The organism is Pseudomonas sp. SM4, from assembly GCF_051913165.1.
In the GTDB taxonomy this organism is placed as follows: domain Bacteria; phylum Pseudomonadota; class Gammaproteobacteria; order Pseudomonadales; family Pseudomonadaceae; genus Aquipseudomonas.
The window spans coordinates 1-56,764 of the sequence record NZ_JBODOE010000022.1; the positions used below are offsets into that span (position 1 = coordinate 1).

A 56,764-nucleotide genomic window follows, 5' to 3' on the forward strand; every position below is an offset into this window, starting at 1 on the left:
CATCGTCAAGATTAAATTCCGAAACCCCAATTGCGAAAGCAGTTGGGGTTTTGTTTTGCCCGTAAGAAAAGTTTCAGGCCTGGCAGTACATAGCCAAAAAACTCCGAACAGGGTGGCCTGTCGGGGCATATCCATGCAGGTACGCTGCAGATTAATCCGCGGCGCCGCCTCCAGCTTTACCTATTGAAGTACTGGCCTGAGTAATGCGTCGCCACCCATGGACTTCATACTCGCGCTCTTGTTCAATCGAGCCCGGTTTACGCATTGTCAGTTGCGCGTACAGCCCGTCTTTCTTGTCGTAGTTGCCGAAATGGTCGTTCAATCTGGCGACTAAACATTCATTACCGATATTCACCGGAAAGTCGGCGATCGTTTCGACCACATAATAGCCCGCGCCATAACCGTAATACTCCTCGGGTTCCTCTGCTGACGCAGGAATAGGGCACAGCGGTTTTCTTTCCCCGCCAGTGTCGGAGGAGTCTTTGCCGACCGTGGCCAGACCTTTTGCAAGTGCGCGGTGGAGTTCCGGATTCAGCGTGTAAGGCGTCTTGTGGTCTTCTTTCGTCTGGGTACGGGGAATGCTGAGTTGATAGCGATAGTTAACCGTCAGCGTGGGCACTTCGACATTGACTTGCAGCGGGCTGAGTAAATAGACCTGATCAACGCCATAGTTGCTGTCGCGATAGGCGGCGTAGACCTTGCCACGAATGCTGATCCAGTTAACTGCCTGATTGGCGCCCCGACCACTGATGGAATACAACGAACTGCCGATCCCCGATTCCTCGCCAAGTGCAGCGGTTCTGCGAATGAAGCGGTCCCCATCACGGCGATAGGTTTCGTAGAAACTGAACAGCCCCGTGCCACCGGTGTAAGTCTGGACAACCAGATCGCGTTGGCCGTCTTCGTCCAGATCCAGCAGGTTGAACGTGGTCTGCCCCTGCTCGGTGTCCGCGTCCAGGTTGGACGCCTGCAGGGCCCTCCACTCACTTTGGGTAACACCCTTAGGGATGTTCTTCGGGAAGTGGGTTTTTTCGGCGTATTCACCCTCATCCGGTTCTGCGTCAAACACAGTCAGTGGACTTTTGATCGCTAAAGAAGCGAGCGTCCGTTCCAGGGCAAACTGCGGATCACTTTTGCTCGCCGCTTGAATACGCTTTTGCAGATCGTCCAGCGCTTGTTGGTCACTGTCGTTCGGCTTGTAGACAACCGCTTCCTTCCATTGCACTTTTAATACTTGCAGGCGCTCGCGATAACGTTGTTCAAGGCAAGAGACATCATCCGTGCACTCGTCGCGTGTGTTTAGCCACTGACGTTGCGACGCCTTTAGTTCAGGTTTAGCGCCTGCTGAAACCTTCATCAATCCGCGGTAAACCGTACCCATCTGCGCGTCCAGCTCATGCAACTGGTTATTCGCGCAAATGGTGTTTTCGACGGCATTCGCCGCTTTTGTGCAATCCATTCCAGCCGCCATTGCCTGCTGAATAAACAGAAATGCACAGGCGGACACGATGCCGCGTCCTTTGATGTACACGAAGTAAGTCCCGTATTGAGTAGTTGTACCGGCGCGCAGGGTAATCGTTGGACGAGGAATCTTGAAGTGCCGGCTTCAGGGAACCGCACTTCTGGCCGATAACCCATTCGGTGACTTAAAAGTCGCGCGAAATCGCTTGATAGCATTTGGCCGCCAGCTATCATCTGCGCGCCTGAAATTGCCCTCACTTCAATTGCCTGGAAATCTTCGATGCTGTCGTATCACCAAAAGAGTTTTCTGATCGTCGATGATTTCTCGGATTTCCGCAGTTCCGTTCGCTCAATGCTGCGCGAGCTCGGGGTCAAGGACGTCGACACCGCCGACACCGGCGAGCAGGCGCTGAAGATGTGTGCGCAGAAGTCCTACGATTTCATCCTGCAGGATTTCCACCTCGGCGACGGCAAGAAGAACGGCCAGCAGGTACTCGAAGACCTGATGCTGGAAAAGCTTATCAGCCATGAGGCGGTGTTCGTCATGGTCACCGCCGAGACCAGTCAGGCGATGGTGCTCAGTGCCCTGGAGCACGAGCCCGATGCTTACCTGACCAAACCGTTCAACCGCTCAGGCCTGGCCCAGCGCCTGGAGCGTCTGGAGCAGCGCAAGACGTTGCTCAAACCGATTCTGCAAGCCCTCGATCGCGGCAAACCGGTCGAGGTGCTTAACGCTTGCATCGCTCTGTGCAAGCAGGACATTCGTTATTCGCCGCTGTGCCTGCGCTACCGTGCCGATGCATTGCGCGACATGAACCAGAATGAAGCGCTGGAGCGTCTTTACGACAGCATCATCGCTGACCGACCGCTGCCATGGGCGTTCGCCGGGCTGGGCAAATTGTTGTTCAAGCGCGGTCAGGTGGCACAGGCCAAAGGTGTTTACGAAAAAGCCTTGAAGGTGTTTCCTATGATGCCTTCGCTGTATGACGGCATGGCCGACGTGCTGGTGTCCGAAGGTGACACCAAAGGCGCGCAGCAGGTGCTGGAAGAGGCGATCCGTCTGTCGCCGTTGGCGGTACGCCGTCAGGCCTTGCTCGGCAAACTGGCGATGGCCAACGAAGATTTCGACACCGCCTCGCGCGCCTATCGGCAAGCCGTGGCGCAAGGCGCACAGTCGCGATTCAAGGATCCGGAAAGCAACCTTGGCCTGGCCCATGCGCTGATCAGCAAGGGCAGTGAGCGCGGTCTCGACACGCGCACGCGGCTGGAGATCAACACTACGCTCAGTGCCGTGGCCAAAGAGAACCCGACCGATCCGGGCCTGCAGATTCGTGCGCGCCTGATGAAGGCCACCAGCCTGCTGCTCAATGATGCCGAGACCGCCGACAAGCTCACCGAGCAAGCGTTGATGCGCCTCGACGGCATGGAGCAGTTCATGAGTCCGGAGGCGGCGCTGCTGGTCGCCAAGCAACTGCAAATGCTCGGTCAGGCCGAGGCGGGCACCTCGATGCTCAAGAGCTGCGCGGAAATCTACGGCGACGATCCGGCCGTGATGAAAGACATCGCCAAGCTCACCGACGACCCGACTATCCTCAGCTCCAGTAACGCCGCTGCCGACCTCAACCGTCAGGGCGTGCGCGTGTACAAGACCGGCAATCTGGTGGAGGCCCGCGAGGTGTTCCGCAAGGCGCTGAAGATGCAACCGAAGAACATCAGTATCGCGCTGAACATGGCCCAGTCGCTGCTGCACGGCACCGACACGTCGGTGCCATCGGCGGAGCTGGAAGAATGTCGGGCCTGCCTGAAAATGGTTGGCCTGATGCCCGACACCGACGCGCGTCATGCGCGTTATCAGAAGCTGAAAAGCAAGGCGTTTGGCGAATGAACCACGACCCGCAGGCTTTGGATTTTTCCACGGTGATCGCCTCCACCGTCCATGACATGAAAAACTCGCTGGCCATGCTCATGCAGGCTCACAGCCAATGGCTGGCGCGTTTACCTGAGGCGCAGCGCCAAGGCACGGAGCCGGGCGTGATCGACTTCGAGTTCGCCCACCTCAATGGCATGCTGGTGCAGTTGCTCGGGCTGTATAAGCTCGGCGTCAACCAGTTGCCACTGCAACCGGCCTATCACGAGCTCGATGACTTTATCGAAGCGCAACTGGCGTCGCATCAAGAGGTGTTCGCCAGTCGCGGCATCGTCGCTACTTATGAGGTTGATCCGCTGAGCCCGCTGGGGTTCTTTGATCGCGAGCTGGTCGCCTCGGTGCTCGGCAACTGCATCAACAATGCGATTCGCTATGCCCGCGAATCTCTGCTGATTACCGTCAGCGACGAGGCCGGGCAACTGGTCCTGAGCATCAACGACGACGGCGACGGTTACCCGGCCGAGATGCTTGAGCGTCAGGCCGATTACGTGCAGGGCATCAACCACAGCAGTGGCAGCACCGGGCTCGGTTTGTATTTCGCCAACCGCATCGCAGCGCTGCATCAGCGCAACGGTGTTGAAGGTCGCACGGAAATCCGCAACGGCGGCCCGTTGGGCGGCGGCATATTCAGCCTCTACCTGCCCTGAAAGCATGCCCTGTGTAGGAGCTGCCGAAGGCTGCGATCTTTTGATGTTGTTCTTGAAAGCAAGATCAAAAGATCGTCCGATCGCGGCCCGAGCCTTCGGCAGCTCCTACAGAGGGCGCTTTCGGGTGTGGTTATTTTGTGTGACGCTGCTTGATATTGCGAACAGCCGAAGCCTATTTTGTACGAGTCGCCGTTCGCGGCTCGCACAATAACAAGGATAGCGTCATGACAACCGATGGCCAGCGTTCACTCGCACAGCGATTGACGGGCATTGATGAGATTGAATGTGTCACGCCGGATTTGAATGGCGTGCCGCGAGGCAAGGTAATGACCGCTGAGGGTTTCCTCGAAGGGCGGCGTTTGCAGCTGGCGCGTGGTGTGCTGCTGCAATGCATCATGGGTGGTTATCCCGCGGCGCGGTTTTACGGCAGCGATGACGGCGATCTTGCCCTGATTGCCGAACCTACCCAGATTCATCGCCTTCCGTGGAGCGATGATCCGCGTGCCCTGGCCATTTGCGACGCCGATGAACTGACCGGCGAAAGCTCCAATCTGTCGACCCGTGGCCAGTTGAAGAAGGTCATCGCACGCTACGCGGCGCGCGGTCTGGCGCCGGTGGTGGCGACCGAGCTGGAATTCTTTATCTTCGCCCCCAACACCGACCCGACCCAACCCTTTCGCCCTCCGGTCGGCCTCGACGGTCGTCGCGAAGATGGCCAGTCGGCGTTCAGCGTCAGTTCCAACAATGGACTGCGCCCGTTCTTCAGCGAAGTCTACAAATGCATGGCCGCCCTCGGTCTGCCGCGCGACACTTTCATGCACGAAATGGGCGTCAGCCAATTCGAGATCAATCTGCTGCACGGCGATCCGTTGCTGCTGGCCGATCAAACGTTCCTGTTCAAACACCTGCTCAAAGAAGTCGCGCTCAAGCACGGCCTGACCGTGGTGTGCATGGCCAAGCCGCTGGCGCATACGCCGGGCAGTTCGATGCATATTCACCAGAGCATCGTCGACATCAACAGTGGCAAGAATGTCTTCAGCGACGAAAACGGCCAGCCGACGGCAATTTTCCGCCACTTCATCGGTGGGCAGCAGGCGGGCATGGCCGAGTTCACCGCACTGTTTGCACCCAATGTGAACTCCTACCAGCGCTTGTGCCATCCGTACGCATCGCCGAACAACGCCTGCTGGTCCCATGACAATCGCGCCGCCGGCTTGCGTATTCCCGCCAGTTCGCCGGTCGCTCGTCGGGTCGAAAACCGTTTGCCAGGCGCCGACGCCAACCCGTATCTGGCGATTGCCGCCAGTCTGGCTGCGGGCTTGCACGGTATCGAGCATGAGCTGGAGCCGACTGAAGCCATTCAAGGGGAGTTCGAGGTGCCGGACAACCTTTCGCTGCCATGTACCTTGCATGCCGCGCTTGATCGTCTGAAACGTAGCCAATTGGCGAGGGAACTGTTCGGACAGGAGTTCATCGAAGGCTACATCGCTTCGAAGACCATGGAGTTGACCAGCTTCTTTGATGAAATCACTCCCTGGGAACGGCGTGTTCTAGCAGCCCAGGCCTGACGAACTGTCGCCATCGGGCTATCGTTTTGATAGCCCGGTATTCACTGCAAGGAGCCGCTCGGAACGCCGATGCGCCAAATCTGGAAATCCTTTCGAGCGCTGTATTTCGCCTCGCTGATGATGTTGATCGGCTCGGGCCTTCTCTCTACTTACCTGGCGTTGCGCCTGGCCGCTGACCATGTCGATGGGCTGTGGGTCGGCGCGCTGATGGCGGCCAACTATTTCGGTCTGGTGCTCGGCGGCAAGATTGGCCACCGGCTGATTGCGCGGGTCGGGCATATCCGGGCGTATTCGGCGTGTGCCGGCATTGTCGGGGCGGCGGTGCTCGGTCATGGTCTGGTCGATTGGCTGCCGGCATGGCTGGTACTGCGGACCATCGTCGGTCTGGGCATGATGTGCCAATACATGGTGATCGAAAGCTGGCTCAATGAGCAGGCGGACGCCAACCAGCGGGGGTTGGTGTTCAGTGGCTACATGATCGCTTCGTATCTTGGCCTGGTGCTGGGCCAACTGATTCTGGTCATGCACCCGGGCCTGGGCCTGGAGCTGCTGATGCTGGTCGCCCTGTGCTTTGCGCTGTGCCTGGTCCCGGTGACATTGACGCGACGGATTCACCCGGCGCCGCTGCATCCGGCGCCGATGGAGCCGCGCTTCTTTATCAAGCGCGTGCCGCAGTCGCTGAGTACCGTGCTCGGTGCCGGTCTGATCATCGGTTCGTTCTACGGTCTGGCACCTTTGTATGCCTCGCAGCAAGGGCTGTCGACCGAACAGGTCGGTTTGTTCATGGGTAGCTGCATCTTTGCCGGTTTGTTGGTGCAGTGGCCGTTGGGCTGGTTGTCCGACCGTTACGACCGGGCCTTGCTGATTCGCTGTTTTGCCGGGTTTCTGGCGGTCGCGGCGTTGCCGTTGGCGATCATGCCGCAGGTGCCGCTGGAGGTGCTGTTCATTGTCGGTTTCTTCTGTTCGCTGGTGCAGTTCTGTCTGTACCCGCTGGCGGTGGCCTTCTCCAATGACCACGTCGAGGGGGATCGCCGGGTTTCGCTGACGGCGATGCTGTTGGTGACCTACGGTGTAGGGGCGAGCATTGGGCCGTTACTCGCGGGTGTGCTGATGAAGCTGTTTGGCAGCCAGAGTCTGTATGCGTTCTTCAGCTTCTTTGCCTTGGTGCTGGTGTGGCGAATCCGCCCGAAAGCTGTAACCAACTTGCATCAGGTCGACGATGCACCACTGCATCACGTGGCGATGCCGGACAGCATGTCCAGTTCGCCACTGGTGGCTGCGCTGGACCCGCGCGTGGATGAGCAGGTAGTGCAGGATCAGATGCAGAACACCGTGGCACCGGAGCCTGAGTCGCAACCTGATCCGGAGCCTGAGGTGCAGCCTGAACCTGTGGTCGAGACTGGTGCGGATGACGACAGCGATAAACCGACACCGGACATCAGTGGTGGCAGACCTTGATATCCTGGAGTCGCAGCCATCAGTAGTGAGCCTATGACTCTGCAGTGAACAGAGTCTGTGCAGTCGGCCACAGTCTCTGTGGCGAGGGGATTTATCCCCGATCGGTTGCGCAGCAGCAGCCAGGCCATTCAATGCGATCAGTCAGGAGAAATGCGGGGTCAGTATTTGGGGCCGCTTCGCAGCCCATCGGGGATAAATCCCCTCACCACAGGGAGCTCATTGCTGTCGGATCATTGGAGCAGGTACAAAAAAGGGCAGTCCCGCCAAGGACTGCCCTTCTTGTTTGCGCGTCTGAATCACATGTCGTCTTTGTCGAAACGCCGTGCTTCACGCTGCAATTGATAAACAAAACGCTCAACGTTGCGGGCAGCCTGGCCACTGATGTTGTGGAAGCGCAAACCGGCAAAGGTGATGTTGAGTTTTTCTTCGAAGTGCAGATAACGCAGTTCGACGGAGGTCGGCTGGTTACCGAACAGTGGCGGGGCGATCAGGCGATCGTAGACCTGGCCCAGTTGCAGGCGGTCAGTGATGTCGCCTTCGAAGCGCAGTTTGCAACCGGTGGCGGAAATATCCAGCAGCTTGCCGTTGATCGGCGACTTGAGCTTTTCGCCGCCGAGTTCAACGCTGACCAGATCGGTCAGTTTCAGCGCTGCGCGAAAGGCGTTGCGACGCTGGTGGTAGACCACTTCGGTCGGCAGCTCGCCGGTGTAAAAGCGATCACCTTCGGACTCTTCGATATTCAGCGTACCGTCGCATTCCCAGGCGATGCGCACGCCATCGTGGAAGCCTTCGACCTTGAACGGCTCACCGGCCTGCAAGAAACGCTCGCCGTCGCGCGGGATCATTTCGTCCAGAGCGATCGTCCCGGTGTCACGGTCGACCTTGATCAGGTAACTCTGGAAACGCTGGCTGCGCTCGTGGAAGGTGATGATCAGCGGATCATGGCTTTCTTGCAGCTGGCGCAGGTTGCTGGAGATTTCCAGAGGTGTAGTGAGCACCTTTGGTGGCTGCGGAGCATCATCCGCGCTAAGGACGTTGGACACGTTGAATCAATCTCCAGACAAAATTTGACTACGACTAGCCAGCATTTTGCCAGCATGTTTCGCAGGTTGATAGAGCGCAGGCATCGAACGGCTCACGCCTGACTGAGCGCGCGCGGCTTCGCAAGCTTGGAGAAGGCACCGCTGGCGTCGTAGAGCGCTGGCGGCTCGCCGCCGGTGAGGATCTTCAGCTGATTGGCCGTGGCGGCCTGCTGGACCAGGATCGATTGGCCATTGTTGACGTTGGCCGCCTGGCATTGCGCGATGAGGTCGGTGAGGAAATCGCTCTGGCTGAGCAATTGTTCGCCAATGCTCGATTGGCTGGCCAATTGCTCAAGCCCCTGCCGATTGGGCGGCAGGTTAAGGCTGGCGAGGATCTCGCTGCGTTTGCGGCCATGCTGTTCGAGCAGAATGATCAGCGCCTGTTTGCGTGCCAGAACTTCTTCCAGCAGGGGCATGTCACGACCGTGCAAAGCGAGGGACTCGGTTTGCAATAACTCCAGCAATTGTTGAGCTGGAGCAAAGTCGTCGATGATCAGTTGCAATAAATTAGTGTCGTGCATGGCTGGCCTTGGGTTTTAAGCGTCCAAAAGCCTGGCGCTGGCGTTGGCCTAGCGCTGGGCTTCGAAGTTGAGCAGTTTGCTGGCTACACGGTTGCTGTCGACTTTATAGCTGCCATCGGCAATCGCGGCTTTCAACTCGGCCACACGGGCTTTGTCGACAGCAGGTTGATCGCGCAGCTTGTCAGTGACCTTCTGCAACTGTTGAGCCTCATTGCTGAGGTGTACCGATTCCCCGCTTTTTGCGGTACTGGCCGGTTCGGCCTGGGTATTCAGCGGCGCGGAGGTGCCGGTTTCGGCGGTGTCCTTGGCGTTGCTGGTACGTGTACTGCCCGTAAGTGACGAGGAGCTGTTCAAACGGCTGAAATCGATGACCATGATAAAAACCTCTGGGAATTTGGACGCTTGCCATGTTTTCGGCCATCCCCTGGAAAACTTTAGGCGCATTTACCAACGAACCTTGCATGCGCCGGCGCGAGTCCTGCTGCGGCACAGTTTAGGGAACAGCCGGGATCAGCGCCAGTTTTCTACATCGCTACTTCCACTTGGCCTGGCGCGGTGACTTGCGCCTTGATGACCCGTTGGGAGTTGAGGTTTTTCACCCGTATCTGTTCTTTCAATCCGCCGTTGGACAGGGCTTCGCCCGGCATCCGTACCGCCAGCGTACCGCTGCGGGCGGTAATCACCACTTGATCGCCTTTGCGAATGACTTCGGCCTGTTCCAGATGGACCAGGGTAATCACCTGATCGGCGACCGTTGGTCGGGTTAATTTTTGCCCGATCGCTTCGTCCACCGAGGTCAGAAAGCCCTGATTGATCAGGCTGACGTCGCGTTCGCGCAAGGTCACGTCTTGCGGTTCGATAATTCCGGCACGCTTGAGTGGCCGGGTGGTGGTGACAATCTCGCGAAACAGGCGGACTTGAGCGGGCACGAACACGGTCCAGGGTGAGGATCCCTCACAGCGAACCTTCACGGTTACGCGGCCCAAAGGACGTGCCGGGCTCTCCAAAGTGGCTGTCAATTCCTTGTCGCACATAGGCATGCGCATACGTGGATCGAGTTGCTTGACCTCGATTTCATAGCGGCCTTCGGTTTGACTGGTGGCCAGATAGTCTTCTACGGTGAACTCAAGAAAGCCCTGAGTGACGCCGATAAGCATGTCAGGCAAGGTAACCGCATCAGCAATGGCAGGACTGCCAGCAAAAAAGCAGCAAATGGCGCACGCGGCACAGAGCCCTCTGCGGAGGGGCGATGTCAGGCGTCGGAAAAATGTCGTTTGAGCGTTCATACGAGTTAAAAAGCAAGCGCCGTGCCGTTTAGCAATGAATGTGCGTCGCAACAACACTTGGCGTTGATGTAGGAGTCTGGGCATGGCTGGTGTAATGGATTCGGTGAACCAGCGCACGCAACTGGTGGGGCAGAATCGCCTGGAGCTGTTGTTGTTCCGTCTTGACGGCCAGCAGCTCTATGGAATCAACGTGTTCAAGGTGCGGGAAGTGCTGCAATGCCCGTCGCTGACGTTGATGCCCAAGTCCAGTCCTGTCGTGTGCGGGGTGGCGAATATTCGAGGGGCGACCATTCCGATCCTGGATCTGGCAATGGCGACCGGCTCGGGTGCGTTGAAAGACAAGAACAACCCGTTCGTGATCATCACGGAGTACAACACCAAGACCCAGGGTTTCCTGGTCCGCTCGGTGGAGCGCATCGTCAACATGAACTGGGAAGAGATTCATCCGCCGCCCAAGGGCACGGGTCGCGATCATTACCTGACCGCTGTGACTCGGGTGGACAATCAGTTAGTCGAAATCATCGACGTCGAGAAAGTGCTGGCGGAAGTTGCGCCGACACCGGAAGCGATTTCGGTGGGCGTGGTCGATGTCGAGACCCAGACCAAGGCGTTGTCGCTGCGGGTCTTGACGGTCGATGACTCGTCAGTGGCGCGCAAGCAGGTCACGCGTTGCCTGCAGACGGTCGGCGTCGAAGTGGTGGCGCTGAACGACGGCAAGCAGGCGCTGGATTACTTGCGCAAGCTGGTCGATGAGGGCAAGAAGCCGGAAGAAGAGTTCCTGATGATGATCTCCGACATCGAGATGCCGGAGATGGACGGGTACACCCTGACGGCCGAGATCCGCGCTGACCCGCGCATGCAAAAGCTTCACATCATCCTGCATACTTCGTTGTCCGGGGTATTCAATCAGGCGATGGTCAAGAAAGTCGGTGCTGATGACTTCCTGGCCAAATTCCGCCCTGATGACCTGGCATCCCGGGTAGTCGACCGGATCAAAGCAGCAGATATCAGCTAGGGGCGCTTTGCCCCTGGCGGTCAACACGATTTAAGAGGCGGCATCATTGTCTACGGGTAATTTGGATTTCGAACAGTTCCGGGTCTTCCTGGAAAAAGCCTGTGGCATTTTGCTCGGTGAAAACAAGCAGTACCTGGTCTCGAGCCGTCTCAACAAACTGATGGAGCAGCAAGGCATCAAATCCCTGGGTGAGCTGGTTCAGCGCATCCAGACCCAGCCGCGCAGCGGTTTGCGCGAGCAGGTGGTCGATGCCATGACGACCAACGAAACCCTGTGGTTTCGTGACACCTATCCGTTTGAAGTCTTGAAGAACAAGGTGCTGCCTGAAGCGATCAAGGCCAGCCCCAACCAGCGTCTGCGGATCTGGTCGGCAGCCTGCTCGTCGGGCCAGGAACCGTACTCGCTGTCGATGTCGATCGACGAGTTCGAGCGCAGCAACCTGGGCCAGTTGAAGATGGGTGTGCAGATCGTTGCTACTGATTTGTCCGGCCTGATGCTGACCAACTGCAAGACGGGCGAGTACGACAGCCTGGCGATCGGTCGCGGTTTGTCGCCGGAACGTCTGCAGCGTTACTTCGACCCGAAAGGGCCGGGGCGCTGGGTGATCAAGGCGCCGATCAAGAACCGCGTGGAGTTCCGCTCGTTCAACCTGCTCGACAGCTATGCCGCGCTGGGCAAGTTCGACATCGTGTTCTGCCGCAATGTGTTGATCTACTTCTCTGCCGAAGTGAAGAAAGACATCCTGTTGCGCATTCACAGCACGTTGAAGCCGGGCGGTTATCTGTTCCTTGGCGCTTCCGAAGCGTTGAACGGTTTGCCGGACCATTACCAGATGGTGCAGTGCAGCCCGGGGATTATTTACCAGGCGAAATGATTGCATCGGCAACAGCAAAAAACGGCAGGCCCGCAAAGGCCTGCCGTTTTTTTATGCCTCTCACATCCCCCTCTGTAGGAGCTGCCGAAGGCTCGGACCGCGATCGGACGATCTTTTGATCTTGCTTGTGATGCAGCAAAAACAGGATCAAAAGATCGCAGCCTTCGGCAGCTCCTACAGGGGACGTGTTAACAGGAAGAAGCGGCAGAAAAGCGGCATTCGGCGGAAACCGGTTGCCGCTTTTCTGGCATTGCCGCTTTGCCGATTGCCCGCGAAGCCCCGGTTTACGGGGTTTTTTCGCTTTGGCACGCCGCTTGCTAAAGCTCAGTTACGAAAAACCGGTCACCCGAAGGTTCCCGACATGAGCATCAGCTTCGATAAAGCGCTCGGCATTCACGAACAAGCCCTGGGCTTCCGCGCCCAGCGCGCTGAAGTCCTGGCCAACAACATCGCCAACGCCGATACCCCGAACTACAAGGCTCGGGATCTGGACTTCTCCAAAGTGCTGGAAGCACAGACCGAGAAAACCAAAAAAGGCGGCAACTTTGCCCTCAACATGACCAACAGCCGTCATATCGAGGCCGAAGGTCTGGGCAATGGCGACGAATCGCTGATGTATCGCACGCCGATGCAGCCTTCGATCGACCAGAACACCGTGGACGCCCAACTGGAACAGTCGAACTACGCGGAAAACGCCGTCGGCTTCCAGGCCAGCTTCACCCTGCTCAACAGCAAATTCAAAGGGCTGGTGTCAGCCCTGCGCGGAGAGTAATCCATGTCCCTGTCCAGCGTTTTCAACATTGCCGGCAGCGGCATGAGCGCACAAACCACGCGTTTGAACACCGTGGCTTCGAACATCGCCAACGCCGAAACCGTCTCGTCGAGCATCGATCAGACCTATCGCGCCCGTCACCCGGTATTCGCCACCATGTTCCAGGGCGGCCAAAACGCTGGCAGCAACTCGCTGTTCCAGAGTCAGGATGCTGCGGGTCAAGGCGTGCAGGTGCTCGGTGTGGTCGAAGACCAGAGCAACCTCGAAGCGCGTTACGAGCCGAACCATCCGGCCGCCGACGCCAAGGGCTACGTCTACTACCCGAACGTCAACGTGGTGGAAGAAATGGCTGACATGATTTCCGCGAGCCGTTCGTTCCAGACCAACGCCGAAATGATGAACACCGCCAAAACCATGATGCAGAAGGTACTGACCCTCGGTCAGTAATAAGGGGCGACTGCCATGAGTGTTTCCGATTCCACCAGCGGCGTAAGCATTAAAGACGTACTGGCCAACTCTTCGGTCAAGACCGGGACCACCACTGATGGTCTGGCTGCGGCCACCAACAGTGCCACCGGTAAACAGGCCCTGGGCAAGGATGCGTTTCTGCAACTGCTGGTCACCCAGCTGAAAAACCAGAACCCGCTCGACCCACAGGACAACAGTGAGTTCGTCGCTCAACTGGCGCAGTTCAGCAGCCTGGAAGGCATCACCACGCTGAACTCCACCGTCAGCGGGATTGCCGGCAACTACAACTCGTCGCAAGCATTGCAAGCTTCGTCGCTGGTGGGCCGTTCGGTCATCGCCCAGACCGACAAGGCGGTGGTCGATACCAGCAAGAGCCTCAACGGCACCGTGGTGGTTCCGGCTTCCGGCGCGGTCTCGCTGTCGATCAAAGATGCCGACGGCAAAGTCGTGCGCACCATCGACATGGGCAACCAGACCGCTGGCAATGCCGGTTTCATCTGGGACGGCAAAGACGCGTCCGGTGCGGTCGCGGCAGCGGGCACTTACACGTTCACCGCCAGCGCCACGTACGACGGCAAGGCGACTTCGCTGGTTACGTATCTGCCGGCCACCGTTAACAGCGTGACCATCAGCCAGACCGGCGGTGAGTTGATGCTGAACCTGGCGGGCCTGGGCAGCGTTGCGCTGTCCAAAGTACAAACCATTGGTATATAGAGCCGACTAACCGGCACAAAGGAGTGGAATATGTCTTTCAATATCGGCCTTAGCGGTCTCTATGCAGCCAACAAACAACTGGACGTGACCGGTAACAACATCGCCAACGTCGCGACCACCGGTTTCAAATCGTCCCGTGCAGAATTCGAAGACGTGTACTCGGCCACGCGCCTGGGCACTGGTAGCAAGACCGTCGGTAACGGCGTGCGTCTGGCCAACGTGTCCCAGCAGTTCGGTCAGGGTGACGTGAACAACACCGGTAACGTGTTGGACATGGGTATCCAGGGCAACGGTTTCTTCATCCTCAGCGACAACGGTTCGCTGAGCTACACCCGTGCCGGTGCGTTCAAGACCGACGCTGAAAACTATGTAGTCGACAACAACGGCAACCGTCTGCAAGGTTACGGCGTTGATGCCAACGGCAAGATCATGACCGGCGTGCTGACCGACCTGAAGATCGACACCTCGGCCCTCAAACCGAACGCAACGTCGAAGATCGACCAGACCATGAACCTGAACTCGGAAGACACCAAGCCAACGGTGGCGCCGTTCAGTCCGACCGATCTGAACAGCTACAACAAGCTGATTTCGACGCCGGTCTACGACACTCAGGGTAACGAGCACCGCATGGATCAGTACTACGTGAAAACGGGTACCAATGCCTGGAGCGTCTACACCTACATGGATGGTCGTACCCCATCGGATCCGACCAACAACGTCTTGACGCCGATGACTCACGACATCACCTTCAACTCTGATGGTTCCATCGCGACCTTGACGGCGGGCACTGGCTGGGTCAAATCCGGCAACACCCTGACCATGAACGGCTGGATTCCTGGTGTGGTGACCAACGCGACGACCTCGCCAGTGACCTGGGGGCCGAACGGTTCCAAGGCCAACAGTACCGGTATCGCCTTCAACACGGCGTTGACCACTTCGTATAACGCTCCGACGGCGCGCACTGCGCAGTATCAGGACGGTTACGCGACTGGGCAGATTTCCAGTCTGACCATCGATTCGACCGGTGTGATGACGGCTAACTTCAGCAACCAGCAGACCAAGGCGATTGGTCAGGTGGCGGTGGCCAGCTTTGCCAACGAGCAGGGTTTGCAGCCGATTGGCGGCACGCGCTGGAAGGAGACTTTCGCGTCGGGTGTGGCTGGGGTTGATGCGCCGAAGACCGGTACGTTGGGCTCGATCGTGTCGAACTCGCTGGAAGAGTCGAACGTTAACCTGACCAATGAGCTGGTTGATCTGATCAAGGCGCAGAGTAACTATCAGGCGAACGCCAAGACCATTTCGACTCAGAGCACGATTATGCAGACCATTATTCAGATGACCTGATTTGGGTTTTGGGTTTTGGTTTGTGGAAGGGGCCCCTCGGTTGAGGGGCTTTTTTTTGGGGCTTGGATTGGGGGGATATCCGTTGTTGCGGTAACGGCTGCTCAGGGTTCCGCCCTTACGGCGGGTCACCTTTTCCAAACGCCGAAAAGGTAACCGAAAAGGCTTGCTCCTACGTGCGGCCCGCTCGCTGGGGCTCGGGGTTCCTTCGCTGCGGGATCGATCCGGGCGCAGCGCCTACGGTTTGCTTCGCTGCACCTCCTCTCGCTGTGTTTGGCTGCGCCAAACGGTCGCTACGCTCCCACCCCCGGATCAATCCCTCCACTCAGCCTTCCGACGTCGCCCGTGGATCAAGATCAAAAGCGGTACTCGAGCTTGCGCTCATTGTGTTGAGTGGTGAGAAGCAGAAGCGGTGCGAATATTTACCGGTTGAACTCAATCCTTGTGGGAGCCGGCTTGCCAGCGATGGCGGCCTGTCAGCCGACCATGTTCTGGCAGTTGAAGTCAGCCCTGTAGGAGCTGCCGCAGGCTGCGATCTTTTGATCCTGTTTTTGCTGCATCACAAGCAGGATCAAAAGATCGCAGCCTGCGGCAGCTCCTGCACAGGAATGTGGGGCAAAAGAAAACCCCCGGCAAACCAGAGGTCTGTCGGGGGTTTTGGGTTCAGGGGTTTTGCAACCCCTGACTCGGCTCAGCTTATTGGCAAGCTTCGCAATCCGGCTCGTCGATCGCGCAAGCCTTTGGCACTGGCGCAGGGCCGGCAGGTGCTGCGAGGACCGAATCATCACCGTGGTTGCCGCCGCTGGAAACAGCGTTCAGCTTGCTGGTGCTGATGGTCGACTTCTCGGTGCTGGTCGCGGCCAGGGCACGGAGGTAGTAAGTGGTTTTCAGGCCACGGTACCAGGCCATGCGGTAGGTCACGTCGAGTTTCTTGCCCGATGCGCCAGCGATGTACAGGTTCAGCGATTGGGCCTGGTCGATCCACTTCTGACGACGGCTGGCGGCGTCAACGATCCACTTGGTGTCCACTTCGAAGGCAGTCGCGTAGAGCTCTTTGAGTTCTTGTGGGATGCGCTCGATCTGCTGCACCGAACCGTCGTAGTACTTCAGGTCGTTGATCATGACCGAGTCCCACAGACCGCGAGCTTTCAGGTCGCGAACCAGGTACGGGTTGATCACGGTGAATTCGCCCGACAGGTTCGATTTCACATACAGGTTCTGGTAGGTCGGTTCGATCGACTGCGATACGCCAGTGATGTTGGCGATGGTTGCGGTAGGTGCGATGGCCATGATGTTGGAGTTACGAATGCCTTTCTGTACACGGGCGCGAACCGGTGCCCAGTCCAGGGATTCGTTCAGGTCAACGTCGATGTACTTCTGGCCACGTTGCTCGATCAGGATCTGTTGCGAATCCAGTGGCAGGATGCCTTTGGACCACAGCGAGCCCTGGAACGTCTCGTAGGCGCCGCGCTCGTCAGCCAGGTCGCAAGAAGCCTGGATTGCGTAGTAGCTGACCGCTTCCATCGACTTGTCGGCGAATTCGACGGCAGCGTCGGAACCGTAAGGGATGTGCTGCAGGTACAAAGCGTCCTGGAAGCCCATGATGCCCAGACCGACCGGACGGTGCTTGAAGTTAGAGTTCTTCGCTTGTGGCACCGAGTAGTAGTTGATGTCGATAACGTTATCGAGCATGCGCACGGCGGTGTTCACGGTGCGTTCCAGCTTGGCGGTGTCCAGCTTGCCGTTGACGATGTGGTTCGGCAGGTTGATCGAGCCCAGGTTGCAAACGGCGATTTCGTCCTTGTTGGTGTTCAAGGTGATCTCGGTGCACAGGTTCGAGCTGTGAACCACGCCGACGTGCTGCTGCGGGCTGCGCAGGTTGCACGGGTCTTTGAAAGTCAGCCATGGGTGGCCGGTTTCAAACAGCATGGAGAGCATTTTGCGCCACAGGTCTTTGGCCTGGATGGTCTTGAACAGGCGGACTTTGCCTGGGTATTCGGTCAGCGCTTCGTAGTACTCGTAACGCTCTTCGAAGGCCTTACCGGTCAGGTCGTGCAGATCCGGTACTTCGGATGGCGAGAACAGGGTCCACTTGCCGTCGTCGAAGACACGCTTCATGAACAGGTCAGGGATCCAGTTGGCAGTGTTCATGTCGTGGGTACGACGACGATCATCACCGGTGTTCTTGCGCAGCTCGATGAACTCTTCGATGTCCATGTGCCAGGTTTCCAGGTAAGCGCAGACAGCGCCTTTGCGCTTGCCACCCTGGTTAACGGCGACGGCGGTGTCGTTCACCACTTTCAGGAACGGAACCACGCCTTGCGACTTGCCGTTGGTGCCTTTGATGTACGAACCCAGTGCACGCACCGGCGTCCAGTCGTTGCCCAGGCCACCGGCGAATTTCGACAACATGGCGTTGTCGTGGATCGCGTGGTAGATGCCCGACAGGTCATCCGGCACGGTGGTCAGGTAGCAGCTCGACAGCTGTGGACGCAGGGTGCCGGCGTTGAACAGGGTCGGGGTCGACGACATGTAGTCGAAGGACGACAGCAGGTTGTAGAACTCGATCGCACGGTCTTCTTTCTGCTTCTCTTCGATCGCCAGGCCCATGGCCACGCGCATGAAGAAGATCTGCGGCAGTTCGAAGCGGATACCGTCCTTGTGGATGAAGTAACGGTCGTACAGGGTTTGCAGGCCCAGGTAGGTGAATTGCTGATCGCGCTCGTGGTTGATCGCCTTGCCCAGTTTTTCCAGGTCGAAGGTGGCCAGCACAGGGTTCAGCAGTTCGAACTCGATACCTTTGGCGATGTAGGCCGGCAGGGCCTTGGCGTACAGGTCGGCCATTTCGTGGTGAGTGGCGCTTTCGGCCACACCGAGGAAGCCCAGGCCTTCGGCACGCAGGGTGTCCATCAGCAGGCGGGCGGTCACGAACGAGTAGTTCGGCTCACGCTCAACCAGGGTACGGGCGGTCATCACCAGGGCGGTGTTGACGTCGGTCAGGGCCACGCCGTCGTACAGGTTTTTCAGGGTTTCGCGCTGGATCAGGTCGCCGTCGACCTCTTCCAGGCCTTCGCACGCTTCGGTGACGATGGTGTTCAGGCGGCCCATGTCCAGCGGCGCCAGGCTGCCGTCAGCGCGGGTGATACGGATCGACGGGTGAGCGTTGACCGCTTCTTCGGTCGGGGCGTGGGCAGCGCGTTCTTTCGAACGACCGTCACGGTAGATCACGTAGTCGCGCGCCACTTTCTGCTCGCCGGCACGCATCAGGGCCAGTTCGACCTGGTCCTGGATTTCTTCGATGTGGATGGTGCCGCCCGATGGCATGCGACGCTTGAAGGTCGCGGTGACTTGTTCGGTCAGGCGCGCAACAGTGTCGTGGATTCGCGACGAAGCGGCAGCGGTGCCGCCCTCAACTGCGAGGAACGCTTTGGTGATAGCGACGGTGATCTTGTCATCGGTGTAAGGAACGACAGTGCCATTACGCTTGATCACGCGCAGTTGACCCGGCGCGGTGGCTGCCAGATCCGAATTCGAATCGGCGGCCTGCGGCAAGGTGCCCTGCGGGTTCTCGCGAGTTGTGTCGGTTTGCATGGGGGGTGGTCTCCACATTCTCTATGTTTGTTTGGCACCGTCATGGTGCTCACCGTTCTGTACCGAAGCACTGCAACCGACAAGCGTCGGCGTAACAACTTCGGAACAGTAGGAAAAAGGCTTGTAGCGCCGCATCCTTGCCGAAGTTTTCGGCGCCGAGCCAAGGCTCGAGCCAAACTCCTTCCAGGGTGACAGTAATGACTGCAACACCCGTACCGTTCCGGTCGTTTCCGACCTAAAAAACGGTGCCATCCGCAAGTGCGGTTTGGGCTTTGAAAAACTTGCTTGGTTCAACCGGAAACTGGCAATAAAGCACTTGAGTTTCAGGCCCTAAATGTGGTTGGGCGTTTGAGTGGAAAACCCCATATGTAGGGTCTCTCCCCGCGCCGTGCTACAAGATAATGCGTTTTGAGGGGTGTTGCAACGTACTACCTGTGGATAAACCTGTGCGTAAATTGTGTAAGAAACAAGGAATTCCCGTGTAGGCCGCGGACCTGCTGAGCTAGACCGTTTGTCACTGTTTTTTCGCCTGGAAAAACGCTTCAGCGGATTTTTAAGGGCGCGAACCCTATCACAAAAAACCGCCTTGTCCGAACGCATTTACCGACTTGTGTTCCGGCTGTACGCCGTTTATACAATCGGCCAGGTGAATGCGATTTTATCCTCCAAAAACATGACAAAAACACGAGAGGATCCCTGTAGGAGCTGCCGAAGGCTGCGATCCTTTGATCTTGAAAAAAACAAAATCAAAGGATCGCAGCCTCGTTTCACTCGTCAGCTCCTACAGGGGATCGTGTGTGTCTGGGCAATCCTTTATTAATAAAAACAGCAAGCAGAGGTCACCGGTGGAGCAACAAGCCTTTGAGGTATTGATCGTCGAGGATGACCAGCGACTGGCCGAACTCACGCGCGACTACCTGCAAGCCAATGGACTGCGCGTCGACATCGAAGGCAACGGTGCGCTGGCGGCGGCGCGGATTATCAAGGAGCAGCCGGATCTGGTGATCCTCGACCTGATGTTGCCCGGCGAAGATGGCCTGAGCATCTGTCGCAAGGTGCGTGACCATTACGACGGGCCGATCCTGATGCTCACCGCGCGCACCGATGACGCCGATCAGATCCAGGGCCTCGACCTTGGCGCTGACGATTACGTGTGCAAACCGGTGCGCCCGCGATTGCTGCTGGCGCGCATTCAGGCGTTGCTGCGGCGCAGTGACAGCGCTGAACCGGTCGCAGAAAAATCCCGCCGTCTGCAATTCGGCCCGCTGGTGGTCGACAATGCGCTGCGCGAAGCGTGGCTGAGTGACAACGGCATCGAACTGACCAGCGCCGAATTCGACCTGCTCTGGCTGCTGGTCTCCAACGCCGGACGCATTCTTTCCCGCGAGGAAATCTTTACCGCCCTGCGCGGCATCGGCTATGACGGCCAGGACCGCTCGATCGATGTGCGCATCTCGCGCATCCGCCCGAAAATCGGCGATGACCCCGACCATCCGCGTCTGATCAAGACCATCCGCAGCAAAGGTTATCTGTTCGTTCCGGAAGCCTGCGCAGACCTGGCCCTGTGAACTCGATCTTCCTGCGCATCTACGGCGGGATGTGCGCTGCGCTGATTCTGGTGGCGGTCCTCGGTGTGCTGGCGCTGCACCTGCTCAATCAGGTGCGCAGCGAGCAATACCGCGAGCGCCTGGCCCACGGCACGTTCTCTTTGATGGCCGACAACCTGCAACCGATGAACGCCACCGAGCGGCATCGCGCACTGTTGGTGTGGGAGCGGCTGCTGGGGATTCCGCTGGCGCTGAAGAATTTCAGCGACACCGGTCTCGATCTGACCCAGCGCACCCGTGTGCAGCGCGGTCAGGCGCTGGTCGAGCAGACCGGCCCGCATGCGGCCAAGGTCTATCGATTGGTCAGCGACAAGGAACAACTCGTCCTCACCGGCGAAGTGCAGCAGATCAGTGAACAACTGGCCCGCGCCACTATTTACCTGCTGGCCGATGAGCTGGTGCGGGTGCCTGTTGCCGAGCAACCCAAACGACTGGCGCAGATAAAGGAAGAGAAGGGTTTTGGTTTCGACCTGCGCCTGGTCACGGTGGACGACGCCGACATGGATGAAGACCAGAGCCGTCGTGTCTCCGAGGGCGACACGGTGATGGCGCTGGGCAAGGGCGGCGATTCGATCCGTGTGTTTGCCGGCATGGTCGGCACGCCGTGGGTGCTGGAGATCGGCCCGCTGTACCAAATGAACCCTTATCCGCCGGAATGGCTGGTGTTGATCGCCGCGCTGGGGCTGAGCCTGATCGGTCTCATCGTTTATTTGCTGGTGCGCCAACTGGAGCGACGTTTGCGCGGGCTCGAAGCGGCGGCCACGCGCATTGCCAAGGGCAGTCTGGAAACCCGTGTGCCGGCGCGCGGTGCCGATTCGGTCGGGCGTCTGGCGGCGGCGTTCAACGGCATGGCCGAGCACTTGCAACAATTATTGGCGATCCAGCGTGAACTGGTGCGCGCGGTGTCCCACGAGTTGCGCACCCCGGTGGCGCGCCTGCGTTTCGGCCTGGAGATGATCGGCTCGGCGACGACGCCGCAAGCCTTGGAGAAGTACCGCGAAGGCATGGATCACGACATCGAGGACCTCGATAAGCTGGTCGATGAGATGCTCACCTACGCACGGCTCGAACAAGGTTCGCCAGCGCTGACCTTCCAGCGCATCGATCTGGATGCCCTGGTCAATCAGGTCATCGAGGAGCTGGCGCCGCTGCGCGCCGAGGTCACGGTGCAGCGCGGGCTGTGTCTGTCTGCTGCCGATAACGACGACGCTTGGGTCGAGGCCGAGCCGCGTTACCTGCACCGGGCGCTGCAGAATCTGGTGAGCAACGCGATGCGCCACGCGCGTTCGAAGGTCACGGTGAGTTATCAGGTCGGGCAGTTGCGTTGCCGGGTCGACGTCGAAGACGACGGGCCGGGCGTGCCGGAAGTGGCGTGGGAGCGGATCTTCACGCCGTTCCTGCGTCTGGACGACAGCCGCACGCGGGCGTCGGGCGGGCATGGCCTGGGGTTGTCGATTGTGCGGCGCATCATCCACTGGCATGACGGCCGGGCGATCATCGGCAAGAGCAAAAGCCTGGGCGGGGCGTGCTTCAGTCTAAGCTGGCCGAGGAATCAGGAACGCCGCTAAGTATTTGCGATGATGGTGCCGGCCCCATCGCTGGCAAGCCAGCTCCCACAGTGACCGTGGTGAGCACAGATTTAAGGTTCACACAGAAACCTGTGGGAGCTGGCTTGCCAGCGATGAGGCCCTGACAGGCGATAAAGATTCAGGCCTGAATGCTGACCAGACTCAACAACTGCCCATCCTGTACCCCGAACTGCGCTTCCAGCTCCGTGCCGTGATGCCATTCCGCCGACAGATCGGTCAACAGCCGCAAGCGCACCTCACCCGACTCGGTCCATTCCAGCACTTCGGCATGCTCAAAATAAAAGCGCTTCTGCACGATCGGGTACAGCGCCTTGAACAGACTCTCTTTCACCGAAAACGTCAGCGTCACCCATAACGCCAACTGATCCCGCGAGCCGGCCGCCATGCGCTGCATTTCCGCTGGCGTGAGAATTTCCCCGGCGAGGCGTTCGGCGCGTTCGGCGTTGAGCAGGTTTTCCAGATCCATGCCCAGGCCACGCCAATGCTGCCTGTTGGCAACGATCGCTGCGGCGCGCCCGGTACTGTGGGTGATCGAACCGCAGATATGCGCCGGCCACACCGGTGCGCGATCTTCGCCAATCGCCGGCACCTCGCTTGAACCTTGCAGCTGCTGCAACGCCGCCCGTGCGCAGATACGCCCGGCGAGAAACTCGGCCTGGCGCTTGGCCACCGAACGCTGGATGCTCGGCGGCGGCTCAATGGCGCTGCGTTGAAAATCATCGCCGAGCAGTCGGGCCGGATCGAAGTGCGTACTGAGCAACACAGTGTCGGGCAATACCCTTGGCAACGGCCAGTGGGCATCGAGTGGGGTGCAGCAGGCGGGAAGGGCAGGGGTGAGGTTCATGACGGGCATTTTGCCGGTTAGTCGAGCCAAGGTCGAGATTGGCGGCGCGGCGATCGCGAGCAGGCTCACTCCTACATTGATCGTTCCCACGCTCTGCGTGGAAATGCCTCGATGGACGCTCTGCGTCCGCTGTTTGCACGCAGAGCGTCCCGGGCTGCGTTCCCACGCGGAGCGTGGGAACGATCAGGGTCGGGCGCGGTTAGCTGAAGATTTTCTGGAAGAACGCTTTCATGTCCGCCCAGGATTTTTCATCCGCGGCCTTGTTGTACCCGATGTCCGGGCCACCGTGTTCGCCGTGGCTCAAGCGATCCGCGTCCGGGTTGGTAAAGCCGTGTTTGGCGCCGTCGAGGCTGACGAATTTATAGTCAGCGCCAGCCTTGTCCATTTCACTTTTGAACGCGGTGACGTTGTCCGGCGTGACCATGCTGTCCAGCGCTCCGTGCTCGACCAGAATTTTTGCTTTCACACTGCCCGGGGTGGCGGGCGTTTTGGTTGCCAGTGCGCCATGGAAACTCACCACCCCTGCCAACGGCACGCCCTGACGTGCGGCATTGAGTACCACACCACCGCCAAAGCAATAACCAATGGCCGCAAGTTTGTTGACGTCGGTCTGCGGTTGTTTCTTCAACAGATCCAGCCCGGCGGCGAAACGTTTGCTCGCGGCATCGGCGTCCTTGGTCGCCGCCTGCATGAACGCCATCGCGTCTTTCGGGTGCTCGGTGTTCTTGCCCTCGCCATACATATCGATCGCCAGTGCGCTGTAGCCGAGTTCGGCGAGATCGCGTGCGCGGCGCTTGGCGTAATCGTTCAGGCCCCACCATTCATGCACGACGACGATGCCCGGGCGCTTGCCTTTGATTGCGTCGTCATAGGCGTAGTAACCGATCAACTGGGTGCCATCGGCGCTTTGGTAGGGAATTTCTTCAGTCTTGATCGCCGCTTGGGTGAGGCTGCTGACAGCGAGCAACGTGAGGGCAAGGAACAGGCGCATGGTGGGGGTCTCCTGACAATAAAAGGTCAAAACAGCCTAGTCCATTTGGTTCAGGTCAGGTTCAGAGAGTGTTCAGGGGCGGTACAGGGGCAGGTCAGTAACCTTGCGCCATACCCAAACAGCACTGTGAAAGAGGAAATACCCATGACTCGCTTTAACAAACTGTTGCTGGCATTGACCGTAATGAGCGCCAGTATCGCGGCCCATGCCGACACTACTTCGAACTTCGCCGGCCTGACCTTCGGCCAGACCAGCGACAAGGTTAAAAAGTCCAACGCACTGAACGACAACCTCGACCATCCGAACGCCACCGGCGCCATCGATGGCAACAACACTTACGGCGTACGCCTCGGTCAGCAAAACAGTCAAGGTCGCTACTACGCCACTTATGACAACGTGTCGGGCTCGCACAATGGCATTAAACTGCGTCAGGAAAACCTGTTGGGCAGCTACGATCTGTTCTATCCGGTGGGCGGCAGCACCAAGCTGTTCGGTGGCGCAACTGCCGGTTTGACCAAGCTGACGCAGGATTCGCCAGGCTACAGCCGCGACAGTGACATCGGTTATGCGGTCGGCGGCCAGTTCGGGGTGTTGCAGCAAGTCTCGCAAAACACCTCGGTCGAACTCGGTTACCGTTACCTGATGAGCAACGCCAGCACTGAAATGAAAGAAAGTGGCGGCAGCAAACAAGGCTCGCTGGATTTGAACAGCAGCGCGCAGACTTACCTGTCGGCCAACTACAGTTTCTAAGGAGCGACAGCGAAATCATTGTAGGAGCAAAGCTTGCTCGCGACAGCGCTGGGTCAGTCAATTTAGATGTCGACTGACACACCGCCTTCGCGAGCAAGCTTTGCTCCTACGGGTGTGTTTTTGGAGATTCTGGATTTACCCGGGAGAGAGCTATGAAACTGTTGGTCGTCGAAGATGAAGCGCTGTTGCGCCATCACCTGCAAACCCGTCTCACGGAGAGCGGTCACGTGGTCGAGTCCGTGGCCAATGCCGAAGAGGCGCTGTACCAGACCGGACAGTTCAACTTTGACCTGGCGGTGATCGATCTTGGTTTGCCGGGCATGGGTGGCCTCGACCTGATCCGCCAGTTGCGCTCGGGCGGCAAGACCTTCCCGATCCTGATCCTCACCGCGCGCGGCAACTGGCAGGACAAGGTCGAAGGCCTCGCCGCCGGTGCCGATGATTACGTGGTCAAGCCGTTCCAGTTCGAAGAGCTCGACGCGCGCCTGAATGCCTTGCTGCGCCGCTCCAGCGGTTTTACCCAGTCGACCATCGTCGCCGGCCCGCTGCTGCTCGACCTCAATCGCAAACAGGCGACCCTCGACGAACAGCCGCTGGCGCTGACCGCCTACGAATATCGCATCCTCGAATACCTCATGCGCCACCATCAACAAGTGGTGCCCAAGGATCGCTTGATGGAGCAGCTCTACCCGGACGACGACGAGCGCGATCCGAACGTGATCGAAGTGCTGGTCGGCCGCCTGCGCCGTAAACTCGAAGGCCCGGCCGGCTTCAAGCCGATCGACACCGTGCGCGGCCTCGGCTACCTGTTCAATGAGCGCTGCACTTGATTCGTTCGCTACGCGTTCGGCTGATGCTCGCCGCCACCACGTTGGCGGTGTTGTTCATGCTCGCCTTGCTCCCGGCGATGCAGGGCGCGTTCAGCCTCGCGTTGCAGGACTCGATCGAACAGCGGCTGGCCTCGGACGTCACCACGCTGATCTCTGCCGCACGTATCGAAAACGGCCGACTGGTGATGCCCAATCAGTTGCCGGATGAGCGTTTCAATCTCACTGACTTCCGCTTGCTCGGCTACATCTACGACCGCGAAGGGCATCTGGTCTGGCGCTCGAAAGCCACCCAGGAAGAGCAGATCAACTACAAACCGCGCTATGACGGCCTCGGCAACGAGTTCGCGCGGATTCGCGAAGCCAACGGTCAGGAATTCTTCGTCTACGACGTTGAAGTGAAACTGCTCGGCGGTAAAAGCGCTGCGTTCAGCATCGTCGCCCTGCAACCGGTGCGCGAATACGAAACCACCCTCGAAGGCCTGCGCGAAAATCTCTACCTCGGTTTCGGCGCAGCGTTGCTGGTGTTGCTGGCGCTGCTGTGGATCGGCCTGACCTGGGGCCTCAAAGCCCTGCGCCAACTCAGTCAGGAACTCGACGAAATCGAAGGCGGCACCCGCGAAAGCCTCACCGAACAACACCCTCGCGAGCTACTGCGCCTGACCGGCTCGCTCAACCGTCTGCTGCACAGCGAACGTCAACAGCGCAGTCGGTATCGCGATTCGCTCGATGATTTGGCCCACAGCCTGAAAACCCCGCTGACGGTGTTGCAAGGGGTCAGCGAAGACATGGCCCAGCGTCCGGAAGACCGTGATCAGGCGTGGGTGCTGCAAAGCCAGATCGAGCGCATGAGCCAGCAGATCGGCTATCAACTGCAACGCGCGAGCCTGCGCAAAAGCGGTCTGGTGCGTCATCAGGTACGTCTACAACCGGTGCTGAAAAGCCTCTGCGACACGCTGGACAAGGTTTACCGCGATAAACATGTGCGCGTGGCGTTTGATCTGCCCGAGCATTGTTACGTGCCGATCGAGCAGGGCGCCTTGCTGGAGATGATGGGCAACCTGCTGGAAAACGCTTATCGCCTGTGCCTTGGCGAGGTGCGCATCAGCGTGCGCGAGACGTTGGCCGGGGTTGAGTTGTGCGTCGAGGACGACGGTCCCGGAGTGCCACCGGATCAACGCGCGCGGATTCTGGAGCGTGGCGAACGGCTGGATGCCCAGCATCCGGGGCAGGGGATCGGGTTGGCGGTGGTCAAGGACATCATCGAAAGCTACAACGCGAAATTGGCGCTGGGCGATTCGCCGATGGGCGGGGCGGCGTTCAGGATTCATTTTCCTGCGGTGTAACCGAAAAGATCGCAGCCTGCGGCAGCTCCTACAGGGGAGCACATTGCCAATGTAGGAGCTGCCGCAGGCTGCGATCTTTTGATCTTACTGTTCCTGCGCCCGATAGGCCCCGGGCGTCAGCCCCGTCCACTTCTTGAACGCGCGGTGAAACGCCGACGGTTCGGAAAAACCAAGCTGCTCGGCAATCTGCTGCAACGACAAATCCGCGCGCCCCAAATGGTAGATGGCGATATCCCGCCGCAGCTGATCCTTCAACTCCTGAAAACTGCTGCCTTCCTCACGCAAATGCCGGCGTAGCGTCTGCGGGCTGATGTGCAAGTGCGCCGCCACCGCTTCCAGATCTGGCCAGCGCGCACTGTCGCGGCTGAGCAAGCGACGCAAGCGGCTGCTCAGGCTGTCGCCGTCATCCGGGCGCGAGAGCAGGTCGGCGGGGGAGCGTTCGAGAAAATGCTTGAGCGTGCGCTCGTCCTGTAACAACGGCATGGATAAATAGCGGCTATGAAACAGCAGGCTGCTGTGCTCGGTGCCGAAGGTCATGGGACAGGGGAAGAGCAGGTCGTATTCGGCGCCGTGGGCGGGTTTCGCATAGCTGAAGGTCGCGTGTTCGAGGCGAATGCGCTGGCCGATCAGCCAGCTGCCCAGTCGATGCCAGATCACCAACAGGCTTTCGGTGAGAAAGTGATCCGGGTCCCACAATGACGCGTCGTCCAGGCTCAAGCGCACCCATTCGTCTTCGCGGCTCAGGGTCAGGCGCGGGGCGCCCGGGAATAAGCTATAAAACAATAAACCGCGCTGCAGTGCTTTCTCCAGATTGCGGCAGTGAATCGAGGCGTGGCACATCATCGCGAAGCTGCCGGGTTTGCTCGGCGCGCTGCCAAAACCCAGGTACTCGTCGTCCAGCGCCAGCCACAGGCCCTGGATCAACCGGGTGAACTGCTCCGGGGCGATCCGTGCACGCGGCTCGTCGAGCAGTTCCGCGCTGATGCCCAGTTGCTGCAGCAGCCCTGAATAATCGCAGCCCAGACGGCGCGCGCCACCGAGGGCGGCGCGAGCGAAATGGCTGGCAATGGTGCGTTCACGCATAAGCGGCAGATCCTTTCTCAGACGCCGGATGGTAGTCGGGGGGCGCGTGGGCAACAAGGCGGATTTCCGCCAAATTGTAGGACGAGAGCGGGCCGGTTGGCGGAAATCCGCCACAATCAACTCGCGAGGCGGTGACATCGAAAAACCTGCAGGCCCTGATATCAAAAGGCTTGCAGCGAAACGCACCAAAGTGGCACGAGGTTTGCGATACAAGCGACAGAAGCGTGCGTTGATCCCGTCCGGAAAACGCCGCTCCAACAACAAATCCCTCCAGTGCAGGAGGGTTCGCAATTCAGGTTTCGCGGCGTAACAGATGGATGTTGCACGCGGGGCTCTTGAGGAAATTTGCAATGACGACTCGTCAGCCACTGTACAAATCCCTGTATTTCCAGGTGATCATCGCAATCATCATCGGTATTGCGCTCGGTCATTACTACCCGCAGTTCGGCGTGGCGGTAAAGCCGCTGGGTGACGGGTTCATCAAACTGATCAAAATGATCATCGCCCCGATCATCTTCTGCACCGTGGTCAGCGGCATCGCCGGCATGCAGAACATGAAGTCGGTCGGCAAGACCGGCGGTTACGCACTCCTGTACTTCGAAATCGTCTCGACCATCGCCCTGCTGGTCGGTCTGGTCGTGGTCAATATCGTGCAGCCGGGCAACGGCATGCACATTGATGTTGCAACCCTCGACGCTTCCAAAGTCGCTTCTTATGTCGCGGCCGGTGCTGACCAGAGCGTTGTTGGCTTCCTGCTCAACGTGATCCCGACCACCATCGTCGGCGCGTTCGCTACCGGTGACATCCTGCAAGTGCTGATGTTCTCGGTGATCTTCGGTTTCGCCCTGCATCGCCTGGGTGCCTACGGCAAGCCGATCCTCGACTTCATCGATCGCTTCGCCCACGTGATGTTCAACATCATCAACATGATCATGAAGCTCGCGCCAATCGGTGCCTTCGGTGCCATGGCCTTCACCATCGGTGCCTACGGCGTGGGTTCGCTGGTGCAGCTGGGTCAACTGATGATCTGCTTCTACATCACGTGCCTGCTGTTCGTGCTGATCGTGCTCGGCGGTATCGCCCGCATGCACGGTTTCAGCGTGCTGAAGATGATCCGTTACATCCGTGAAGAACTGCTGATCGTACTCGGCACGTCCTCGTCGGAATCGGTACTGCCTCGCATGCTGATCAAGATGGAGCGTCTGGGCGCGAAAAAATCGGTAGTGGGTCTGGTGATCCCGACCGGTTACTCGTTCAACCTCGACGGTACTGCGATCTACCTGACCATGGCTGCCGTGTTCATTGCTCAGGCCACTGACACGCACATGGACATCACGCACCAGATCACCCTGCTGGTGGTGTTGCTGCTGTCCTCCAAAGGCGCTGCCGGTGTGACCGGTTCGGGCTTCATCGTGCTGGCCGCAACCCTGTCGGCGGTAGGTCACCTGCCAGTGGCCGGTCTGGCGCTGATCCTCGGTATCGACCGCTTCATGTCCGAAGCGCGCGCACTGACCAACCTGGTGGGCAACGCTGTTGCGACCATCGTGGTTGCCAAGTGGGTGAAAGAGCTGGACACCGACGTACTGGACGCCGAGCTGGCTTCGGGTGGTCGCGGTATCGCGGATACCCGTCCTGAAGATGACCTGGGTGTGGCTGAAGGCCCAACCCCGAGCAGCGTCAAGTAAGTAAAAAAGCCCTTGTGGCGAGGGGATTTATCCCCGTTGGGTCGCGAAGCAGCCCCTTCTGAAGATAAGAGAAGGGGCCTGCTGCGCAGTCCAACGGGGATAAATCCCCTCTCCACAGGGTTTTTTATTGCCTGCGATTTGAGCGTAACGGTCACACCCGCTGACATATCCGGTGATTGCTGCATCGGCAATGGCTGCCTAGGCTGAGTGCGTCGCCCAAGGAGCTTGCCCATGTCTGCACCGCTGGCCTCACTGAAAATCCTCGATTTCTCGACCCTGTTGCCGGGGCCGTTTGCCTCGCTGTTGCTGGCCGACATGGGCGCGGACGTGCTGCGCATCGAATCGCCGACGCGTCTGGACCTGCTGCGGTTGTTGCCGCCGCACGATGCCGGGATATCCGCCAGTCATGCCTACCTGAACCGCAACAAACGCAGCCTGGCACTGGACCTGAAACAGCCCGAAGCGCTGGACGTGGTCAAGCAGTTGCTGGCCGATTACGACATCGTTCTCGAGCAGTTTCGCCCCGGAGTGATGGAACGTCTGGGGCTGGGTTATGAAGCATTGAAAGCGATCAATCCGAAACTGATCTATGTGTCGATCACCGGTTATGGCCAGACCGGGCCGTACAAGGATCGCGCCGGGCACGACATCAACTACCTCGCGCTGGCCGGACTTGCCAGCTACACCGGCCGCGCCGACAGCGGGCCGTTGCCGTTGGGCATGCAAGTGGCCGATGTCGCCGGTGGTTCGTTGCACGGGGTGATCGGTTTGCTCGCGGCAGTCATTGCCCGTCAGCAAACGGGGCAGGGCACCCATATCGACGTGAGCATGACCGATTGTGCGTTCAGCCTGAATGCCATGGCCGGCGCCGGGTATCTGGCTTGCGGAGAGGAGCCCGCATGGGAAGAGCAGATGCTCAATGGCGGCAGCTTCTATGACTATTACCGTTCCCGCGACGGGCGCTGGATGTCGGTCGGCAGTCTGGAGCCGGGGTTTATGCAGCAGTTGTGTACCGCGCTGGGGCGGCCGGAGTTGGCGGCACAGGGGTTATCGCCGAAACCTGAGCAACAGCGAGCGCTGAAGGATGCCTTGAAGGTCGAGTTCGAGCGGCATGACTTTGCTGAACTGTGTGAGTTGTTTGCCGGGATCGATGCCTGTGTCGAGCCGGTGTTGAGTCTGGGTGAGGCCGTTCGGCACCCGCAATTGCAGGCGCGTGAACTGGTGACGCAAGTGCCTCGTGGGGATGGCACGTCGCAGGCGCAGATGGCGTGCCCGTTGAAGTTTTCCGAGGCGTTGCCGGCGCCGCGACATGTTGGGGCGGTGTTGGGGCAGCATACCGATCAGGTGTTGGCGGAGTTGGGGTTCAGTGCTCAGCGGATAGCAGAACTGCGGTCTTCCAAAGTCATTCTTTAGTGTCTGTACCGGCCTCATCGCGAGCAGGCTCACTCCTACATTTGGAATGCGTTCCACCTGTAGGAGTGAGCCTGCTCGCGATGGGGCCAGAGCAAACAACAATCCGACTATTCCACCCGCATCTCACCACTGAACACCAAGGTATTCCGGCAACTACGACACAAATACCGTCGCCCCTGTCGTACCAGGCTGTGGCGCTGCGCCGAGAATGGAAAATCACTGTCCACGCACGGGCATTTGTAGATATAGCGCGTGACGCTGCGGCGTTTGATGGCGTAGGTGTGGCAGCGATCCGGTGGCAGTTCATAAACCCCGCGCATGATCAGTTGCCACTCCTCGCCATGCGGCTGGATGCGGTCGCCAAACAGCTGATGGGCGATCAGGTGCGCGACTTCGTGGGCCACGGTCTGCTTGAGGAAGTGTTCGGTGTTTTCCCGGTACAGCTGCGGGTTGAAGCGCAGCAGGTTTTCGTGCAAATGCGCGACACCGGCTTTTTGCCCGCGCAGCTTGAGACTGACAACGGGGCGTTGGAAATGACGTTTGAAAAAGGTTTCAGCGAGTTGGTAACAGTCTTCGACGCGGGTATTGAGTTGCTCGGGCATGCTTGATGGATCTCCAGAGACGGCGAGTATGCCGCAACGCCCCGGACTTGCGAATCGCCGAGCTGCCGAATGGTCATCCGGCAAACGACAAGGCCGCCTTGCGGCGGCCTCGGATTGGATTGGCCTGTCGAGTCAGTTGGTATAGACGGGACCTACGCCCAGCCCCCAGACAATCACGGTGAACGCCATAATGGCAACCAGCACCACCAGACCCACCGCCAGCACCGAGCTTGAAAACAGGAACCCTTCATCCGACGGAATGTTCATGAACGTCGGCAGCCCTACGTACAACAGATAAACCGTGTAGCAGATGGCCGCCGTGCCGACGATCATCCCCAGCCACATATGCGGATACAGCGCCGCCAGCCCGCCGACAAACAACGGTGTTGCGGTGTAAGTGGCAAATGCGACACAACGGGCCAGACTTGGATTGGCGTCATACGTGCGCGCCATCCAGTGCACGAAGGCGCCCATGACCGCGACCCCGCCGAGCATGGCCAGGTACGACATGACGGTCATCCAGACTGCGCTTTCGACGGTGAGCATGACCGGCGCACGGTTGCCGATCACCCAGCCGACCTGGGTGGTGCCAATGAACGCCGAGATAGCCGGGATCGCCGCCAGAATCAGCGTGTGCGTCAGGTACATGTGGCTGATGCTTTCCTCTTGGTCGCCACGGATTTCCTTCCATTCCTGATCGGGGTGGGTAAAAAGTCCCACTACGTGATGGATCATGCCAGTCACTCCTCTTGTTATTGCCATCGCCCCCCAACGGAGCGCCTACGGGCCAATGAGGCCGAGCAAATTCAGGTCTTGGATGTGTGCGACCTTATGTCGCAGTATAGAAAGGACTTAACCGCACAGGTATTAGGGGCTTAGAGCAAATCGCGCTGTAAACACGGGGCTTAATCGCCGCACAGTCTTGACTGGCCCTGTAGGAGCTGCCGAAGGCTGCGATCTTTTGATCTTGTCTTGAAAAATCAAAATCAAGAGATCGCAGCCTTCGGCAGCTCCTACATGAATATGCATTTCAGAATGCGAGCAGTCGGGATGCTTCGCGCATCCGGGGTTTTTGCGTAAAATGCCGGCCTTTCGTCACACCTCACGGATTTCGCGTCATGGGCACTCTTACGGTCAACCAGAACAAACTGCAAAAGCGCCTGCGCCGCCTGGCCGGCGAAGCGGTTGCCGACTTCAACATGATTGAAGACGGCGACAAGGTCATGGTCTGCCTGTCCGGGGGCAAGGACAGTTACACCATGCTCGACGTGCTGCTGCACCTGCAGAAGGTTGCCCCGATCAAGTTCGAGATCGTCGCGGTGAACATGGACCAGAAGCAGCCAGGCTTCCCCGAGCATGTGCTGCCGGCCTACCTCAAAGAGCTGGGCGTCGAGTACCACATCGTCGAGAAAGACACCTACTCGGTGGTCAAGGAATTGATTCCCGAGGGCAAGACTACTTGCTCGCTGTGCTCACGCCTGCGTCGCGGCACGCTGTACACCTTCGCTGATGAAATCGGCGCGACCAAGATGGCCCTCGGTCATCATCGTGATGACATCGTCGAGACGTTCTTCCTCAACATGTTCTTCAACGGTTCGCTGAAAGCCATGCCGCCGAAGCTGCGCGCCGACGATGGCCGCAACGTGGTGATCCGTCCGCTGGCGTACTGCAACGAGAAAGACATTCAGGCCTATTCGGACTTGAAGGAATTCCCGATCATCCCGTGCAACCTCTGCGGTTCGCAGGAAAACCTGCAGCGTCAGGTAGTCAAGGACATGCTTCAGGACTGGGAGCGCAAGACACCCGGTCGAACGGAAAGCATCTTCCGCAGTCTGCAGAATGTCATCCCGTCGCAACTGGCCGACCGCAACCTGTTCGACTTCACCAGCCTGAAGATCGACGAGACTGCGGCTTCGCGCTTTGTGAGCGTCGTCAATCTCTAAACCCAATCTCTGTGGGGCCACACTTTTGTGGTGAGGGGATTTATCCCCGATGGGCTGCGCAGCAGCCCCCCCGCTTTTCTGGGGGAGCTCCGCTCCCCATCGGGGATAAATCCCCTCACCACAGGGCCCCGCATTAGTTTCTTTATTCAATTCACCAGGAGAGGGCATGCGCGATTACAAGTGGCTGCACGAATACTGTCTGAACCGCTTCGGTTCGGCGGCTGAACTGGAAGCCCATCTGCCCGTTCCCAAGACCCCCGCGCAACTGCGCAAGATCAGCGACGACCGCTACCTCTCGACCATGGCTTTACGCGTATTCCGCGCCGGCCTCAAGCACAGTCTGGTCGACGCCAAGTGGCCGGCCTTCGAAGAAGTGTTCTTCAAGTTCGACCCGGAAAAAGTCGTGCTGATGAGCGCCGAACACCTCGAGCGGCTGATGCAGGACGCGCGGATCATTCGTCACTTGGGCAAGTTGAAAAGCGTGCCGCGCAATGCGCAGTTCATCCTCGACGTCGAGAAGGAAAAGGGCAGTTTCGGCGCGCTGATCGCCGACTGGCCGGTGACTGATATTGTCGGTTTGTGGACGTATCTGAAAAAGCACGGCCATCAACTCGGCGGGCTATCGGCTCCACGGTTTTTGCGCATGGTCGGCAAGGACACCTTCGTGCCGAGCTATGACGTGGTGGCAGCGCTGAATGCACAGAAGATCGTCGACAAGGTGCCGACCAGCCAGCGTGATCTGAAGATTGTGCAGGACGCGTTCAACCAGTGGCATGAACAGAGCGGCGGGCGGCCGATGAGCCAGATTTCGATGATGCTCGCCTACACCGTTAATCATTAAAAGATCGCAGCCTTCGGCAGCTCCTACAGGGAAACGCATTCCAAATGTAGGAGCTGCCGAAGGCTGCGATCTTTTTCCATCAGGCGATGGAGATTTCGCCTTCGCCAGCCAATTTGCGATTCAACTGATACCGCCACCGCACATACAACAGTGCCGAGCAGAACACCGCCAGACTCGCGACCATCTCCAGCACGCCAAACAACTGCCGGTTGGGGTCATACGCCGCCAGTGCGCCCTTGATGAAATACAGATTCACCACAAAACACATCCACGAATGGCCACGGGCGCTGCCCATGATCATCGCCGGGGCGAGGACGAGCCACGGGATCAGCTCGACCAGCAGAATCACCCACGGCCGTGCGCCGTGCAGGTCAGCGAAGATCAGATAGTAGGCCGCGAGCAATCCGCCCAAGGCGAAAAAACTCAGCAGGCTGATGACGCGCATGGCCTTCACGCGTGGCTCCAGCCACTCGACGGCAGGCAGGATTTTCGGCTTCTTCGCCACCGTCAGCCCTCCAGTTTCTGCGCAGTCTTGGCCAGACGCAGACCGAGCGCGCGGCACAGCGCCACTTCGTGCTGATCGAGACCCTTTTTGCCGTCCGCCCCGGCATGATGGCTGGCGCCGTAAGGCGTGCCGCCACCCTGGGTTTCCAGCAGCGCCGATTCGCTGTAGGGCAGGCCGGTGATCAACATGCCGTGGTGCAACAGCGGCAGCATCATCGACAGCAGGGTGGTTTCCTGACCGCCGTGCAGGCTGGCGGTCGAGGTGAACACGCCGGCCGGTTTGCCCACCAGCGCGCCGGTCAGCCACAGGTTGCTGGTGCCGTCGAGAAAGTACTTCAGTGGCGCGGCCATGTTGCCGAAACGCGTCGGGCTGCCCAGCGCCAGGCCGGCACAGTTTTTCAGATCATCGAGAGTCGCGTAGAGCGCGCCGTCGTCCGGGATGCTCGGCGCCACCGCTTCGCACTCGGTGGAAATCGCCGGCACGGTGCGCAGACGCGCTTCGAGGCCGGCCTGCTCGACACCGCGAGCAATCTGCCGCGCCATCTCGTTGGTCGAGCCGTTGCGGCTGTAATACAGCACCAGAATGTAAGGCGCGCTCACGGCAGCAACTCCAGCACGTTTTCCGGTGGACGGCCGATGACGGCTTTGTCGCCGGCTTCAAGAATCGGTCGCTCCATCAATTTCGGATGCTGGGCGATGGCGTCGATCAATTGCGCTTCGCTGAGGCTTTCGTCAGCGAGTTGAAGCATTTTGTATTCATCTTCGCCGCTGCGCAGCAACTGACGTGCGCTGATCCCCAGCTTGCCGAGCAGGGCCTTGATTTGCGCCGCGTTCAGCGGGGTTTCGAGGTAGCGCACGACCGTTGGCGTCAGGCCGCGGGCTTCAATGAGTTCCAGCGCGCCGCGGGATTTCGAGCAGCGCGGATTGTGATAAAGCGTCAGATCGGTCATGGCGGGTCGCTTCTGGCGTAAAGTGGCGGCTATTCTAACTGTGCAGCGCGCAATCCAGAACCGTCAGAGGCGATGGGTCGCAGGCGCCTTCAAATTTTCACAAGGAACAGGACATGACACGGCGATTGGCAGCGGCATTGACGATTATCGGGGCGTTGATGCTGGGGGGCTGCGGCAACGATTACGGGATCGACCAGAACGGTCAAAAAGTCGCCTCCGAGCGCTTGGACAAACAATGGGTAATCGTCAATTACTGGGCCGAATGGTGCGGCCCGTGCCGGACCGAGATCCCGGAACTCAACCATTTGGCTGATGAACTGAAGAGCAAGAACGTCGGCGTGTTCGGGGTCAACTTCGACAATGTGCAGGGTGTCGAGTTGAAAGACGCCAGCGAGAAGCTCGGCATCAAGTTCACCGTGCTGGCGCAGGATCCGGCGGAGTTGTTCGACTTGCCACGCAGTGAGGCACTGCCGGTGACGTACATCATCGACAACAAAGGCAAGGTGCGTGAACAGCTGATGGGCGAGCAGACGGCGGCGGGAGTGATGGCGAAGCTGGAGGCGTTGCAAGCAACCAAATAGGTTGTTGTGAAAGAAAAGATCGCAGCCTTCGGCAGCTCCTACAGGGTGTACACGGACTCATGTAGGAGCTGCCGAAGGCTGCGATCTTTTGCGGGTTAACCCTCTTCCAGCCACCAGCGCAACGGCTTGCCTGCGGCTGGCCAGAAGCGCATCTGCTCGATCGGCGAGATGTCCCAGCGCTCGACATGCTCCAGCGCCTGCAGGAAGCGTTGCTCCTGCTCCATCAGCGCCGGGGCGCAGAGTTTGCGGGTCTTGCCGATCTTGCCGAAGCTGATCTTGTCGCCATCCAGCGTATACGGTGCGAACCAGTGGTTGCAGCCGCCGTTGCCGTAGGCGCGACCATCATCGCCAAGGGTCACGGTCAGATGGCTGTAATCCATCAATGGCCGCTCGCCGATCCATTCCAGAATGTAGCTGCGGTTCTGTTGCAGTTGCACAGGCTCCGCGGCGCAGCCTACCAGGCCGGCACCGACCAGAGCGGTCAGGGCAAGGCGTTTCATCACGCAGGCTCCTGGCATTTCGGGCACAGATGCTTGTCGCCAACGGCTTTCCAGCCCAGCTCGGCGATACGTGCCGTGGCCGCTGGTTTCTCCGCGGTTTTGCCAAGTTTGGCATCCACGGCAAATTCAAAGCTCAGCTCTTTGGCGCAGCTGTCGCAGTTGACCTGCCAGGTATGGATGGCCAGTTCACCGAACACGGGGCCCGTGGTCATCGCGGTCCATTGGCCCGGCGGATTGATCAGGTGGCGGACGGTTTCGACGGTCAGGCGCATGGACAAATCCTTGCTGCCTTTGAGGGTGACCAACAGCGCGTCGCCGATGCGAATCGAGCCACCGTTGCCGGTCACCTGATAGCGGCCCGGAACCAGCGCGCGGCATTCGGTGAGGGTGTGTTGCGGGTTCATCAGGTTGTAGCGGAAATCGTGTTCGACCATGGGTCCTCCAAATATGCGCGACATGCTAGCACGGGCCCGGTTGCAGAATGATGTGCGCGTGCGACCTTCGATCCGGTTCAAATCGACCCACACCCATGGCAAACTGCCGCCCTCGACTCTGAAGGAACGCAACATGGCGCTGATCGAATGTTATGAATGCAAGCGCAGCATCAGCTCGCAAGCCGCCGCGTGCATTCATTGCGGCGCACCGATGGCGGCGCAGGCCAGCCAGGTACCTGCAGCACAACCGCAGTCTGGCGCCACGCCCGTTCAGGTCTCGACGATTTCGTTCGGCAGTCTGCCCCGCAACAAAGCAGTGCCGGAGGCGTTCGTCCCTCCCGCAACGCAGCCGTTGCCGCCCGTCACGCCCGCCGCCGAAGAGCGTCGTCGTGCGCCGGCCACCGGGGTTGAAATGCACATCAATGAAGACGGCAGCCGCCCGGTCGAAGGCTGGCTGAAAATCATGGTGTTCCTGATGCCGATGATTTTCGTCTGGTTCCTGCTGCGCCGCGGGCACTCGATGAAGCAGCGCTTTTTCGGTTTCGGCTGGCTGGCGCTGTTGATACTGGCGGCGTCGCTCTAGCCCGAATTCGCCGCCTGCGCGTCAACCCTCGACCTGGTTCTGCGGCGCACCGGCCGCCCAGGCCGCGATGTTGTGCAGGGTCGTCGCGGCAATCGCACCCAGTGCCTCGCGCGTCAGGAAAGCCTGATGCGCGGTGATGATCACATTCGGGAAGGTCAGCAAGCGCGCCAGCACATCGTCCTGCAGCGGCAGGTCGGAGCGATCCTCGAAAAACAGTTGCGCCTCTTCTTCATACACATCCAGACCCAGATAGCCGAGCTGACCTTCTTTCAGTGCGTCAATCAGCGCCGGCGTATCGACCAGGCCACCGCGACCGGTGTTGATGAGCATGGCGCCCGGTTGCATGTGCGCCAGTGAGTCACGGTTGATCAGGTGTTTGCTCTGCTCGTTGAGCGGGCAGTGCAGGCTGATGATGCGCGACTGCGCGAGCAGTTCCGGCAGGCTCAGATAACGCGCGCCGAGGGCGAGAACCTGTGGGTTTGGATACGGATCGTATGCGAGCAACTCACACCCGAAGCCGTGCATGATCTTCGCAAACGTCGCACCGATCTGCCCGGTGCCGACAATGCCGACGGTTTTGCCGACCAGATCGAAACCGGTCAGCCCGTGCAGGCTGAAATCGCCTTCGCGGGTGCGGTTGTAGGCGCGGTGCAAACGCCGGTTCAGTGCCAGGATCAACGCCACCGCATGTTCGGCCACCGCGTGAGGCGAGTAGGCCGGGACGCGAACGACGGTCAGCCCCAGGCGTTTGGCGGCCATCAGGTCAACATGGTTGTAGCCCGCCGAGCGCAAGGCGATCAGTCGGGTGCCGCCCGCGGCCAGACGTTCGAGTACGGTGGCACTGAGGTCGTCATTGATGAACGCACAAACGACGTCATGCCCGTCGGCCAGTGCCGCCGTGTCGAGGCTGAGCCGCGCCGGTTGAAAGTGCAGTTCGATGTCGGCCGGGCCGTCGGCAGCGATGAAGCTGTCGCGGTCGTAGGTCTGGCTGCTGAAAACGATCGTGCGCATGAAATCCTCCTGGAGCATCGACGCGGGCTGCAATCACCCGCGACAACTTTAGCGCGCCTGAGCCTTCATGGCATTGCTGTGGATCAGGCGCTGATCCGCGCCTGTGCCGCGAGTCGATTGATCGAGCGTTCCAGCTCATCCAGTGCGGCGGCGGCCTTGGGGTCGTCCTGCTTGAGCAGGGTTTCACTGCGCTGACAGGCCGCGCGCAATTGCGGGACGCCGCAATAACGGGTGGCGCCGTGCAGGCGGTGCACGCGTTCGAGCAGGGCGTTCTGGTCGTGGCTCTCGCGGGCGCTGCAAATGGCTTCGCGGTCGGCTTCCAGCGACGCCAGCAGCATCGCCAGCATGTCCGCTGCGAGGTCAGCCTTGCCAGCGGCCAGGCGCAAGCCTTCCTCATGATCGAGCACCGGCAACTCGTGATTGCCGGCTGCGCTTTCGCTGGCCCGCTCCGGCCCCTGGTTTCGCAGCGCGAGGCCGGTCCACTTCAACACCACCTGCGCCAGTTGCCGTTCGCTGATCGGTTTGGTCAGGTAGTCGTCCATGCCGCTCTGCAGCAGCGCGCGTTTTTCGTTGGCCATGGCGTGGGCGGTGAGGGCGACGATCGGTAGCGGCGTGCAATGCCGTTCGCTCTCCCACTGGCGAATGGTTTCGGTGCTCTGACGCCCGTCCATCCCGGGCATCTGCACGTCCATCAACACCAGGTCGAACGATTCGCTCTGCACCGCTTTGACCGCTGCATAACCGCTCTCGACCGCGAGCACCTTGGCGCCCATGTCTTCGAGCAGGGTTTGCACCAGCAGCAAGTTGGCCGGGTTGTCGTCGACGCACAGCACCCGCGGTGCCCGACTCGACAACGGTTCCCCCGGTTCGGTGCGCGGCTGGCGCGGGTTGACCAGATCGGCCAGCGCCCGACGCAGTTTGCGCGTGCAGGCCGGCTTCGCCTGCAACTGACTGTGCGGGTTGGGCACTGACAGATGGAACAGCGTCTGTTCGGTGGTCGGACACAGCACCAGCACTTTGCAGCCGAGGTGTTCAAGGTCCCAGATGTGCTGGTTCAAGCGCTCGGGCAGCATGTCGTTGCTGGTGATGCCCATGACCGCCAGATCAATCGCCTGATCGGTCTGGTGTGCGCCCGTGACGCCATTGGTCAGGCTTTCCAGGGTATTGAAAGTGGTGACGTCGAGGCCGCAGTCTTCCAGTTGATGCTGCAGGGCCTGACGCGCCAGTTCATGGTTTTCCAGCACCGCCACGCGGCGCCCGAGCAGCGGCGCTGCGGGCAGGTCTTCGGCGTCGTCGCGGGTCTTGGGCAGGCTCAGGCTGATCCAGAATTCCGAACCTTCGCCTGGCGTACTGTCGACGCCGATTTCGCCGCCCATCTGCTCGATCAGGCGCTTGGAAATCACCAGCCCCAGACCTGTGCCGCCGGGTTGGCGCGACAGCGAATTGTCCGCCTGGCTGAAAGCCTGGAACAGTGCGCGCACGTCCTGGCTCGACAGGCCGATACCGGTGTCCTGAACGCTGATGCGCAATTGCACGCTGTCGTCGTTTTCGTCTTCGAGCATGGCGCGGGCGACGATGGTGCCTTCGCGGGTGAACTTGATCGCGTTGCTGACCAGGTTGGTGAGGATCTGCTTCAAGCGCAGCGGGTCACCGACCAGCGACAGCGGTGTGTCGCGATACACCAGGCTGACCAGTTCAAGCTGTTTGGCGTGCGCAGCGGGGGCAAGAATGGTCAGGGTGTCCTGAAGCAGATCGCGCAGATTGAACGGGATGTGGTCGAGCACCAGTTTGCCGGCCTCGATCTTCGAGAAATCGAGGATCTCGTTGATGATCCCCAGCAGGCTGTCGGCGGACTTTTCAATGGTGCCCAGGTAGTCGAGCTGACGCGGGGTCAGTTCGCTTTTCTGTAAAAGGTGGGTGAAACCGAGGATGCCGTTGAGCGGCGTGCGAATCTCGTGACTCATGTTGGCGAGGAATTCGGATTTGATCCGGCTGGCCTCCAGCGCTTCTTTGCGCGCCAGGTCGAGTTCGATGTTCTGGATCTCGATGGTTTCCAGGTTCTGGCGCACGTCTTCGGTGGCCTGATCGACACTGTGCTGCAATTCTTCGCGGGCGTTCTGCAGGGTGCCGGCCATGCGGTTGATGCCCGATGCCAGTTCATCCAGCTCCTGACTGCCGAGTGGCGGCAGGCGGGTTTCGAGATGACCGTCCTTGAGTTGCGCGACAGCTTGTTTGATCTGCCCAAGCGGGCGGTTGATGGTGCGGCCCATGCGCAACGCCAGCAGTGCGGCGCCGGCCAGACCGGCAGCGATCAACAGCAGGCTGGCAAACAGGCTGCGATAACCGCGCAACAACATGCCGTTGTGCGACAGCTCCAGTTCGACCCAGCCGAGCAGGCGCTCGGCTTCTTCCGGGATCAGTTCTCCGGCGAGGTTGCGGTGCTTGCCGAACACCGGCATCAGGTAACGGGTCGCGTCATTGCCGCTGCGCCGTTGCAATAAAGCGCTGTCACCACTCGGGGCCTGATTGAGCATGGTCGGCCCGGCGTGGGCCAGCGGTGTGCGGTCGGGCGCAAGAAAGGTGACGGCGCGCACGTCCGGTTGTTCGAGGGACTGGGTGGCGATGCGTTCGAGCAGATCACTGTCGCCATGGCCCATGGCGGGGGCGACCAGCGGCGCCAGTTGCTCGGCGATCATTTCGCCGCGCTGCATCAGTTGGGTCTGCAAGTCGGACTGCTGCATCCAGGTGAAATAACCACCGAGTACCAGCGCCATCAGGCTGGTTGGCAACAAGGTCAGCAATAGCACGCGACCTTTGATTCCCAGTTTCGTGAGCACACCTATCTCCTGCATCCCGCTGATCTGTTGACTCATGCGTGCATCCGGCACGCGACATTGGCGCAGTGTAGCGATTTGCTCGCGGGCAATCTTCGGAAAAATGGTGTCGTCGTCGGTCTGCGCGCAGGTTGTCGTTGGTCCGACAGGTCAACCTTCGGTTGCCCGATGCCCGGCAATCTTGAATAATCGCGCTCAACTGAGAATTACTTGCAGATACTCATGACTCCTGTTTCCGTTGGCCAGCCACGCATACTCTCCATCGAAGACGACCCGGTGCTCGGTGCCTATGTTCACGAACAGCTGGCCCGCAGCGGCTTTCAAGTGACCTGGTGCCAGAACGGCCAGGAAGGCCTGAACATCGCCAAGCGCCAACCGTTCGATGTGGTGCTGATGGATATTCTGTTGCCGGGCATGGACGGTTTGAACGTGCTGACGCAATTGCGTCAGAGCCATTCAACCCCGGTGCTGCTGATGTCGGCCCTCGGCGCCGAGGCTGATCGCATCAGCGGATTTCGCCTTGGCGCCGACGACTATCTGCCCAAGCCGTTCAGCATGGCCGAATTGCACGTGCGCATCGAAGCGATCCTGCGCCGCGTTGCCCTTGATCGGCGTCCGGCGACCCTCGCAGCCCCCGCTGCAACGGGCACACTGCATTTCGACGAAGATCAGTGCGATGTGTTCTACCGCGAGCAAGCGGCGGGGCTGACCCGCAGCGAATACCGTCTGCTGGAGACCCTCAACCGCAACGATGAAGAAGTGCTCAGCAAAGCCTTCCTTTATCAGCATGTGTTGCAGCGCGGTTATGCCGCCCACGATCGCAGCCTCGACATGCACATCAGCCAGATCCGCCGCAAACTCAAAACCATCGGTTATAGCGAGCGTGAAGTGCGCACGGTATGGGGCAAGGGTTATGTATTGAGCGCCGCCGATGAAAGTGTCTGAGCTGCCGGGGCGACATTCGCTGTTCTGGAAACTGGCGTTTCTGCTGGTCGCGTTCTGTCTGCTGATGATCTGGCTGAGCTGGTCGTGGGGCCGCTATATGGAGGAGCGTAATCAGTTCCTCTCCGACGAAGCGCGCGGCACGTTGACCCGCTATGCCGCTGAAGCCGAGCGCGCCTGGCAGCGTGGCGAACGCGACGGTGTCGACAGCTGGTTGCAGAGCATGGAGTTGCGCGAAGCCGGTTGGGTCGGGGTGATCAGCGGTAATTTGCAGTCGCTGAGCAATGAGCCGTTGAATGAGCAGGAAATCCAGCACATGACCTTCTTGCGCGGTCTCGACTGGCCGATTCACAAGCAGGGACGGCCATGGCTGCGCATTCCGTTTCCCAAGGATCCATCTGCCGGCAGTCTGGTGATTGAACTGCCCGAGCGGTTTTTACCGGGCAAATACAGGCTGTTCTGGCGGGTGGTCACCAACGGTGTGATTCCGGGGCTGTTCACTTTGTTGTTGTGTGTCGGGCTCTATCGTTTGCTGGTGGTGCCGCTGAATAATTTGCGCGAACAGGCCAACGCGTGGCGTGCCGATCAATTGAATGTGCGCCTGTCGAGCGGGATCACTCAGCGCCCGGATGAACTGGGTGAATTGGCCAGGGCGTTTGACTCCATGTCCGAGCGCCTGCAATCGACCGTTGCCCTGCAACAGCAACTGCTGCGAGATCTTTCCCACGAATTGCGTACGCCGCTGAGCCGCCTGCGCGTGGCCAGCGAAAGTGAACAAGGTCTGCCGCAGTTGCGCGAACGCATCGGTCGTGAGGTCGATGGCATGCAGCGATTGGTCGAAGACACCTTGCAACTGGCTTGGCTCGACACGGACCGCACGCCATTGCCGGATGAAGCCATTCAGATTCAGGCGCTGTGGGAAATGCTTACCGACAACGCCTGTTATGAAAGTGGCTGGCCGAGTCTGCAATTGCAGTGTTCGGTGGAGGCATCGTGCTGGGTGCGCGGCAATCTGAATACCTTGGCGCAGGCGCTGGAGAACATTTTGCGCAATGCCATTCGTCATTCGCCGGAAGGCGGGATCGTCCGGCTCGATGGACGGCGGGATGGCGGTTTCTGGCATCTGTGGCTTGAGGATCAGGGCGGTGGCGTCGCTGACGCGGATCTGCAGCGAATCTTTTTGCCATTCACTCGCCTCGACGGCTCGCGGCCTGGCGACGGCGGGTTTGGCCTGGGGCTGAGCATTGCGCGCAACGCCGTGCAGCGTCAGGGCGGGAGTATCTGGGCGGAGAACGGCGGGGCGGGGCTGCGGCTGAATCTGCGGTTATTGGCGGATGATGGTGTTGGGGCGAATGACGCTATCGCGAGCAGGCTCACTCCTGCATTGGATTTGCGTTCACCGCAGATCGTCTGAACAAATCACATCCGTTGTAGGAGTGAGTCTGCTCGCGATGTAGTCCATCGGGGGCAGCATTCCCCTTGGCTGCGCGGGAGCGCTCGCCTTTTTTTGTACGACATTTCCCAAGCTGCATCGGCGGTCATTTCAAGCTTCCTGAAGGGGTTAGGCTCGTGCTTCACCTAATCTTTCAGGAATTACGCATGAACGAATCTAGCTTGACCGGCAGCTCTGACGGCGATCGTTTCAACGAAGTGCTTGCCCTGATTCACAGCTCCAGACACAAGGCCATGCAGGCGGTCAACACTCACTTGATTGAGCTTTATTGGCAGGTGGGGGCGCATATCAGTCGAAAGATTGAGCGGGCGGAGTGGGGAGATTCCGTGGTGGGCCAATTGGCCGAACATTTGGCTCTGACACAACCGGGATTGCGAGGGTTCACCCGTCGGAATCTGTTTCGGATGCGCCAGTTTTATGAGGCTTATCGGGGTGATCAGAAAGTGTCAGCACTGCTGACACAATTGCCGTGGACTCATAATTTGCTCATTTTGACTCAGAGTAAGCTCTCTGAAGAGCGTGAGTTTTATCTGCGGATGGCTATTCAGGAGAAGTGGTCTACAAGAGAGTTGGAGCGCCAATTCAAAACGGCTCTGTTCGAGCGAAGTGTCACTGATCCAGCAAAAGCCTCCGCGGCACTGCAGCAAACACACCCCGAAGCTCTCGAGATATTCCGTGATTCCTACATGGTCGAATTTCTCGATCTGCCCGGAGCTCATTCTGAAACTGATCTGCACCAAGGCCTGCTATCTCGCCTCAAGGAATTCCTGATCGAACTTGGTCGCGACTTCTGCTTTGTCTGTTCCGAATATCCGTTGCAGGTAGGCGGTCGGGATTTCTCTCTCGATCTTCTGTTCTTCCACCGAGGGCTCAACTGCCTTGTAGCCATTGAACTGAAGGTCGGCCGTTTCGAGCCGGAATACCTCGGCAAGCTGGATTTCTATTTGGAGGCGCTGGATCGCAATGTCCGCAAGCCTCACGAAAGCCCGGCCATCGGTGTCCTGCTGTGTGCAAGCAAGGAAGATGAGGTCGTCGAGTACGCACTCAATCGCAGTCTTTCGCCCGCATTGATAGCGGAATATCAAACCTGTCTGCCGGATAAGCAATTGCTGCAGGCCAAGTTGCATGAGTTTTATGCACTGGATACGGCGCACACAGAAAATAGCGACTAACGGCCGCTTATTCCCATAAACCATAAGCACCGCACTTTGCGTGATATGGCCTGCGCGGGTTTGCCGGTATGATAGGCGCCCCCGCACGTCTGGATTGCGAATACGCCATGACCCTGCAGTACCCAACCATCGCCGATTGCGTCGGCAACACTCCGCTGGTGCGTTTGCAGCGCCTGCCCGGTGCCACCAGCAACACCCTGTTGCTCAAGCTCGAAGGGAATAACCCGGCGGGTTCGGTCAAGGACCGTCCGGCGCTGTCGATGATCACCCGTGCCGAATTGCGCGGGCAGATCCACGCCGGCGATACGCTGATCGAAGCGACCTCGGGTAACACCGGCATTGCGCTGGCCATGGCCGCCGCGATCAAGGGTTACAAGATGATCCTGATCATGCCCGACAACTCCAGCGCCGAGCGCAAAGCGGCGATGACCGCCTACGGTGCCGAGCTGATTCTGGTCAGCCAGGAAGAGGGCATGGAAGGCGCGCGCGACCTCGCGCAGCGCATGGAAGCCGAAGGCCGTGGCAAGGTGCTCGATCAGTTCGCCAATGGTGACAATCCAGAAGCGCACTACACCACCACCGGTCCGGAAATCTGGCGGCAGACCCAGGGCACCATCACCCATTTCGTCAGTTCGATGGGCACCACCGGCACCATCATGGGCGTGTCGCGCTACTTGAAAGAACAGAGCGACAGCGTGCAGATCGTCGGCTTGCAGCCGATGGAAGGCTCGGCCATTCCCGGTATCCGTCGCTGGCCGCAGGAATACCTGCCGAAGATTTATCAGGCCGATCGCGTTGATCGCATCGTCGACATGGCGCAAAGCGAGGCCGAGGACGTCACCCGTCGTCTGGCCCGCGAAGAAGGCATCTTCTGCGGCGTGTCCTCGGGCGGTGCGGTGGCAGCGATGCTGCGCCTGTCCAAAGAAGTTGAAAACGCGGTGATCGTCGCGATCATCTGCGACCGTGGCGACCGTTACCTGTCGACCGGCATTTTCGACGCGCCTAACTGATGGCCAAGCACGAGAGAGGCCTGCGCTTTCAGCCCACTGGCGGAAGCAAGGCCCCGCAAATCCCGACCGGCAAAAAGCAGCGCTTGAACATCGAGCGCCTGGCCAATGACGGTCGCGGCATCGCGTTTTTCGAAGGTAAAACCTGGTTCGTCCTCGGCGCCCTTGCCGGTGAAGAGGTCGAAGCGCGGGTGCTCGGCGCGCACGGCAAAGTGGTCGAGGCGCGCACCGAGCGCGTGTTCAAGGCCAGCGAATTGCGTCGCCCGGCGCCGTGTCAGCACGCCGGCCGTTGCGGCGGTTGCAGCGTTCAGCATTTGCCCCACAGCGAACAGCTTGCCCTGAAACAGCGCATGCTCGCCGAGCAATTGTCGCGCGTTGCCGGTGTCGAACCTGAAGAATGGGCAGCACCGCTGACCGGCCCCGAATTCGGCTATCGCCGTCGTGCCCGGATTGCGGTGCGTTGGGACATGAAGGCGAAGAAACTCGAAGTCGGTTTTCGCGCCGCCGGCAGCCAGGACATTGTCGCGATCAGCGAATGCCCGGTGCTGGTACAGCCCTTGCAACCGATCATGACCCGTTTGCCGGAGATGCTCCGTCGCTTGAGCAAGCCGCAAGCGTTGGGTCACGTCGAGTTGTTCAGCGGCTCGTCACTGGCGGTGTTGCTGCGGCACATGGCGCCGTTGTCCGAAGCGGATCTGAGCATCCTCAAGGACTTCTGCCAGTTCCATGAAGCGCAACTCTGGCTGCATGGCGAAGGCGAACCGCATCCGGTCGATGCGACCCAGTCGCTGGGCTATCGTCTGGAACAGTGGGATCTGAATTTGGCCTATCGGCCCGGCGACTTTATCCAGGTCAATGCCGGCGTCAACGAGGCAATGGTCGCCCAGGCGCTGGACTGGTTGAAACCACGTAGCGATGAGCGTGTGCTGGACCTGTTCTGCGGCTTGGGCAACTTCGCCTTGCCGCTGGCCAAGTCCGTGCGTGAAGTGGTGGCGGTCGAAGGCGTGCAGACCATGGTCGATCGTGCCGAAGCCAACGCCGCCAGTAACAATTTGCATAACACAAAGTTTTTTCAAGCCGATTTATCCCAGCCTTTGAGCCATGCTCAGTGGGTCGGAAATGGTTTTTCTGCGGTACTCTTGGACCCACCGCGTGACGGTGCTTTCGAGGTGGTGCGCAAGCTCGCGACCCTGGGCGCGAAACGGTTGGTGTACGTGTCGTGCAACCCTGCAACTCTGGCGCGCGATACGGTCGAATTGATCAAGCAGGGCTACCGGTTAAAACGTGCCGGGATTCTCGATATGTTTCCTCAGACGGCACATGTCGAGGCCATGGCGTTATTTGAAGCGAGCCAGGATGGCTCGTCTGAATCCGTCTGATCTGTCCGCACAGCGCTCGCATTAGCCCCGCGAGCGTAAACGGACAGTAGAGGTCAGCGATTTGACGCATTGAATCTGCGTCGTAGGGAAGGTAAAGCAAGATGGTACAGGTGAGAGCACACCAGCCGATCAACACTGACGGCAGTATCAATCTCGAGGCTTGGCTCGATCACGCGGTCAGTGTCGATCTGGCACTGGATCGCGAAGCCTTGAAAGAAGCCTGCGAGTTCGCTCGCGAGGCCGAACAACAGTCCAATGCCAAGAAGAATCTGTGGGCCGAAGGCTCCGGCAGTTTCAGCACGGGACTTGAGATCGCCGAGATTCTCGCCGACCTCAAACTCGATCAGGATTCGCTGGTCGCGGCGGTCCTGTATCGCGGCGTACGCGAAGGCCAGATTGAGCTCGCGGCCATCGGCCAGCGCTTTGGCCCGGTGGTGGCCAAACTGATCGACGGCGTGCAGCGCATGGCGGCCATCAGCGCCAGCCTCAGCCCGCGCCAATCGATGGTCATGGGCACGCAAGGGCAAGTGGAAAACCTGCGCAAAATGCTCGTGGCGATGGTCGACGACGTCCGTGTTGCGCTGATCAAACTCGCCGAACGTACCTGCGCCATCCGTGCGGTAAAAACCGCCGATGATGAAAAGCGTAACCGTGTCGCCCGCGAAGTGTTCGACATCTATGCGCCGCTCGCGCATCGCCTCGGCATCGGTCATATCAAATGGGAACTGGAGGACTTGTCCTTCCGTTACCTCGAACCGGATCAATACAAGCAGATCGCCAAGTTGCTCCACGAGCGACGGCTGGATCGCGAGCGTTTCATCGCCGACGTGATGACTCAGCTAAAAGACGAATTGCAAGCCACCGGCGTCGACGCCGACATCAGCGGCCGGGCCAAACACATCTATTCGATCTGGCGCAAAATGCAGCGCAAGGGTCTGGAATTCAGCCAGATCTACGACGTGCGTGCGGTGCGTGTGCTGGTGCCGGAGATGCGCGACTGCTACACCGCGCTCGGTATCGTCCACACCTTGTGGCGGCACATTCCGAAAGAATTCGACGACTACATCGCCAACCCGAAAGAGAACGGCTACCGCTCGTTGCACACCGCGGTGATCGGCCCTGAGGGTAAAGTGCTTGAGGTGCAGATCCGCACGCACTCGATGCACGAAGAAGCCGAGCTCGGCGTCTGCGCGCACTGGCGCTACAAAGGCACCGACGTCAAATCCGGTTCGAATCACTACGAAGAGAAAATCTCCTGGCTGCGTCAGGTGCTCGAGTGGCACGAAGAGCTCGGCGACATCGGTGGTCTGGCGGAACAGCTGCGCGTCGATATCGAACCGGATCGGGTTTACATCTTCACCCCTGACGGTCACGCCATCGACCTGCCGAAAGGCGCGACGCCGCTGGACTTCGCTTACCGCGTGCACACCGAAATCGGTCACAACTGCCGTGGCGCGAAGATCAACGGGCGCATCGTCCCGCTCAACTACAGCCTGCAGACCGGTGAGCAGGTCGAGATCATCACCAGTAAGCACGGCACGCCGAGCCGCGACTGGCTGAACTCGAACCTCGGTTACGTCACCACCTCGCGGGCGCGGGCGAAGATCGTTCACTGGTTCAAATTGCAGGCGCGCGATCAGAACGTTGCGGCCGGTAAAACCCTGATCGAACGCGAACTGACACGCCTCGGCTTGCCGGCGGTGGATTTCGACAAGCTGGCCGACAAGGCCAACATGAAAACCGCCGAAGACATGTTCGCCGCCCTCGGTGCCGGCGACTTGCGCCTGGCGCAACTGGTCAACCTGGCGCAGCAACTGGTCGAGCCAGAGCGCGGCAACGAACAACTGGAACTGATCCCGCGCAAAGCCACCGGTTACAAACCGGGCAAGCGCGGCGACATTCAGATCCAGGGCGTCGGCAACCTGATGACGCAGATGGCCGGCTGCTGCCAGCCGCTGCCGGGCGATGCGATTGTCGGTTACATCACTCAGGGCCGTGGCGTGAGCATTCACCGTCAGGACTGCGCCTCGGTGCTGCAACTGTCGGGACGCGAGCCAGAGCGGATCATTCAGGTCAGTTGGGGCCCGGTGCCGGTGCTCACCTATCCGGTGGACATCATCATCCGCGCCTACGACCGCTCGGGTTTGCTGCGTGATGTTTCGCAGGTATTGCTCAACGAGCGCATCAACGTGCTGGCGGTCAACACCCGCTCGAACAAGGAAGACAACACCGCGCTGATGTCCCTGACCATCGAGATCCCGGGTCTGGATGCGCTGGGGCGGTTGCTGGGGCGTATATCGCAGTTGCCGAACATCATCGAAACGCGGCGTAACCGTACCCCGTGAAGATGGCTTCGATTGATCGTTCCCACGCTCCGCGTGGGAATGCCTCAAGGGACGCTCTGCGTCCAGTGACGCGGAGCGTCACGGGCTGCATTCCCACGCAGAGCGTGGGAACGATCAAGATCGCAGAAAGGTTTAGTGAGAGTTTGTATGTACAGCCTTGAAGACCTGCTCCACCTGATGAACCGTCTGCGTGATCCGCAGTTCGGTTGCCCGTGGGACATCAAGCAAACCTACGCGACCATCGTCCCGCACACCCTCGAAGAAGCCTACGAAGTGGCCGATGCCATCGAGCGCGGCGACTTCGATCATTTGCAGGGTGAGCTCGGCGATCTGCTGTTTCAGGTCGTTTACTACAGCCAGTTGGCCAAGGAAGAAGGGCGTTTCGAATTCGCCGGAGTGATCGACAGCATCACCCGCAAACTGATCCGTCGTCATCCCCACGTGTTCCCCACCGGTGATCTGTACGCGCCGCTCGACGTACCGCGCTTGAGCGAAGAACAGGTCAAGCAGCGCTGGGAAGAGATCAAGGCCGAAGAACGCGCCGAGAAGTCCGCCGCCCCCGAGCAACTGTCCCTGCTCGATGACGTGCCGGCCACGCTGCCGGCTCTGTCGCGTTCAGCCAAGTTGCAGAAGCGTGCCGGGCAGGTCGGTTTCGACTGGCCGGAGGCTTTGCCGGTGTTCGACAAGGTGCGCGAAGAACTCGATGAAGTCCTTGAAGCGATGTCCGAAAACGATCCCGTCGCCGTGGCTGACGAGATCGGCGACCTGCTGTTTTCCGTGGTCAATCTGGCCCGGCACTTGAAGGTCGACCCGGAAACCGCGCTGCGTGGTGCCAACGGCAAGTTCGAAAGACGTTTCCGATTTATTGAACAGGCATTGCGCGATACCCATCGTCCCATAGAAGATTGCACCCTCGAAGAGTTGGACGCCCTGTGGGGCGAAGCCAAACGTCAGGAAAAGAATGCGCCCAGCTGCGGCTGAGCAACTGCCCAAGTGAGTAAGCCCCATGAGTATTTCCCTTCGCGACCAGTTGCTCAAAGCAGGTCTGGTCAACCAAAAGCAGGCCAAGCAGGTCAGCAAAGACAAGCAGAAGCAGCAACGTCTGGCGCACAAAGGCCAGATCGAACTGGATGACACGCAGCAGCGTGCGGCGCAGGAAGCCCAGGCCGAGAAGGTCAAGCGTGACCAGGAGCTGAATCGCCAGCAGCAGGAAAAGGTCGAAGCCAAGGCACGTGCCGCGCAGGTCAAGCAGTTGATCGAAGTCTCGCGCCTGCCGAAACTGACCACCGAGGACTACTACAACTTCGTCGACGATAAGAAGGTCAAGCGCATCTCGGTCAATACGCTGATGCGCAACAAGCTCAGCAGCGGTTCGCTGGCGATCGTCCACCATGCCGGCGGCTACGAAGTGATTCCGCGTGAAGCGGCGCTGAAGATCCAGGAACGCGACCCGCAGCGCATCGTCCAACTCAACGTGCAGACCGAAGAAGTCAGCACCGAAGATGATCCGTACGCGGCGTATCAGATTCCTGATGATCTGATGTGGTAATTGTTTTAATGTTCTAGCGGCTTACATCTTTGCTAGTACTTTGAAAGTGTTTATATATTGAACCCGCCGATTCGTATCGATACGATCGGCGGGTTTTCTTTTGGCAGAAATTAACGTGTTTGAAGTGTGAAGATTTTGCGCTGCTCATAAACAGCGCGTTGCACTTTTATATAGGTATTTTTTGTGTGGGGAGAATAAATGGAATTAATTTAAATGAATAAGGATATTGCTGATGTTATTAAGTGTTGCTTCGTTGCGCCAACCGACTTTTAATCCGCAGTTTTCGCAATTGCGTGCGCCTGGTCAATCAATTACCGATTACGTGGTCAGCGAACTGGATGCCCGGGTCGAGTTTGTGCGCCGCAAAATCAGGATCGCTGCCAAGGCCGCTGCAGCAGACCATGACGGCTCGGAGTGCCTCTTCTTCACCTTGCCTGAGTTTTTCTGGAACATCCCTTGGCGTGAGGTCGACAGCGAGGACGAGCTGCATGAATTGACCACCGCTTACCTGGAAAAAGTACCTGCGTATATTTCGTCGTTAATGAAAGATCTGCCTGTTGAGCGGTACGGCAAGATTGTCCTGTTGGCGGGCAGTTGTGCAACCTTGGTAAAAGTGGGAGAGGGTGATGCGAGTTATTACGAAGTCATTAATTACTTGCTGACGATTACCAATAAAGAATATGAAACAGATATCCCGTTGATGTCGATGTGGCCAAAGCGACATGTTTCCGGCATCGACTTTGGTCGGAATGTCGGTAATCAAGATGGCTTCTGGTTCTTCAGGCTGTTTGACGAGTTTGTCATCAAGATCAAGGATTACAGCGACGTCAGCGCTGAGCACAGTTACTTCGGGGGTTACCAGGGACTGTTTATCAATAGTCTTGTGCCGGGCTGCCCGTTCGGCATTAACGTGTGCCTTGATTATGCCGTGCTGAAGGAAGGTGAGCGGGATAAGGAAGTTGAAATCCCTGAAGTGAAAATCGACTTCCTGATTGCCTGTGGCATGTCCTTTGATTACGACAAGCAGCACCCGACCGCTGTCCAGTACTCGATCAGGAATGACGGCATGGGCGGTGGTGCATGTGAGGTGGTCAGACTCGAGGAGGGGCTGATCGTCGATGAAATAGCTTCGGAGGAGATCGACGACAACCTTTATTTGAGTGTGATTCGCGTGGTGTGAAGGTTCTGATGTTGTTGCAGCCTGCCACCCGGAAAGGGGCAGGCTGCAACCCTGAAGAGTGGTGAGTCAGGCGGATCGTAGATCTCGTTGCTGCTCTTGCACTTCCAGCTCGGCCTTGTAGTTGTGGGCATCGATCTCGTTGTGGAACATGCCGACCAGCAAGTCTTGTTGATGCACGTCCCAGATGCGGATACCGGCGGCTACGCCTTCATGGGACATGTGTGAATCGTCGCGTTCAGTTACTTTTACAGTCATCTGCTAGCTCCAAATCTCAAGTTATCTGCAGCAAGGCGTGTGCAGGACTCTTTTATATGATTTGTTAGCTTGCTAAGTAAACGCTCGATTTGTGCAATGTATTCTTGCAAAAACCGCAACAGTGCTGCAGCCCGCGGAATCCGCGACATTCGGTCGCAGGCCGCAAAGTTTCATGACAGAAGTTTCATCTCCAGCCTCACGCAATCCCCATGTAGGAGCTGCCGAAGGCTGCGATCTTGATCGTTCCCACGCTCGGCGTGGGCATGCCTCTTGGGACGCTGCGTCCAATGACGCGGAGCGTCACGGGTTGCGTTCCAACGCAGAGCGTGGGAATGATCAGATCAAAAGATCGCAGCCTTCGGCAGCTCCTACATGGGGTATTTGTGTTGGGGCGGGATTTTTCTGCAGACAAAAAAACGCCCCGAATCAATCAGGGCGGCAACAGTGCTGCAGCCCGCGGAATCCGCAACATTCTGTCGCAGTCTGTAAAGTTTCATGACAGAAGTTTCGTCGCCAGCCTCTCACAATCCCCATGTAGGAGCTGCCGAAGGCGGCGATCTTGATCGTTCCCACGCTCCGCGTGGGAATGCCTCTTGGGACGCTCTGCGTCCAGTGACGCGGAGCGTCACGGGCTGCATTCCCACGCAGAGCGTGGGAATGATCAGATCAAAAGATCGCAGCCTTCGGCAGCTCCTACATGGGGGATTTGTGTTGGGGCGGGAGTTTTCTGCAGACGAAAAAAAACGCCCCGAACCAGTCGGGGCGTTTTCATGTGTGGCTCAAGCGGGGGAAATTACTTGCCTTCCCAGCGCTTCAGTACCAGCGTGGCGTTGGTGCCGCCGAAGCCGAAGCTGTTGCTCATCACGGTGTTGATGGTGGCGTTCTCGCGGGTCTTGGTCAGCACCGGCAGATCGGCCACTTCAGGGTCCAGCTCGTCGATGTTGGCGGAACCGGCAATGAAGTTGCCTTCCATCATCAGCATGCAGTAGATCGCTTCGTGAACGCCAGCGGCGCCCAGGGAGTGACCGGACAGGCTCTTGGTCGAGCTGATCGCAGGTGCCTTGTCGCCGAACACTTCACGCACACCTTTCATTTCCGCAACGTCGCCGACCGGAGTCGAGGTGCCGTGGGTATTCAGGTAGTCGATCGGAGTATCAACGGTGGACATCGCCATCTGCATGCAGCGGATCGCGCCTTCGCCACTTGGGGCAACCATGTCGTAGCCGTCGGACGTCGCGCCGTAGCCAACAATTTCCGCGTAGATTTTCGCGCCACGGGCCAGAGCGTGTTCCAGCTCTTCAACCACGACCATGCCGCCACCGCCAGCGATGACGAAACCGTCACGGTCTTTGTCGTAGGCGCGGGAAGCCTGTTCCGGGGTGTCGTTACGCTTGCTGGACAGAGCGCCCATGGCGTCGAACAGGAACGACTGGCTCCAGTGCTCTTCTTCACCGCCACCGGCGAAGACGATGTCCTGCTTGCCCATCTGGATCTGTTCCATGGCGGTACCGATGCAGTGAGCACTGGTGGCGCAGGCAGAAGCGATGGAGTAGTTCAGGCCCTTGATCTTGAATGGCGTGGCCAGGCAAGCGGAAACGGTACTGCTCATGGTCCGCGTGACACGGTATGGGCCAACGCGCTTCACGCCTTTCTCGCGCAGGATGTCCAGCGCTTCCATCTGGTTCAGCGTGGAAGCACCACCGGAGCCAGCCACCAGGCCGGTACGCGGGTTGGACACTTGCTCTTCGGTCAGGCCGGAGTCAGCAATGGCGTCTTTCATGGCCAGGTAGGCGTAAGCCGCTGCGTGGCCGACAAAGCGATAGATCTTGCGATCGATCAGCTCTTCAAGGTTGAGGTCGATGGAGCCGGAAACCTGGCTACGCAGACCCATTTCGGCATATTCCGGGTTGAACCGGATGCCAGGGCGGCTTGCACGCAGGTTAGCGGAGACGGTCTCTTTGTCATTGCCCAGGCACGAAACAATGCCCAGACCAGTGATAACGACGCGGCGCATGCGAATAACCCTTAGAAGTTGTCAGTGGAGGTGAACACGCCGACGCGAAGGCCTTCGGCGGTGTAGATTTCGCGACCGTCAACAGACACCGAACCGTCGGCAATGGCCAGGTTCAGCTTGCCCTTGAGGACGCGCTTGATTTGAATGTTGTAGGTGACTTTCTTGGCGGTCGGCAGGACCTGGCCGAAGAATTTCACTTCGCCCGAACCCAGCGCACGGCCACGGCCCGGCAGGCCTTGCCAGCCCAGGAAGAAGCCGACCAGTTGCCACATGGCGTCCAGACCCAGGCAGCCCGGCATCACCGGATCACCTTCGAAGTGGCAGGCGAAGAACCACAGGTCAGGGTTGATATCCAGTTCGGCGACCAATTCACCTTTGCCGTACTTGCCACCCTCTTCACTGATATGGGTGATGCGATCCACCATCAGCATGTTCGGGGCGGGCAGTTGCGCGTTACCTGGGCCGAACAGCTCACCGCGACTGCAGCGCAGCAGATCTTCCCGAGTAAAGGCGTTTTGTTTGGTCATGCGAGCTCCTCAATAATCCCATGCGGCAGGTGGGGCAAATCTTCCCGACCGTTCGAAGCGTTCATGCCTCGAACCGGCAGCCTACTCATAGACTATTGCGTTGTGGTGAAAGTCACAGCACCAAGGACATGAATGTACACTTGTGCACTGAAATTTTTATTCAAGCCCCTTTTGAGGCTCGTTCGGGTGCCTAAGACTGCCGCACTTTCGCTTTTCACGCCAGTCGCAGATGGTCGAAAGGCCCACACTACGACACCCAGCGCTGCAGAATCTGCTGCAGATCATTACGTTTGAACGGCTTCGCCAGATAATCGTTCATGCCAGCCGACAGGCAGGTTTCCCGGTCGCCCTGCAGGGCGTTGGCGGTCAGCGCGATGATCGGCACGTCGGCGCGTCCGGGCAGGCGACGAATCTGTCGGGTCGCTTCGTAACCGTCGATGATCGGCAAGCGGCAGTCCATCAGAATCACTTCGAAATCATTGCCCTCGGCACTGCGCACGGCCTGCGCACCGTCGGTGGCGACACTGACAGTAAAGCCCAGGCTGCGCAGCATCGCCTCGATAACCGTCTGGTTGACCGGGTTGTCTTCGACCAGCAGCACATTGCGTCCTTCGCCATGGCTGTCGCCGTTGAACGCTCGCGGTGCCGCCAGTGGCGGCAGCGCCTCTTTATACAGCGCCAAGGGGATTTCCAGGGTGAACACCGAGCCGAGGCCTTCCTCACTTTGCGCGCGCAACGTACCGCCCATGCGCTCGGCGAGTGTGCGGGCAATGGGCAGGCCCAGGCCGGTGCCGCCGTAACGGCGGGAAATCGAACTGTCGGCTTGCTGGAAGGCGTTGAACATCAATTCCAGGCTTTCCGCGGAAATGCCGATGCCGCTGTCGCGCACCGAGCAGGTGAACCACAGCAGTTCGTGATCGAGCGACTGCCATTGCGCCTCGATGCTGACCCGGCCCTGTTCGGTGAATTTCAGAGCGTTGCCGACCAGATTGACCAGGATCTGCCGGATCCGCGTCGGATCGCCCTGCACCTGCAAGCCGCGCATGTCCTCGGGAATCCGCAGGTTCAGCGCCAGCCCGCGTTGCGCCGCGCTGTGCTGGAACGACTGGGCGCAGGCGCCAATCAGTTCGGCAAGGTTGAACGGAATGTGCTCCAGCTCCAGCTCCGAACGCTCGATCCGCGAGAAGTCGAGAATGTCGTTGATGACTTTCAGCAGGTGTTCGGTGGATTCGGACGCCAGGGCTGCGTACTCGACCTGTTCTTCAGTCATCTCGGTGGTTTCGAGCAATTGCAGCATG

Annotated in this window: 52 protein-coding genes (1 of these 52 cut by a window edge); 30 read left to right on the forward strand and 22 right to left on the reverse strand. The window is 59.2% G+C overall.

Going from position 1 to position 56,764, the window contains the following annotated elements; genetic code table 11:
- Positions 1-151: 151 nt before the first annotated feature.
- Positions 152-1,531, reverse strand: a complete 1,380-nt coding sequence (locus ACQ4MY_RS28120) for a lysozyme inhibitor LprI family protein (protein ID WP_440097175.1) — start codon at positions 1,529-1,531, stop codon at positions 152-154.
- A gap of 210 nt (positions 1,532-1,741) precedes the next feature.
- On the opposite strand from ACQ4MY_RS28120, the gene ACQ4MY_RS28125 reads away from it, so the two are divergent.
- From ACQ4MY_RS28125 to ACQ4MY_RS28140, 4 genes are all read left to right on the forward strand, one after another.
- Positions 1,742-3,346 (forward strand): tetratricopeptide repeat-containing response regulator, encoded by a 1,605-nt coding sequence (locus ACQ4MY_RS28125; protein ID WP_008083682.1) that lies wholly within the window; start codon positions 1,742-1,744, stop codon positions 3,344-3,346.
- Complete coding sequence (locus ACQ4MY_RS28130) at positions 3,343-4,035, forward strand: sensor histidine kinase (RefSeq protein WP_158830453.1); 693 nt, start codon at positions 3,343-3,345, stop codon at positions 4,033-4,035. Before ACQ4MY_RS28125 ends, ACQ4MY_RS28130 begins: the two co-directional genes overlap by 4 nt.
- A gap of 326 nt (positions 4,036-4,361) precedes the next feature.
- Positions 4,362-5,603: a glutamine synthetase family protein gene (locus ACQ4MY_RS28135; RefSeq protein ID WP_440097203.1), complete on the forward strand. Its 1,242-nt coding sequence runs from the start codon at positions 4,362-4,364 to the stop codon at positions 5,601-5,603.
- A 69-nt stretch (positions 5,604-5,672) separates the two neighbouring features.
- Positions 5,673-7,061 carry an MFS transporter gene (locus ACQ4MY_RS28140; protein ID WP_440097176.1) on the forward strand — a complete coding sequence of 463 codons (1,389 nt, stop codon included), beginning with the start codon at positions 5,673-5,675 and terminating at the stop codon, positions 7,059-7,061.
- Between the two features lie 296 nt (positions 7,062-7,357).
- On the opposite strand, the gene ACQ4MY_RS28145 is transcribed toward ACQ4MY_RS28140, so the two are convergent.
- The 4 genes from ACQ4MY_RS28145 to flgA all read right to left on the reverse strand — a co-directional run bounded on the left by ACQ4MY_RS28145 (position 7,358) and on the right by flgA (position 9,950).
- The gene (locus tag ACQ4MY_RS28145) at positions 7,358-8,104 is read right to left on the reverse strand and encodes a flagellar brake protein (RefSeq protein WP_008083686.1); all 747 of its coding nucleotides are present in this window, start codon (positions 8,102-8,104) and stop codon (positions 7,358-7,360) included.
- 92 nt (positions 8,105-8,196) lie between these two features.
- Entirely contained in the window at positions 8,197-8,664 is a 468-nt protein-coding gene (locus tag ACQ4MY_RS28150; protein ID WP_008083687.1) for a flagella synthesis protein FlgN, read from the reverse strand.
- Positions 8,665-8,712: 48 nt separating this feature from the next.
- A complete protein-coding gene (flgM, locus tag ACQ4MY_RS28155) occupies positions 8,713-9,039 on the reverse strand; it encodes a flagellar biosynthesis anti-sigma factor FlgM (RefSeq protein WP_008083690.1) in 327 nt (108 codons plus the stop codon).
- Between the two features lie 149 nt (positions 9,040-9,188).
- On the reverse strand, positions 9,189-9,950 hold the full coding sequence (flgA, locus tag ACQ4MY_RS28160) for a flagellar basal body P-ring formation chaperone FlgA (RefSeq protein ID WP_081500519.1): 762 nt from the start codon (positions 9,948-9,950) through the stop codon (positions 9,189-9,191).
- Between the two features lie 82 nt (positions 9,951-10,032).
- Here flgA and ACQ4MY_RS28165 point away from each other — a divergent pair, with 82 nt between their 5' ends.
- The 6 genes from ACQ4MY_RS28165 (at position 10,033) to flgE (ending at position 15,137) form a co-directional block, all read left to right on the forward strand.
- On the forward strand, positions 10,033-10,965 hold the full coding sequence (locus ACQ4MY_RS28165) for a chemotaxis protein CheV (RefSeq protein ID WP_008083695.1): 933 nt from the start codon (positions 10,033-10,035) through the stop codon (positions 10,963-10,965).
- A 46-nt stretch (positions 10,966-11,011) separates the two neighbouring features.
- Positions 11,012-11,839, forward strand: a complete 828-nt coding sequence (cheR, locus tag ACQ4MY_RS28170) for a protein-glutamate O-methyltransferase CheR (RefSeq protein WP_007917583.1) — start codon at positions 11,012-11,014, stop codon at positions 11,837-11,839.
- 361 nt (positions 11,840-12,200) lie between these two features.
- On the forward strand, positions 12,201-12,611 hold the full coding sequence (flgB, locus tag ACQ4MY_RS28175; protein WP_008083696.1) for a flagellar basal body rod protein FlgB: 411 nt from the start codon (positions 12,201-12,203) through the stop codon (positions 12,609-12,611).
- Between the two features lie 3 nt (positions 12,612-12,614).
- Positions 12,615-13,058 carry a flagellar basal body rod protein FlgC gene (flgC, locus tag ACQ4MY_RS28180; protein WP_053122816.1) on the forward strand — a complete coding sequence of 148 codons (444 nt, stop codon included), beginning with the start codon at positions 12,615-12,617 and terminating at the stop codon, positions 13,056-13,058.
- 15 nt (positions 13,059-13,073) lie between these two features.
- A complete protein-coding gene (flgD, locus tag ACQ4MY_RS28185; RefSeq protein WP_008083697.1) occupies positions 13,074-13,793 on the forward strand; it encodes a flagellar hook assembly protein FlgD in 720 nt (239 codons plus the stop codon).
- Positions 13,794-13,823: 30 nt separating this feature from the next.
- Positions 13,824-15,137 (forward strand): flagellar hook protein FlgE, encoded by a 1,314-nt coding sequence (gene flgE / locus ACQ4MY_RS28190; protein ID WP_008083698.1) that lies wholly within the window; start codon positions 13,824-13,826, stop codon positions 15,135-15,137.
- A 693-nt stretch (positions 15,138-15,830) separates the two neighbouring features.
- Here flgE and ACQ4MY_RS28195 read toward each other — a convergent pair.
- Entirely contained in the window at positions 15,831-18,725 is a 2,895-nt protein-coding gene (locus tag ACQ4MY_RS28195) for a ribonucleoside-diphosphate reductase subunit alpha (RefSeq protein WP_008087496.1), read from the reverse strand.
- Positions 18,726-19,570: 845 nt separating this feature from the next.
- On the opposite strand from ACQ4MY_RS28195, the gene ACQ4MY_RS28200 reads away from it, so the two are divergent.
- Complete coding sequence (locus tag ACQ4MY_RS28200) at positions 19,571-20,293, forward strand: response regulator (protein ID WP_158829104.1); 723 nt, start codon at positions 19,571-19,573, stop codon at positions 20,291-20,293.
- Positions 20,290-21,900: an ATP-binding protein gene (locus tag ACQ4MY_RS28205; protein ID WP_440097178.1), complete on the forward strand. Its 1,611-nt coding sequence runs from the start codon at positions 20,290-20,292 to the stop codon at positions 21,898-21,900. The genes ACQ4MY_RS28200 and ACQ4MY_RS28205 overlap by 4 nt, the downstream gene beginning before the upstream one ends.
- A 139-nt stretch (positions 21,901-22,039) precedes the next feature.
- On the opposite strand, the gene ACQ4MY_RS28210 is transcribed toward ACQ4MY_RS28205, so the two are convergent.
- Complete coding sequence (locus ACQ4MY_RS28210) at positions 22,040-22,765, reverse strand: 4'-phosphopantetheinyl transferase family protein (protein WP_440097204.1); 726 nt, start codon at positions 22,763-22,765, stop codon at positions 22,040-22,042.
- Positions 22,766-22,964: 199 nt separating this feature from the next.
- Positions 22,965-23,756 carry a dienelactone hydrolase family protein gene (locus tag ACQ4MY_RS28215; protein ID WP_008079193.1) on the reverse strand — a complete coding sequence of 264 codons (792 nt, stop codon included), beginning with the start codon at positions 23,754-23,756 and terminating at the stop codon, positions 22,965-22,967.
- A 144-nt stretch (positions 23,757-23,900) separates the two neighbouring features.
- On the opposite strand from ACQ4MY_RS28215, the gene ACQ4MY_RS28220 reads away from it, so the two are divergent.
- From ACQ4MY_RS28220 to ACQ4MY_RS28230, 3 genes are all read left to right on the forward strand, one after another.
- The gene (locus ACQ4MY_RS28220; protein ID WP_440097179.1) at positions 23,901-24,506 is read left to right on the forward strand and encodes a hypothetical protein; all 606 of its coding nucleotides are present in this window, start codon (positions 23,901-23,903) and stop codon (positions 24,504-24,506) included.
- Between the two features lie 152 nt (positions 24,507-24,658).
- Entirely contained in the window at positions 24,659-25,336 is a 678-nt protein-coding gene (locus tag ACQ4MY_RS28225) for a response regulator transcription factor (RefSeq protein ID WP_008079190.1), read from the forward strand.
- Positions 25,333-26,679: an ATP-binding protein gene (locus tag ACQ4MY_RS28230; RefSeq protein ID WP_440097180.1), complete on the forward strand. Its 1,347-nt coding sequence runs from the start codon at positions 25,333-25,335 to the stop codon at positions 26,677-26,679. Before ACQ4MY_RS28225 ends, ACQ4MY_RS28230 begins: the two co-directional genes overlap by 4 nt.
- Before the next feature lie 84 nt (positions 26,680-26,763).
- Here ACQ4MY_RS28230 and ACQ4MY_RS28235 read toward each other — a convergent pair whose 3' ends face one another.
- Entirely contained in the window at positions 26,764-27,762 is a 999-nt protein-coding gene (locus ACQ4MY_RS28235; protein WP_008079186.1) for an AraC family transcriptional regulator, read from the reverse strand.
- Between the two features lie 350 nt (positions 27,763-28,112).
- Between ACQ4MY_RS28235 and ACQ4MY_RS28240 the strand changes: the two genes are divergently transcribed.
- Positions 28,113-29,447, forward strand: a complete 1,335-nt coding sequence (locus tag ACQ4MY_RS28240) for a dicarboxylate/amino acid:cation symporter (RefSeq protein WP_008079185.1) — start codon at positions 28,113-28,115, stop codon at positions 29,445-29,447.
- 231 nt (positions 29,448-29,678) lie between these two features.
- Positions 29,679-30,860 (forward strand): CaiB/BaiF CoA transferase family protein, encoded by a 1,182-nt coding sequence (locus tag ACQ4MY_RS28245; RefSeq protein WP_440097181.1) that lies wholly within the window; start codon positions 29,679-29,681, stop codon positions 30,858-30,860.
- A 107-nt stretch (positions 30,861-30,967) separates the two neighbouring features.
- Here ACQ4MY_RS28245 and ACQ4MY_RS28250 read toward each other — a convergent pair whose 3' ends face one another.
- Together ACQ4MY_RS28250 and ACQ4MY_RS28255 are read right to left on the reverse strand one after the other, a co-directional pair.
- The gene (locus ACQ4MY_RS28250) at positions 30,968-31,462 is read right to left on the reverse strand and encodes a SprT family zinc-dependent metalloprotease (RefSeq protein WP_440097183.1); all 495 of its coding nucleotides are present in this window, start codon (positions 31,460-31,462) and stop codon (positions 30,968-30,970) included.
- 132 nt (positions 31,463-31,594) lie between these two features.
- On the reverse strand, positions 31,595-32,197 hold the full coding sequence (locus ACQ4MY_RS28255; protein ID WP_008079182.1) for a Yip1 family protein: 603 nt from the start codon (positions 32,195-32,197) through the stop codon (positions 31,595-31,597).
- A 383-nt stretch (positions 32,198-32,580) separates the two neighbouring features.
- Here ACQ4MY_RS28255 and ttcA point away from each other — a divergent pair, with 383 nt between their 5' ends.
- Together ttcA and ACQ4MY_RS28265 are read left to right on the forward strand one after the other, a co-directional pair.
- Positions 32,581-33,405, forward strand: a complete 825-nt coding sequence (ttcA, locus tag ACQ4MY_RS28260) for a tRNA 2-thiocytidine(32) synthetase TtcA (protein WP_440097184.1) — start codon at positions 32,581-32,583, stop codon at positions 33,403-33,405.
- 166 nt (positions 33,406-33,571) lie between these two features.
- Positions 33,572-34,246 (forward strand): DNA-3-methyladenine glycosylase I, encoded by a 675-nt coding sequence (locus ACQ4MY_RS28265; RefSeq protein WP_440097185.1) that lies wholly within the window; start codon positions 33,572-33,574, stop codon positions 34,244-34,246.
- A 79-nt stretch (positions 34,247-34,325) separates the two neighbouring features.
- On the opposite strand, the gene ACQ4MY_RS28270 is transcribed toward ACQ4MY_RS28265, so the two are convergent.
- Genes ACQ4MY_RS28270 through arsC form a run of 3 tightly spaced genes read right to left on the reverse strand, consistent with a single transcriptional unit; the run spans position 34,326 to position 35,700 of the window.
- Positions 34,326-34,751: a DUF2069 domain-containing protein gene (locus ACQ4MY_RS28270; protein ID WP_008079178.1), complete on the reverse strand. Its 426-nt coding sequence runs from the start codon at positions 34,749-34,751 to the stop codon at positions 34,326-34,328.
- Positions 34,752-34,753: 2 nt separating this feature from the next.
- Positions 34,754-35,350, reverse strand: a complete 597-nt coding sequence (gene wrbA, locus ACQ4MY_RS28275; protein ID WP_440097186.1) for an NAD(P)H:quinone oxidoreductase — start codon at positions 35,348-35,350, stop codon at positions 34,754-34,756.
- Positions 35,347-35,700, reverse strand: a complete 354-nt coding sequence (gene arsC / locus ACQ4MY_RS28280) for an arsenate reductase (glutaredoxin) (RefSeq protein WP_008079173.1) — start codon at positions 35,698-35,700, stop codon at positions 35,347-35,349. The genes wrbA and arsC overlap by 4 nt, the downstream gene beginning before the upstream one ends.
- A 113-nt stretch (positions 35,701-35,813) precedes the next feature.
- On the opposite strand from arsC, the gene ACQ4MY_RS28285 reads away from it, so the two are divergent.
- The gene (locus ACQ4MY_RS28285) at positions 35,814-36,281 is read left to right on the forward strand and encodes a TlpA disulfide reductase family protein (protein WP_158829120.1); all 468 of its coding nucleotides are present in this window, start codon (positions 35,814-35,816) and stop codon (positions 36,279-36,281) included.
- 95 nt (positions 36,282-36,376) lie between these two features.
- On the opposite strand, the gene ACQ4MY_RS28290 is transcribed toward ACQ4MY_RS28285, so the two are convergent.
- Positions 36,377-36,781, reverse strand: a complete 405-nt coding sequence (locus ACQ4MY_RS28290) for an META domain-containing protein (RefSeq protein ID WP_008079169.1) — start codon at positions 36,779-36,781, stop codon at positions 36,377-36,379.
- Positions 36,781-37,215 carry a hypothetical protein gene (locus tag ACQ4MY_RS28295; protein ID WP_008079168.1) on the reverse strand — a complete coding sequence of 145 codons (435 nt, stop codon included), beginning with the start codon at positions 37,213-37,215 and terminating at the stop codon, positions 36,781-36,783. The genes ACQ4MY_RS28290 and ACQ4MY_RS28295 overlap by 1 nt, the downstream gene beginning before the upstream one ends.
- Before the next feature lie 133 nt (positions 37,216-37,348).
- Here ACQ4MY_RS28295 and ACQ4MY_RS28300 point away from each other — a divergent pair, with 133 nt between their 5' ends.
- A complete protein-coding gene (locus ACQ4MY_RS28300; protein ID WP_008079165.1) occupies positions 37,349-37,798 on the forward strand; it encodes a hypothetical protein in 450 nt (149 codons plus the stop codon).
- A gap of 21 nt (positions 37,799-37,819) precedes the next feature.
- Here ACQ4MY_RS28300 and ACQ4MY_RS28305 read toward each other — a convergent pair whose 3' ends face one another.
- The gene (locus tag ACQ4MY_RS28305) at positions 37,820-38,809 is read right to left on the reverse strand and encodes a 2-hydroxyacid dehydrogenase (protein WP_440097187.1); all 990 of its coding nucleotides are present in this window, start codon (positions 38,807-38,809) and stop codon (positions 37,820-37,822) included.
- Between the two features lie 83 nt (positions 38,810-38,892).
- Positions 38,893-41,646, reverse strand: coding sequence for a response regulator (locus ACQ4MY_RS28310; RefSeq protein WP_045123040.1), 2,754 nt, complete (start codon positions 41,644-41,646; stop codon positions 38,893-38,895).
- A 219-nt stretch (positions 41,647-41,865) separates the two neighbouring features.
- On the opposite strand from ACQ4MY_RS28310, the gene ACQ4MY_RS28315 reads away from it, so the two are divergent.
- From ACQ4MY_RS28315 to ACQ4MY_RS28355, 9 genes are all read left to right on the forward strand, one after another.
- A complete protein-coding gene (locus ACQ4MY_RS28315) occupies positions 41,866-42,588 on the forward strand; it encodes a response regulator transcription factor (RefSeq protein WP_440097188.1) in 723 nt (240 codons plus the stop codon).
- Complete coding sequence (locus ACQ4MY_RS28320; protein ID WP_440097189.1) at positions 42,575-43,999, forward strand: histidine kinase sensor domain-containing protein; 1,425 nt, start codon at positions 42,575-42,577, stop codon at positions 43,997-43,999. The genes ACQ4MY_RS28315 and ACQ4MY_RS28320 overlap by 14 nt, the downstream gene beginning before the upstream one ends.
- 185 nt (positions 44,000-44,184) lie before the next feature.
- Positions 44,185-45,210, forward strand: a complete 1,026-nt coding sequence (locus ACQ4MY_RS28325; RefSeq protein ID WP_440097190.1) for a PDDEXK nuclease domain-containing protein — start codon at positions 44,185-44,187, stop codon at positions 45,208-45,210.
- Between the two features lie 107 nt (positions 45,211-45,317).
- The gene (gene cysM / locus ACQ4MY_RS28330) at positions 45,318-46,220 is read left to right on the forward strand and encodes a cysteine synthase CysM (RefSeq protein WP_026000780.1); all 903 of its coding nucleotides are present in this window, start codon (positions 45,318-45,320) and stop codon (positions 46,218-46,220) included.
- On the forward strand, positions 46,220-47,596 hold the full coding sequence (gene rlmD / locus ACQ4MY_RS28335) for a 23S rRNA (uracil(1939)-C(5))-methyltransferase RlmD (RefSeq protein WP_440097191.1): 1,377 nt from the start codon (positions 46,220-46,222) through the stop codon (positions 47,594-47,596). The genes cysM and rlmD overlap by 1 nt, the downstream gene beginning before the upstream one ends.
- A 101-nt stretch (positions 47,597-47,697) precedes the next feature.
- Positions 47,698-49,941, forward strand: a complete 2,244-nt coding sequence (gene relA, locus ACQ4MY_RS28340; protein WP_008079148.1) for a GTP diphosphokinase — start codon at positions 47,698-47,700, stop codon at positions 49,939-49,941.
- A gap of 147 nt (positions 49,942-50,088) precedes the next feature.
- On the forward strand, positions 50,089-50,922 hold the full coding sequence (mazG, locus tag ACQ4MY_RS28345; RefSeq protein ID WP_008079147.1) for a nucleoside triphosphate pyrophosphohydrolase: 834 nt from the start codon (positions 50,089-50,091) through the stop codon (positions 50,920-50,922).
- Positions 50,923-50,947: 25 nt separating this feature from the next.
- Complete coding sequence (locus tag ACQ4MY_RS28350; RefSeq protein ID WP_008079146.1) at positions 50,948-51,490, forward strand: DUF2058 domain-containing protein; 543 nt, start codon at positions 50,948-50,950, stop codon at positions 51,488-51,490.
- Positions 51,491-51,722: 232 nt separating this feature from the next.
- A complete protein-coding gene (locus ACQ4MY_RS28355; RefSeq protein ID WP_008079145.1) occupies positions 51,723-52,670 on the forward strand; it encodes a hypothetical protein in 948 nt (315 codons plus the stop codon).
- Between the two features lie 66 nt (positions 52,671-52,736).
- On the opposite strand, the gene ACQ4MY_RS28360 is transcribed toward ACQ4MY_RS28355, so the two are convergent.
- The 4 genes from ACQ4MY_RS28360 to ACQ4MY_RS28375 all read right to left on the reverse strand — a co-directional run.
- Positions 52,737-52,925, reverse strand: a complete 189-nt coding sequence (locus tag ACQ4MY_RS28360; RefSeq protein WP_008079144.1) for a hypothetical protein — start codon at positions 52,923-52,925, stop codon at positions 52,737-52,739.
- 793 nt (positions 52,926-53,718) lie between these two features.
- Positions 53,719-54,939, reverse strand: a complete 1,221-nt coding sequence (fabB, locus tag ACQ4MY_RS28365; RefSeq protein WP_008087472.1) for a beta-ketoacyl-ACP synthase I — start codon at positions 54,937-54,939, stop codon at positions 53,719-53,721.
- An 11-nt stretch (positions 54,940-54,950) separates the two neighbouring features.
- On the reverse strand, positions 54,951-55,466 hold the full coding sequence (gene fabA / locus ACQ4MY_RS28370) for a 3-hydroxyacyl-[acyl-carrier-protein] dehydratase FabA (protein WP_003172830.1): 516 nt from the start codon (positions 55,464-55,466) through the stop codon (positions 54,951-54,953).
- A 247-nt stretch (positions 55,467-55,713) separates the two neighbouring features.
- On the reverse strand, positions 55,714-56,764 hold the 3' portion of the coding sequence (locus ACQ4MY_RS28375) for a response regulator (protein ID WP_440097192.1). The gene runs 854 nt beyond the window's last position; 1,051 of the gene's 1,905 nt are visible here — the last part of the coding sequence; its start codon lies off the right edge, out of view; its stop codon occupies positions 55,714-55,716.

What these genes read in the sequence shown, in the direction of transcription:
- ACQ4MY_RS28125 (WP_008083682.1), top strand. Translation starts at nt 1,742, where the DNA reads ATGCTGTCGTATCACCAAAAGAGTTTTCTGATCGTCGATGATTTCTCG.
- ACQ4MY_RS28130 (WP_158830453.1), top strand. Translation starts at nt 3,343, where the DNA reads ATGAACCACGACCCGCAGGCTTTGGATTTTTCCACGGTGATCGCCTCC.
- ACQ4MY_RS28135 (WP_440097203.1), top strand. Translation starts at nt 4,362, where the DNA reads ATGACCGCTGAGGGTTTCCTCGAAGGGCGGCGTTTGCAGCTGGCGCGT.
- ACQ4MY_RS28140 (WP_440097176.1), top strand. Translation starts at nt 5,673, where the DNA reads ATGCGCCAAATCTGGAAATCCTTTCGAGCGCTGTATTTCGCCTCGCTG.
- ACQ4MY_RS28150 (WP_008083687.1), bottom strand. Translation starts at nt 8,664, where the DNA reads ATGCACGACACTAATTTATTGCAACTGATCATCGACGACTTTGCTCCA.
- flgM (WP_008083690.1), bottom strand. Translation starts at nt 9,039, where the DNA reads ATGGTCATCGATTTCAGCCGTTTGAACAGCTCCTCGTCACTTACGGGC.
- flgA (WP_081500519.1), bottom strand. Translation starts at nt 9,950, where the DNA reads ATGAACGCTCAAACGACATTTTTCCGACGCCTGACATCGCCCCTCCGC.
- ACQ4MY_RS28165 (WP_008083695.1), top strand. Translation starts at nt 10,033, where the DNA reads ATGGCTGGTGTAATGGATTCGGTGAACCAGCGCACGCAACTGGTGGGG.
- flgB (WP_008083696.1), top strand. Translation starts at nt 12,201, where the DNA reads ATGAGCATCAGCTTCGATAAAGCGCTCGGCATTCACGAACAAGCCCTG.
- flgC (WP_053122816.1), top strand. Translation starts at nt 12,615, where the DNA reads ATGTCCCTGTCCAGCGTTTTCAACATTGCCGGCAGCGGCATGAGCGCA.
- flgD (WP_008083697.1), top strand. Translation starts at nt 13,074, where the DNA reads ATGAGTGTTTCCGATTCCACCAGCGGCGTAAGCATTAAAGACGTACTG.
- flgE (WP_008083698.1), top strand. Translation starts at nt 13,824, where the DNA reads ATGTCTTTCAATATCGGCCTTAGCGGTCTCTATGCAGCCAACAAACAA.
- ACQ4MY_RS28195 (WP_008087496.1), bottom strand. Translation starts at nt 18,725, where the DNA reads ATGCAAACCGACACAACTCGCGAGAACCCGCAGGGCACCTTGCCGCAG.
- ACQ4MY_RS28210 (WP_440097204.1), bottom strand. Translation starts at nt 22,765, where the DNA reads ATGAACCTCACCCCTGCCCTTCCCGCCTGCTGCACCCCACTCGATGCC.
- ACQ4MY_RS28215 (WP_008079193.1), bottom strand. Translation starts at nt 23,756, where the DNA reads ATGCGCCTGTTCCTTGCCCTCACGTTGCTCGCTGTCAGCAGCCTCACC.
- ACQ4MY_RS28220 (WP_440097179.1), top strand. Translation starts at nt 23,901, where the DNA reads ATGACTCGCTTTAACAAACTGTTGCTGGCATTGACCGTAATGAGCGCC.
- ACQ4MY_RS28225 (WP_008079190.1), top strand. Translation starts at nt 24,659, where the DNA reads ATGAAACTGTTGGTCGTCGAAGATGAAGCGCTGTTGCGCCATCACCTG.
- ACQ4MY_RS28235 (WP_008079186.1), bottom strand. Translation starts at nt 27,762, where the DNA reads ATGCGTGAACGCACCATTGCCAGCCATTTCGCTCGCGCCGCCCTCGGT.
- ACQ4MY_RS28240 (WP_008079185.1), top strand. Translation starts at nt 28,113, where the DNA reads ATGACGACTCGTCAGCCACTGTACAAATCCCTGTATTTCCAGGTGATC.
- ACQ4MY_RS28245 (WP_440097181.1), top strand. Translation starts at nt 29,679, where the DNA reads ATGTCTGCACCGCTGGCCTCACTGAAAATCCTCGATTTCTCGACCCTG.
- ACQ4MY_RS28250 (WP_440097183.1), bottom strand. Translation starts at nt 31,462, where the DNA reads ATGCCCGAGCAACTCAATACCCGCGTCGAAGACTGTTACCAACTCGCT.
- ACQ4MY_RS28255 (WP_008079182.1), bottom strand. Translation starts at nt 32,197, where the DNA reads ATGATCCATCACGTAGTGGGACTTTTTACCCACCCCGATCAGGAATGG.
- ttcA (WP_440097184.1), top strand. Translation starts at nt 32,581, where the DNA reads ATGGGCACTCTTACGGTCAACCAGAACAAACTGCAAAAGCGCCTGCGC.
- ACQ4MY_RS28265 (WP_440097185.1), top strand. Translation starts at nt 33,572, where the DNA reads ATGCGCGATTACAAGTGGCTGCACGAATACTGTCTGAACCGCTTCGGT.
- arsC (WP_008079173.1), bottom strand. Translation starts at nt 35,700, where the DNA reads ATGACCGATCTGACGCTTTATCACAATCCGCGCTGCTCGAAATCCCGC.
- ACQ4MY_RS28285 (WP_158829120.1), top strand. Translation starts at nt 35,814, where the DNA reads ATGACACGGCGATTGGCAGCGGCATTGACGATTATCGGGGCGTTGATG.
- ACQ4MY_RS28290 (WP_008079169.1), bottom strand. Translation starts at nt 36,781, where the DNA reads ATGAAACGCCTTGCCCTGACCGCTCTGGTCGGTGCCGGCCTGGTAGGC.
- ACQ4MY_RS28295 (WP_008079168.1), bottom strand. Translation starts at nt 37,215, where the DNA reads ATGGTCGAACACGATTTCCGCTACAACCTGATGAACCCGCAACACACC.
- ACQ4MY_RS28300 (WP_008079165.1), top strand. Translation starts at nt 37,349, where the DNA reads ATGGCGCTGATCGAATGTTATGAATGCAAGCGCAGCATCAGCTCGCAA.
- ACQ4MY_RS28305 (WP_440097187.1), bottom strand. Translation starts at nt 38,809, where the DNA reads ATGCGCACGATCGTTTTCAGCAGCCAGACCTACGACCGCGACAGCTTC.
- ACQ4MY_RS28315 (WP_440097188.1), top strand. Translation starts at nt 41,866, where the DNA reads ATGACTCCTGTTTCCGTTGGCCAGCCACGCATACTCTCCATCGAAGAC.
- ACQ4MY_RS28320 (WP_440097189.1), top strand. Translation starts at nt 42,575, where the DNA reads ATGAAAGTGTCTGAGCTGCCGGGGCGACATTCGCTGTTCTGGAAACTG.
- ACQ4MY_RS28325 (WP_440097190.1), top strand. Translation starts at nt 44,185, where the DNA reads ATGAACGAATCTAGCTTGACCGGCAGCTCTGACGGCGATCGTTTCAAC.
- cysM (WP_026000780.1), top strand. Translation starts at nt 45,318, where the DNA reads ATGACCCTGCAGTACCCAACCATCGCCGATTGCGTCGGCAACACTCCG.
- rlmD (WP_440097191.1), top strand. Translation starts at nt 46,220, where the DNA reads ATGGCCAAGCACGAGAGAGGCCTGCGCTTTCAGCCCACTGGCGGAAGC.
- relA (WP_008079148.1), top strand. Translation starts at nt 47,698, where the DNA reads ATGGTACAGGTGAGAGCACACCAGCCGATCAACACTGACGGCAGTATC.
- mazG (WP_008079147.1), top strand. Translation starts at nt 50,089, where the DNA reads ATGTACAGCCTTGAAGACCTGCTCCACCTGATGAACCGTCTGCGTGAT.
- ACQ4MY_RS28350 (WP_008079146.1), top strand. Translation starts at nt 50,948, where the DNA reads ATGAGTATTTCCCTTCGCGACCAGTTGCTCAAAGCAGGTCTGGTCAAC.
- ACQ4MY_RS28355 (WP_008079145.1), top strand. Translation starts at nt 51,723, where the DNA reads ATGTTATTAAGTGTTGCTTCGTTGCGCCAACCGACTTTTAATCCGCAG.
- ACQ4MY_RS28360 (WP_008079144.1), bottom strand. Translation starts at nt 52,925, where the DNA reads ATGACTGTAAAAGTAACTGAACGCGACGATTCACACATGTCCCATGAA.
- fabB (WP_008087472.1), bottom strand. Translation starts at nt 54,939, where the DNA reads ATGCGCCGCGTCGTTATCACTGGTCTGGGCATTGTTTCGTGCCTGGGC.
- fabA (WP_003172830.1), bottom strand. Translation starts at nt 55,466, where the DNA reads ATGACCAAACAAAACGCCTTTACTCGGGAAGATCTGCTGCGCTGCAGT.